At 72.1% G+C, this 57671-nt stretch carries 46 protein-coding genes (1 of these 46 only partly in view); 29 read left to right on the top strand and 17 right to left on the bottom strand.

Annotation, left to right across the window (positions count from 1 at the left end):
* Nucleotides 1–93: 93 nt before the first annotated feature.
* From Pma05_RS27595 to Pma05_RS27580, 4 genes are all read left to right on the top strand, one after another.
* On the top strand, nucleotides 94–1383 hold the full coding sequence (locus Pma05_RS27595) for an ABC transporter substrate-binding protein (protein ID WP_203860395.1): 1290 nt from the start codon (nucleotides 94–96) through the stop codon (nucleotides 1381–1383).
* 13 nt (nucleotides 1384–1396) lie between these two features.
* Nucleotides 1397–2362, top strand: coding sequence for a carbohydrate ABC transporter permease (locus tag Pma05_RS27590; RefSeq protein WP_203860394.1), 966 nt, complete (start codon nucleotides 1397–1399; stop codon nucleotides 2360–2362).
* A complete protein-coding gene (locus Pma05_RS27585; protein ID WP_239313212.1) occupies nucleotides 2359–3258 on the top strand; it encodes a carbohydrate ABC transporter permease in 900 nt (299 codons plus the stop codon). Before Pma05_RS27590 ends, Pma05_RS27585 begins: the two co-directional genes overlap by 4 nt.
* A 291-nt stretch (nucleotides 3259–3549) precedes the next feature.
* Entirely contained in the window at nucleotides 3550–4374 is an 825-nt protein-coding gene (locus Pma05_RS27580; protein ID WP_203860417.1) for an RNA methyltransferase, read from the top strand.
* Between the two features lie 63 nt (nucleotides 4375–4437).
* On the opposite strand, the gene Pma05_RS27575 is transcribed toward Pma05_RS27580, so the two are convergent.
* On the bottom strand, nucleotides 4438–6573 hold the full coding sequence (locus tag Pma05_RS27575) for an MMPL family transporter (protein WP_239313210.1): 2136 nt from the start codon (nucleotides 6571–6573) through the stop codon (nucleotides 4438–4440).
* 283 nt (nucleotides 6574–6856) lie between these two features.
* On the opposite strand from Pma05_RS27575, the gene Pma05_RS27570 reads away from it, so the two are divergent.
* The 4 genes from Pma05_RS27570 to Pma05_RS27555 all read left to right on the top strand — a co-directional run bounded on the left by Pma05_RS27570 (nucleotide 6857) and on the right by Pma05_RS27555 (nucleotide 10457).
* The gene (locus Pma05_RS27570; RefSeq protein WP_203860393.1) at nucleotides 6857–8158 is read left to right on the top strand and encodes a sensor histidine kinase; all 1302 of its coding nucleotides are present in this window, start codon (nucleotides 6857–6859) and stop codon (nucleotides 8156–8158) included.
* The gene (locus tag Pma05_RS27565; RefSeq protein WP_203860392.1) at nucleotides 8110–8754 is read left to right on the top strand and encodes a response regulator; all 645 of its coding nucleotides are present in this window, start codon (nucleotides 8110–8112) and stop codon (nucleotides 8752–8754) included. The genes Pma05_RS27570 and Pma05_RS27565 overlap by 49 nt, the downstream gene beginning before the upstream one ends.
* A 273-nt stretch (nucleotides 8755–9027) precedes the next feature.
* Nucleotides 9028–10233 carry a cytochrome P450 gene (locus tag Pma05_RS27560; protein ID WP_203860391.1) on the top strand — a complete coding sequence of 402 codons (1206 nt, stop codon included), beginning with the start codon at nucleotides 9028–9030 and terminating at the stop codon, nucleotides 10231–10233.
* Nucleotides 10230–10457, top strand: a complete 228-nt coding sequence (locus Pma05_RS27555) for a ferredoxin (protein ID WP_203860390.1) — start codon at nucleotides 10230–10232, stop codon at nucleotides 10455–10457. Before Pma05_RS27560 ends, Pma05_RS27555 begins: the two co-directional genes overlap by 4 nt.
* A 179-nt stretch (nucleotides 10458–10636) precedes the next feature.
* Here the strand turns inward: Pma05_RS27555 and Pma05_RS27550 are convergent, their stop codons facing one another.
* Nucleotides 10637–11488: an alpha/beta fold hydrolase gene (locus Pma05_RS27550; RefSeq protein ID WP_203860389.1), complete on the bottom strand. Its 852-nt coding sequence runs from the start codon at nucleotides 11486–11488 to the stop codon at nucleotides 10637–10639.
* A gap of 416 nt (nucleotides 11489–11904) precedes the next feature.
* Between Pma05_RS27550 and Pma05_RS27545 the strand changes: the two genes are divergently transcribed.
* Both Pma05_RS27545 and Pma05_RS27540 read left to right on the top strand, forming a co-directional pair.
* Nucleotides 11905–12669: an alpha/beta fold hydrolase gene (locus tag Pma05_RS27545; RefSeq protein ID WP_203860388.1), complete on the top strand. Its 765-nt coding sequence runs from the start codon at nucleotides 11905–11907 to the stop codon at nucleotides 12667–12669.
* Nucleotides 12670–12725: 56 nt separating this feature from the next.
* On the top strand, nucleotides 12726–13238 hold the full coding sequence (locus tag Pma05_RS27540) for an RpiB/LacA/LacB family sugar-phosphate isomerase (protein ID WP_203860387.1): 513 nt from the start codon (nucleotides 12726–12728) through the stop codon (nucleotides 13236–13238).
* On the opposite strand, the gene Pma05_RS27535 is transcribed toward Pma05_RS27540, so the two are convergent.
* From Pma05_RS27535 to Pma05_RS27525, 3 genes are all read right to left on the bottom strand, one after another.
* Nucleotides 13151–13825 (bottom strand): hypothetical protein, encoded by a 675-nt coding sequence (locus Pma05_RS27535; RefSeq protein ID WP_203860386.1) that lies wholly within the window; start codon nucleotides 13823–13825, stop codon nucleotides 13151–13153. The genes Pma05_RS27540 and Pma05_RS27535 overlap by 88 nt on opposite strands.
* 60 nt (nucleotides 13826–13885) lie before the next feature.
* The gene (locus tag Pma05_RS27530) at nucleotides 13886–14605 is read right to left on the bottom strand and encodes a histidine phosphatase family protein (protein ID WP_203860385.1); all 720 of its coding nucleotides are present in this window, start codon (nucleotides 14603–14605) and stop codon (nucleotides 13886–13888) included.
* Between the two features lie 304 nt (nucleotides 14606–14909).
* A complete protein-coding gene (locus Pma05_RS27525) occupies nucleotides 14910–16028 on the bottom strand; it encodes a glycosyltransferase (protein ID WP_203860384.1) in 1119 nt (372 codons plus the stop codon).
* Between the two features lie 227 nt (nucleotides 16029–16255).
* Between Pma05_RS27525 and Pma05_RS27520 the strand changes: the two genes are divergently transcribed.
* On the top strand, nucleotides 16256–18916 hold the full coding sequence (locus Pma05_RS27520) for a hypothetical protein (protein WP_203860383.1): 2661 nt from the start codon (nucleotides 16256–16258) through the stop codon (nucleotides 18914–18916).
* Complete coding sequence (locus Pma05_RS27515) at nucleotides 18891–19874, top strand: phosphotransferase (protein WP_203860382.1); 984 nt, start codon at nucleotides 18891–18893, stop codon at nucleotides 19872–19874. The genes Pma05_RS27520 and Pma05_RS27515 overlap by 26 nt, the downstream gene beginning before the upstream one ends.
* Here the strand turns inward: Pma05_RS27515 and Pma05_RS27510 are convergent.
* Nucleotides 19756–20805, bottom strand: a complete 1050-nt coding sequence (locus Pma05_RS27510; RefSeq protein ID WP_203860381.1) for an NAD-dependent epimerase/dehydratase family protein — start codon at nucleotides 20803–20805, stop codon at nucleotides 19756–19758. The genes Pma05_RS27515 and Pma05_RS27510 overlap by 119 nt on opposite strands.
* Before the next feature lie 2 nt (nucleotides 20806–20807).
* On the opposite strand from Pma05_RS27510, the gene Pma05_RS43570 reads away from it, so the two are divergent.
* The 3 genes from Pma05_RS43570 to Pma05_RS27500 all read left to right on the top strand — a co-directional run bounded on the left by Pma05_RS43570 (nucleotide 20808) and on the right by Pma05_RS27500 (nucleotide 23236).
* On the top strand, nucleotides 20808–20930 hold the full coding sequence (locus tag Pma05_RS43570; RefSeq protein ID WP_275414758.1) for a hypothetical protein: 123 nt from the start codon (nucleotides 20808–20810) through the stop codon (nucleotides 20928–20930).
* A gap of 113 nt (nucleotides 20931–21043) precedes the next feature.
* Nucleotides 21044–22219: a glycosyltransferase gene (locus Pma05_RS27505; protein WP_203860380.1), complete on the top strand. Its 1176-nt coding sequence runs from the start codon at nucleotides 21044–21046 to the stop codon at nucleotides 22217–22219.
* A 147-nt stretch (nucleotides 22220–22366) separates the two neighbouring features.
* Nucleotides 22367–23236 (top strand): SIR2 family NAD-dependent protein deacylase, encoded by an 870-nt coding sequence (locus tag Pma05_RS27500; protein ID WP_203860379.1) that lies wholly within the window; start codon nucleotides 22367–22369, stop codon nucleotides 23234–23236.
* 15 nt (nucleotides 23237–23251) lie between these two features.
* Here Pma05_RS27500 and Pma05_RS27495 read toward each other — a convergent pair whose 3' ends face one another.
* Complete coding sequence (locus tag Pma05_RS27495; protein WP_203860378.1) at nucleotides 23252–23731, bottom strand: hypothetical protein; 480 nt, start codon at nucleotides 23729–23731, stop codon at nucleotides 23252–23254.
* A gap of 189 nt (nucleotides 23732–23920) precedes the next feature.
* Between Pma05_RS27495 and Pma05_RS27490 the strand changes: the two genes are divergently transcribed.
* A complete protein-coding gene (locus Pma05_RS27490; protein WP_203860377.1) occupies nucleotides 23921–24721 on the top strand; it encodes an aminoglycoside adenylyltransferase domain-containing protein in 801 nt (266 codons plus the stop codon).
* A 204-nt stretch (nucleotides 24722–24925) separates the two neighbouring features.
* On the opposite strand, the gene Pma05_RS27485 is transcribed toward Pma05_RS27490, so the two are convergent.
* The 8 genes from Pma05_RS27485 to Pma05_RS27450 form a co-directional block, all read right to left on the bottom strand.
* Nucleotides 24926–26761 (bottom strand): glycoside hydrolase family 15 protein, encoded by a 1836-nt coding sequence (locus tag Pma05_RS27485; protein WP_203860376.1) that lies wholly within the window; start codon nucleotides 26759–26761, stop codon nucleotides 24926–24928.
* A gap of 199 nt (nucleotides 26762–26960) precedes the next feature.
* Nucleotides 26961–27437 (bottom strand): hypothetical protein, encoded by a 477-nt coding sequence (locus Pma05_RS27480; protein WP_203860375.1) that lies wholly within the window; start codon nucleotides 27435–27437, stop codon nucleotides 26961–26963.
* A gap of 285 nt (nucleotides 27438–27722) precedes the next feature.
* Nucleotides 27723–28985 (bottom strand): multiple monosaccharide ABC transporter permease, encoded by a 1263-nt coding sequence (mmsB, locus tag Pma05_RS27475; protein ID WP_203860374.1) that lies wholly within the window; start codon nucleotides 28983–28985, stop codon nucleotides 27723–27725.
* Between the two features lie 6 nt (nucleotides 28986–28991).
* Nucleotides 28992–30608 (bottom strand): multiple monosaccharide ABC transporter ATP-binding protein, encoded by a 1617-nt coding sequence (gene mmsA / locus Pma05_RS27470; RefSeq protein WP_203860373.1) that lies wholly within the window; start codon nucleotides 30606–30608, stop codon nucleotides 28992–28994.
* A 173-nt stretch (nucleotides 30609–30781) separates the two neighbouring features.
* Nucleotides 30782–31909: a multiple monosaccharide ABC transporter substrate-binding protein gene (gene chvE, locus Pma05_RS27465; RefSeq protein ID WP_203860372.1), complete on the bottom strand. Its 1128-nt coding sequence runs from the start codon at nucleotides 31907–31909 to the stop codon at nucleotides 30782–30784.
* Nucleotides 31910–32051: 142 nt separating this feature from the next.
* Nucleotides 32052–33593 carry an L-arabinose isomerase gene (gene araA / locus Pma05_RS27460; RefSeq protein WP_239313208.1) on the bottom strand — a complete coding sequence of 514 codons (1542 nt, stop codon included), beginning with the start codon at nucleotides 33591–33593 and terminating at the stop codon, nucleotides 32052–32054.
* Nucleotides 33594–33929: 336 nt separating this feature from the next.
* Entirely contained in the window at nucleotides 33930–34805 is an 876-nt protein-coding gene (locus tag Pma05_RS27455; RefSeq protein ID WP_203860371.1) for an alpha/beta fold hydrolase, read from the bottom strand.
* Between the two features lie 207 nt (nucleotides 34806–35012).
* Nucleotides 35013–35564: a 2-thiouracil desulfurase family protein gene (locus tag Pma05_RS27450; protein ID WP_203860370.1), complete on the bottom strand. Its 552-nt coding sequence runs from the start codon at nucleotides 35562–35564 to the stop codon at nucleotides 35013–35015.
* Nucleotides 35565–35905: 341 nt separating this feature from the next.
* On the opposite strand from Pma05_RS27450, the gene Pma05_RS27445 reads away from it, so the two are divergent.
* The 10 genes from Pma05_RS27445 (at nucleotide 35906) to Pma05_RS27400 (ending at nucleotide 48044) form a co-directional block, all read left to right on the top strand.
* Nucleotides 35906–36316 carry a four-helix bundle copper-binding protein gene (locus tag Pma05_RS27445; RefSeq protein ID WP_203860369.1) on the top strand — a complete coding sequence of 137 codons (411 nt, stop codon included), beginning with the start codon at nucleotides 35906–35908 and terminating at the stop codon, nucleotides 36314–36316.
* Nucleotides 36317–36454: 138 nt separating this feature from the next.
* On the top strand, nucleotides 36455–37006 hold the full coding sequence (locus Pma05_RS27440) for an RBBP9/YdeN family alpha/beta hydrolase (RefSeq protein WP_203860368.1): 552 nt from the start codon (nucleotides 36455–36457) through the stop codon (nucleotides 37004–37006).
* A gap of 189 nt (nucleotides 37007–37195) precedes the next feature.
* Entirely contained in the window at nucleotides 37196–38683 is a 1488-nt protein-coding gene (locus Pma05_RS27435) for a hypothetical protein (protein ID WP_203860367.1), read from the top strand.
* 63 nt (nucleotides 38684–38746) lie between these two features.
* Entirely contained in the window at nucleotides 38747–40150 is a 1404-nt protein-coding gene (locus Pma05_RS27430) for a S1 family peptidase (protein ID WP_203860366.1), read from the top strand.
* 240 nt (nucleotides 40151–40390) lie between these two features.
* The gene (locus tag Pma05_RS27425; RefSeq protein WP_203860365.1) at nucleotides 40391–41473 is read left to right on the top strand and encodes a glycosyltransferase; all 1083 of its coding nucleotides are present in this window, start codon (nucleotides 40391–40393) and stop codon (nucleotides 41471–41473) included.
* On the top strand, nucleotides 41460–42974 hold the full coding sequence (locus Pma05_RS27420) for an oligosaccharide repeat unit polymerase (RefSeq protein ID WP_203860364.1): 1515 nt from the start codon (nucleotides 41460–41462) through the stop codon (nucleotides 42972–42974). Before Pma05_RS27425 ends, Pma05_RS27420 begins: the two co-directional genes overlap by 14 nt.
* Nucleotides 42971–44230, top strand: a complete 1260-nt coding sequence (locus tag Pma05_RS27415) for a glycosyltransferase (protein ID WP_203860363.1) — start codon at nucleotides 42971–42973, stop codon at nucleotides 44228–44230. Before Pma05_RS27420 ends, Pma05_RS27415 begins: the two co-directional genes overlap by 4 nt.
* Nucleotides 44227–45495 carry an MATE family efflux transporter gene (locus Pma05_RS27410; protein WP_203860362.1) on the top strand — a complete coding sequence of 423 codons (1269 nt, stop codon included), beginning with the start codon at nucleotides 44227–44229 and terminating at the stop codon, nucleotides 45493–45495. The genes Pma05_RS27415 and Pma05_RS27410 overlap by 4 nt, the downstream gene beginning before the upstream one ends.
* Nucleotides 45496–45523: 28 nt before the next feature.
* Nucleotides 45524–46795 (top strand): DUF1800 domain-containing protein, encoded by a 1272-nt coding sequence (locus tag Pma05_RS27405; RefSeq protein ID WP_203860361.1) that lies wholly within the window; start codon nucleotides 45524–45526, stop codon nucleotides 46793–46795.
* A gap of 1 nt (nucleotide 46796) precedes the next feature.
* Complete coding sequence (locus Pma05_RS27400) at nucleotides 46797–48044, top strand: DUF1501 domain-containing protein (protein ID WP_307836905.1); 1248 nt, start codon at nucleotides 46797–46799, stop codon at nucleotides 48042–48044.
* Between the two features lie 19 nt (nucleotides 48045–48063).
* Here Pma05_RS27400 and Pma05_RS27395 read toward each other — a convergent pair whose 3' ends face one another.
* Together Pma05_RS27395 and Pma05_RS27390 are read right to left on the bottom strand one after the other, a co-directional pair.
* On the bottom strand, nucleotides 48064–49368 hold the full coding sequence (locus Pma05_RS27395) for a sugar transferase (RefSeq protein ID WP_203860413.1): 1305 nt from the start codon (nucleotides 49366–49368) through the stop codon (nucleotides 48064–48066).
* 506 nt (nucleotides 49369–49874) lie between these two features.
* On the bottom strand, nucleotides 49875–50954 hold the full coding sequence (locus Pma05_RS27390; RefSeq protein WP_203860360.1) for an LCP family protein: 1080 nt from the start codon (nucleotides 50952–50954) through the stop codon (nucleotides 49875–49877).
* 635 nt (nucleotides 50955–51589) lie between these two features.
* Here Pma05_RS27390 and Pma05_RS27385 point away from each other — a divergent pair.
* The 3 genes from Pma05_RS27385 to Pma05_RS27370 all read left to right on the top strand — a co-directional run.
* A complete protein-coding gene (locus Pma05_RS27385) occupies nucleotides 51590–53491 on the top strand; it encodes an Hsp70 family protein (RefSeq protein ID WP_203860359.1) in 1902 nt (633 codons plus the stop codon).
* Nucleotides 53492–53669: 178 nt separating this feature from the next.
* Entirely contained in the window at nucleotides 53670–56018 is a 2349-nt protein-coding gene (locus Pma05_RS43565) for an APC family permease (protein WP_275414757.1), read from the top strand.
* Between the two features lie 213 nt (nucleotides 56019–56231).
* A protein-coding gene (locus tag Pma05_RS27370) for a serine/threonine-protein kinase (protein WP_239313204.1) crosses the window boundary here: on the top strand, nucleotides 56232–57671 show its 5' portion. Its footprint extends 108 nt past the window's final position; 1440 of the gene's 1548 nt are visible here — the first part of the coding sequence; its start codon is at nucleotides 56232–56234; the stop codon falls past the right edge of the window.

Here is a 57671-nt window from a genome sequence, read left to right as displayed (position 1 = left end):
TCCCTGCAAGTCGCGACGCCTATCCACCTCCCCGAGGCGCGCCACTACGCATGGTGCAGTTCCAATGTGGACACCGAAAGGTGGGACGCGCATATGAGAAAGTACGGAATCGCCGGTGCCGCCCTCGCGCTCGTGCTGGCCGCGACGACGGGCTGCGGCGGAGGCGACGACGGGAGCGGCACCGACGGCGCCGTCACCGGCGAGATCACGGTGCTGACCCAGCGCACCGACATCGTCGACACCGTCTTCCAGGACTACAAGAAGACGTTCGAGGCGAAATATCCGGGCACCACGGTCACGTTCGAGGCGATCACGGACTACGAGGGCGAGGTCCGGATCCGGATGAACACCAAGGAGTACGGCGACGTGCTCCCGATCCCCAACTCGGTCACCGCCGACCTGCTGCCGAGCTTCTTCGAGCCGCTCGGCTCGGTCTCCGAACTGGAGCAGAAATACCGCTTCGTCCGTACCGAGCAGCGCTTCGAGGACAAGGTCTACGGTCTGGCCATCACCGGCAACGCGCAGGGCTTCGTCTACAACAAGAAGGTCTGGCAGCAGGCCGGCGTCACCACGCCGCCGAAGACGCCGGAGGAGTTCCTCGGCGCACTGGCCGCGATCAAGGAGAAGACCGACGCGATCCCGCTCTACACCAACTACAAGGACAAGTGGCCGCTGGGCCAGTGGGAGGGCAACCGGGGCGGGATCAGCGGCGACCCGGACGCGGCGATCACGCTGGCCAAGGACGACACCCCCTGGGCACCCGGCAAGGAACACCACGTCATGGACTCGCTGCTCTTCGACGCCGTACAGCGGGGGTTGACCGAGCCGGACCCGACGACCACCAACTGGGAGCAGTCCAAGGGAATGCTCGGCACCGGCAAGGTCGCCACGATGATGCTGGGCTCCTGGTCCATCGTGCAGATGCAGGACGCCGCCAGCGACAAGGCGGACATCGGCTACCTGCCGTTCCCGACCCAGGTCGACGGCACGTTCCACAGTGTCATCGCCGGCGACTACAAGAACGGGATCAACGTCAACTCGAAGAACAAGGCGACCGCCCGGGCCTGGGTCGACTGGTTCGCCGACGAGTCGAACTACGCCGTCGACCAGGGCGGGGTCTCACCGGTGACCAGCCAGGCGATGCCGAGCACCCTGGCCGACCTGACCGCCGCCGGTACCGAGTTCATCGAGTTGAACCCGGCACCGAAGGGCGAGGAGGGGCTGGCCGAGAAGATCGGCAACGCGGCCGAGATCGCGCTCTACGACGGCACGTACCGGCAGCGGATCGTGGACGCGGCCCGAGGGGCGAAGAACGAGACCAAGGAGCAGATCTTCGCCGAGCTGAACAAGAAGTGGGCGGAGACGAGGTCGAAGGTCCAGTAGGTCGGTGCTCCCGATGGCAACTCCGACGAACACCGCGAGTCGGTTCTCCGGGTCGGCCGGCACACCGCTGCGGCGGCGGCTCGGGCCCACCGGCCCGCGCCGGCCGGTGCCGCGCCGGCGGACCACCCTCACCCCGTATCTCTTCCTGCTCGTGCCGGTGGCGCTGCTCGCGGTCTTCACCTACGTCCCGGTGCTGAACATGTTCGGCTACAGCGTCACCTCGTGGAACGGCCTGAGTCCGAGCAAGGAGTTCGTGGGCGTCGACAACTACGTCGAGATCGCGACCCGCCCCGAACTCTTCGAGGTGCTCCGGGTCAGCCTCTACTACGTCGGCGCGTCGGTGCTCCAGATCGCGCTGGCGCTCTACTTCGCCACCGTACTCAGCTTCAACGTCCGGTTCCGCAACCTCTTCAAGGGCATCATCTTCTTCCCGTACCTGATCAACGGCGTCGCCATCGCGATGGTCTTCCTCTACTTCTTCCAGCCCGGCGGCACCCTCGACTCCGCCCTGCGGGCCTTCGGGCTAGGCGACCTGTCCCAGCAGTGGCTCGGCGACCCTGACGTGATCAACTACTCGCTCGCCGGTACGTCGATCTGGCGCTACCTGGGCCTGAACTTCGTACTCTTCCTCGGCGCGATCCAGTCGATCCCGGCCCAGCTCTACGAGGCGGCCGAGATCGACGGGGCGAACCGGTGGCACCAGTTCCGCCACCTGATCCTGCCCGGCATCCGGCCGATCGTCGGGCTGTCGTTCATCCTGGCGATCTCCGGGTCGCTCTCGGTCTTCGAGATCCCGTACATCATGACCGGCGGCGCGAACGGCAGCGAGACGTTCGTGATCCAGACCGTCGACATGGCGTTCAAGTACTACAAGGTCGGGCTGGCCTCGGCGATGGCCGTCGTACTGCTCCTGATCATCCTGCTGCTTACCTGGATCCAGCGCCGGGTCGTACCCGACGAGAAGGTGAACCTGTCGTGAGCCTGACCGCCCTCCGCTCCCCCGACACCGCACCCCGGCGCCGGGCCCGCACCGCCACCGGACTCGGTACGCTCGGCGCCCGGATCGCGCTGACCCTCAAGTACGCCTCGCTGGTCGTCGCCGCCCTGGTGGTGCTGGCGCCGCTGCTGGTGCTGCTGATGGCGTCGTTGAAGACCAACGACGAGTTCGTCAACGGGGCGCCGTTCGACCCGCCGGGGAACTGGTTCAACCTCGACAACTACGTCACGGCGTTCACCCAGGGCGGCATGCTGCGGGCCTTCGTCAACACGTCGATCATCCTGGCCGTGTCGCTGGCCGGTACGGTGCTGATCGGCTCGATGGCCGCGTACGCCCTGGACCGGTTCGAGTTCCGGTTCCGCAGGACCATCGTCATGCTGTTCCTGCTGGCCGCCCTGGTGCCCGGGGTGACCACCCAGGTGGCGACCTTCCAGGTGGTGAACACCCTCGGGCTGTTCAACACCAGATGGTCGGCGATCGCGCTCTTCCTCGGCACCGACATCATCTCGATCTACATCTTCCAGCAGTTCCTCCGGAGCATCCCGAGGGAGCTGGACGAGTCCGCCGCCCTCGAGGGCGCCAACCACCTCACGATCTATTTCCGGATCATCCTTCCCCTGTTGAAGCCGGCGATAGCCACCGTCGTGATCATCAAGGGGATCACCATCTACAACGAGTTCTACATCCCGTTCCTCTACATGCCGGACCGGGACCTCGGGGTCATCTCCACCTCGCTGTTCCGGTTCAAGGGACCGTTCGGGGCGCAGTGGGAGGTCATCTCGGCCGGGGTCATCCTGGTCATCGTCCCGACGCTGATCGTCTTCCTGCTGCTCCAGCGCTTCATCTACAACGGGTTCACCAGCGGCGCGACCAAGTGAACCCCTTCGACCTGAGGCTGGTGCGGCCGGAGCGCCCCGAGGTGGCGACGGTCGACGACACGCTGGTCGCGGTGCCGCGCCGGTAGGCCCGTCAGCGGTCGGCGGTATCGTCGTCCGGTGCGTGCAGACGGCGTCGGCCGGAGCCCGGCCGGCCGGCCCCGGACCTCCGCGCGAACCAACTCCCCCGACCGGACCAGTTCCCCGGACCGCACCGGCCCCAGCGATCGGGCCGGATCCGGGGACCGGGCCGGCTCCAGCGATCGGGCCGGCTCGGCGCGGGCGGCGAGGACGCTGCGGGTCACCACCCGCAACGCCAGCTTCCAACAGTGGTCGGCCCTGCTGACCAACCGGACGAAGCGGCAGCGGGCCGGCGAGTTCCTGGTGCAGGGCGTCCGGCCGATCAGCGTGGCGGTGCAGCGCGGCTGGCCGGTGCACGCACTGCTGCATCCGGACGGCGTGCCGCTGTCCCGGTGGGCCCGGGACCTGCTCGACCAGACCACCGGCAGCCGCGTCGCGGTCGCCCCCGACCTGCTGCGGGAACTCGGTGGCAAGAACGAGGACCAGCCCGAACTGGTCGCCGTGCTGGGGCTGCCGGCGGACCGGCTGGACCGGATCCCGGTCGGCCCGGACGCGCTGGTGGTGGTCTTCGACCGGCCGACCACACCGGGCAACATCGGCACGCTGGTCCGCTCCGCCGACGCGTTCGGCGCCGCCGGGCTGGTGGTGGTCGGGCACGCCGCCGACCCGTACGACCCGAGGGCCGTCCGGGCCAGCACCGGTTCCCTCTTCGCGATCCCGGTGGTGCGTACCGGGTCGCACCGCGACGTCCTCGACTGGGTGACGGGGCTGCGCGGGCGTGGGCTGCCGGTGCAGGTCCTCGGCACCGACGAGGACGGCGAGGTGGAGATCGCCGAGCACGACCTCACCGGCCCGACCGTGCTGCTGGTCGGCAACGAGACCGCCGGGCTCAGCGCCGCCTGGCGGCAGTCCTGCGACCGGATGCTCCGGATCCCGATCGCCGGCTCGGCGAGTTCGCTCAACGCGGCGACCGCCGGCACCGTGGCCCTCTACGAGGCGGCCCGGCAGCGACGCGCCCGACCGGCGCCGCCCGGTTGACCTCCCTCCCCCCGTGCGGAGGGGGTCGGCCGGGCGACGCCGGCAGCCGTCGGGCAGCGCCGGTCAGCGCGACGCCACGGCCGCCGGGGCGGGACCGACCGGTGCCGGCGTGCCCGGCGCGGGCGGCGCGGCCGGGCGCCGGGAGAGCCGGCCCGGCCACCAGGTGGCGGGTCCGACCGAGAGCGCCAGCGCCGGGACCAGCAGGCTACGCACCAGGAACGTGTCGATGAGTACGCCGACCGCCACGATCACCCCGGTCTGCACCGAGGGCACCAGCGGCATCACGCTCAACGCGGCGAACGTGGTCGCCAGCACCACCCCGGCGCTGGTGATCACTCCCCCGGTGACCGTGAGCGCGTGCAGTACGCCCCGCCGGTGCCCGAGCACGGCGACCTCCTCCCGGGCCCGGGTCATCAGGAAGATGGTGTAGTCCACGCCCAGCGCGACCAGGAACAGGAACGTCTGCAACGGCAGCGCCACCCAGAGCCTCGGGTGGCCCAGCGCGTCGAGGATCAGCCCGGCCGCACCCAGCGCGGCGAGGTACGACAGCACCACGCTGGCCATCAGCAGCAGCGGCGCGACCAGGGCCCGGAGCAGCACCACCAGCACGAGGAAGACGACGAGCAGGATCAGCGGCATCACCACCCGGTCGTCCCGGCTGGTGACCCGATCGGTGTCCAACTGGTACGCCGTCTCGCCGCCGACCAGCGCGTCGGCCCCGGGCACCGCCCGCAGCGCCGTACGCAGCCGGTCGACGCTCTCCTTCGCCGCCTCGGTACCCGGGTCGTCGGCGAGTATCGCCGGGATCCGTACCCAGCGGCCGTCGGCGGAGCGCTCCGCCGGGCCGACCTCGGCGATCCCGTCGACGCCCCGGGCCGCCTGGACCACCTGGTCGGCACTGCCCGCGCCGGCCACGATCTCCGCCGGTGCCAGCGTGCCGGCCGGCCAGTGCGCCTCGACCATCCGCTGACCGGTGACCGAGCCGACCTCCTTCGTGAAGAACTCGTCGCCGGGCAGGCCGATGCTGAGGTTGCCGATCCCGAGCATGAGCACCCCGAGCGCCAGAATGCTGCCGATCCAGGTGGTCCTGTGCCGCCGGTCGACGAACCGGGCCACCCGGGCCCAGCCACGGTGGTCCTCGGCGACGTCGTGCCCGGCCAGGCCGGGGGTGTAACGCGGCACGAACGGCCAGAACACCCAGCGGCCGAAGAGCACCAGTACCGCCGGCAACAGGGTGGCCATCGCGACCAGGGTGGCGGCGATCCCGACCGCGCCGACCGGGCCGAGACCCCGGGTCGACGGCAGGTCGGCGGCGAGCAGGCAGAGCAGCCCGGCGGCGACCGTGGCGGCCGAGGCGCACATCGCCGGGAAGGAGCGGCGCAGGGCCAGCGCCATCGCCTCGTGCCGGTCCTGGTGCCGCCGCAGCTCCTCCCGGTAGCGGGCGACGATCAGCAGCGCGTAGTCCACCCCGACGCCGAGGACCAGTACGGTCAGGATGTTCTGGCTCTGGAAGTCGACGGTGAGCCCGGCGTACTCGGCGAGCAGGTAGACGACCGCGCTGGCCACCTGACTCGCCACCCCGGCGGTGATCAGCGGGATCAACCAGAGCACCGGGCTGCGGTAGGTGACCAGCAACAGCAGGGCCACCGCGCCGATCGTGGCGAACAGCAGCATGTGGTCCATCCCGCCGAACGCGTCGAAGAGGTCCTCCTCGGCCCCCGCCGACCCGGTCAGCGCGGTACGCAGCCCGTCCGGCAGTCCGTCGGCCAGCCGGTCCCGGATCTCGCCGACCGCCGCCGACTGCGCCTCGTCGGTGCCGGCGAGCGGGAAGGAGAGCAGCAGAGCCCGGCCGTCGTCGCTGGGCAGCTCCGGCGGGACGACCCCGTCGACCGCGTACCTGGCGAACGCCGCCCGGTCGGCGGCGACCCTGGCCCGGTCGGCGTCGGTCAGGCCGGCGTCCCGGGCGTACACGGTGACCGCGACCAGCGCGTCCGGCTCGGGAAACGCGGCCTCGGCCCGGACGGCCGCCCGGCTCGCCTCGGCGCCGCCGGGCAGGGCGCCGAGATTGTCGTTCTGCTGTACCTCGGTCAGCTTGAGCGCGAGCGGGCCGACCACCGCGGCGACGACCACCCAGAGGGCCAGCATCGCGAACTTGGCGCGCCGGCCGGCGACGACGCCGGCCAACGAACCCTTTTCCACCTCCCGTTGCGGTCCGGTGGTCGGGGAGGTCGAACGCGGGGCGCGAGCGCCGGGCGGTTCAGGTGGAAAAAGGTTCGATCGATGCCTGGACATGACGTGTTCCTCCCGGAACCTGGTAGGGCTGTCGGTTCGACCGGCAGGCGTCGCTGCGGGCATCCGGCCCGGATCGGTCATGCCATCGATCCAACGGGCTGGCGGGGCCACCGGCAGGGGTGGCACGTCCCGAACGACGGTGGTCGTAGCACCACAGATCGACGCCGGGCGGGTCGACCAGAATGGGTGCATGGACCACCCGACCACCAACCGGCTCCCACCGTGGCTGCGGCGCCGGCTCGCCCAGGGCGGCCAGGCGCTGCTGCTGGCCGTACTCTCGGTGAGCGCCAACATCGTCCTGCTGGTGCTCTCGGTGCTCTCCCTCGTCTTCACCGTGCTGGGCGCGGGGCTGTTCGCCTTTCCGGCGGTGACCGCCGCGGTACGCGAACTCGCCGACCTCAACCGCCGGTTCGCGGGGTGGTGGACCGAACGGGAGGTGCCGAGCCCGTACCGGCCGGCGCCGGAGCGGATGACCGTCTGGGGCCGGTACCGGTGGGTGGTGACCGACCCGGCCACCTGGCGCGACCTGCTCTGGCTGCTGACGTCGATACCGGTCGGGCTGGTACTCGGGCTGCTGCCGGTCTGCCTGGTGGTCTACGGCCTGGAGGGGCTGATCGGGGTACCGGTGCTGCTCTGGACGCTCGACGTCTGGTACGGCTACGGAGTGTTCTGGCCGATCGACAACGCGGTCAAGGCGCTGCTGGGGCCGCCGCAGGGTGCCCTGATCCTGATCTTCGGCGCCTACACCGGCGAGCTGATCCACCGGATGCACGCCGGCTTCATCCGGGCGCTGCTGGCGCCGACCCCGACGGCGGCGCTGCACCAGCGGGTCCAGCAGCTCACCGAGACCCGGTCGCAGACCGTCGACGCGCAGGCCGCCGAGCTGCGCCGGATCGAGCGCGACCTGCACGACGGTGCCCAGGCCCGGCTGGTGGCGCTGAGCATGAACATCGGGCTCGCCGAGGAGCTGATGCGCCGGGACCCGGAGGCGGCCCAGCGGCTGATGGCCGAGGCCCGGGAGGCCAGCGGGCAGGCCCTCGGCGAGCTGCGGGACCTGGTCCGGGGCATCCATCCACCGGTACTCGCCGAACGTGGGCTGGCCGGTGCGCTCCAGGCACTCGCGCTGAAGCTGCCACTGCCGGTCGAGGTCGACGTCGAGCTGCCCGGCCGGCCGCTGGCCCCGGTCGAGTCGGCGGTCTACTTCACCGCGGCCGAACTGCTGGCCAACGTCGCCAAGCACAGCGCCGCGCGCAACGCCTGGATACGGCTGCGGCACGGCGACGGTCGGCTGGTCATGGTGGTCGGCGACGACGGCGTCGGTGGAGCCGACCCGGCCGGCGGGACCGGTCTGCGGGGGATCGAACGACGGCTCGCCGCCTTTGATGGCACGATGTTCGTGGCCAGCCCGCCCGGCGGGCCCACGACCGTGACCATGGAGCTGCCTTGCGAGTTGTCATCGCCGAAGACCTCGCCCTCCTCAGGGACGGACTGACCCGGCTACTCCAGGCGTTCGACTTCGAGGTCGTCGCGGCCGTCGACAACGGGCCGGCGCTGCTGCCGGCGCTGATCGAGCACCGTCCCGACGTGGCCGTGGTCGACGTACGGCTGCCGCCGACCTTCACCGACGAGGGGCTCCAGGCGGCGATCGAGGCCCGTACCCGGATCCCCCGCCTGCCGGTCCTGGTCCTGTCCCAGCACGTCGAGCAGCTCTACGCCCGGGAACTCCTGGCCGACCGCACCGGTGCCATCGGCTACCTGCTCAAGGACCGGGTCTCCAACGTCGGCCAGTTCGTCGACGCGGTGCGGCGGGTGGCGGCCGGCGGCACGGTGATGGACCCGGAGGTGATCGGCGAACTGCTGGCCAACCGCTCCGCCGCCGAGCCGCTGCACGCGCTCACCAGCCGGGAGCGGGAGGTGCTCGGCCTGATGGCGGAGGGCCGGTCCAACGCGGCGATCGCGGGTCGGCTCTTCGTCACCGAGAAGGCGGTCAGCAAGCACATCAACAGCATCTTCAGCAAGCTGGGCATGCCGCCGTCGGAGGACGACAACCGGCGGGTACTCGCCGTGCTGACCTACCTGAACGCCTGACGGGTCACTGAACCTTTTTCAACCTGAACCGCGCGGCGCTCACACGCCGCGTCCGACCTTGCGGTCCGACGAACCGCAAGGGGAGGTTGAAAGGTTCACTCGCGGGCCGGCGATCATCCAATGTGCACCATGGAATTGATCAGTATAGTTCGCTACTATCCGCCATCAGTGCCTTACCCGGTGCCGATGGTCCGATCGCACTGATCACCACGGGTCAAGCCGATCGTCACCGACCGTCGCGCCGACCGCGCCCGCTCGACGGAGGAATCCGAGATGACGGACAGCCAGCAGGTGACCGCTCGCCCGTACCCGTTCGCCGCCCCCGACCGGCTCAACCTCGACCCGCACTACGCCCGACTTCGCCGCGACGAGCCACTGATCCGGGTACAACTGCCGTTCGGCGAGGAGGCCTGGCTCGCCACCCGCTACGAGGACGTCCGGGTCGTACTCGGCGACGCCCGGTTCAGCCGAGCCGCCGGGGTCGGGCGCGACCAGCCCCGGACGATGCCCCGGCAGCCGGATCTGGGCATGCTCGGAATGGACCCGCCGGACCACACGCGGCTGCGCCGGCTGGTCGCGAAGGCGTTCACCGCCCGCCGGGTCGAACTGCTCCGGACCCGCGCGCAGGAGATCGCCGACGGGCTGGTCGACGAGATGGTCGAGGCCGGTCCCCCGGCCGACCTGGTCGAGCGGTTCGCCACCCCGCTGCCGATCCAGGTCATCTGCGAGCTGCTCGGCGTGCCGTTCGCCGACCGGGACAGCTTCCACAGATGGTCGGAGGCGATCGTCTCGACCACCTCGCTGAGCCCGCAGCAGGTCCAGGAATACCTGGAGAGCCTCTGGGGCTACATCGGGGAGCTGGTCGCGATCCGTCGCCGCGAGCCGATCGACGACCTGCTCGGCGCGATGGTCCGGGCCCGGGACGAGAACGAGGACCGGCTCACCGAGCAGGAGTTGGTGCAGCTCGCCGCCGGCCTGCTCGCGGCCGGGCACGAGACGACGGTGACCCAGATCCCGAACTTCGTCTACGTACTGCTGGAGAACCCGTCCGAGCTGGCCCGACTGCGCTCCGATCCCGCACTCATCCCGAGCGCCGTCGAGGAGCTGATGCGCTACGTACCCCTCGGGGCGGCCTCGGCCTTCCCCCGGTACGCGACGGAGGACATCGAGCTCGGCGGCGTCCTCGTCCGGGCCGGTGAGCCGGTACTGCCGGCGGTCGGCTCGGCCAACCGGGACGCCACGGTCTTCACCGACCCGGACCGGCTCGACCTTGGGCGGGAGACCAACCCGCACGTCGGCTTCGGCCACGGTGTGCACCACTGCCTCGGCGCGCAACTCGCCCGGATGGAGTTGCAGGTGGCGATCGGTACCCTGGTCGGTCGGCTGCCCGGACTGCGGCTCGCGGTGCCGGAACCGGAGGTGCCGTGGAAGAGCGGCCTGCTCGTACGCGGACCACTCGCACTGCCGGTGGCCTGGTGAGCACCGCCTGGCGGGTCAGCGTCGACCCGCACCGCTGTATCGGCTCGGGGATCTGCGCCGGCATCGCACCCGGGCACTTCCGGCTCGTCGACGGGCTCTCCACCCCGCCGGCCGAGACCGTCGACCCGGCCGACCCGGTGGTCGACGCGGCCGAGTCCTGCCCGGTCGAGGCGATCCTGGTGCGCGACGCGGCCGACCAGCGGCTCATCGCACCCGAGTCGTGACAGGTCCTCGTCGCCTCCGAGTCGTGACGGGGAACAGCCGAGTCGTGACAGGGACCGGCCCCGAGTCGTGACAGGGACCGTCCGGCGCCACACTGCGGCGCCGGACGGTCGGGGTCTGCCTCGGCCGGGACAGGTCTGCCTCGGCCGGAACGGACCTGCCTCGGCCAGGACGGGCCTGGTCAGAGGAGCGCGTCGACCGGGGTCCTGACGAAGTCGAGCAGCGCCTGGTTGATCTCGTCTGCATGGGTCCACGGGATGCCGTGCGGTGCGCCCTTCAGGGTGACCAGCTGACTGTTCGGCATCGCCGCGTGCATCCGCTGCCCGGTCACCGGATATGGCAGTACCCGGTCCGCGTCGCCCTGGATGATCAGCGTCGGTACGTCGATCCGGGGCAGGTCCTGGCGGAAGTCGGTGAGCCAGGCGGGGATGGAGGCCAGCGTACCGATCGGCGAGGCGCTCACCGCCACCTCCCAGTTCATCCGGACCACCTCGTCACTGACCCGCTTGCCGAGGTTCTCGTCAAGGTTGTAGAAGTCGTGCAGGAATGACGTCTGGTAGCTGGCCCGATCGGCGATGACACTCTGCATGAAGCCGTCGAAGAGGCTCTGGTCGACGCCTTCGGGGTTGTCCTCCGTCTTGAGCAGGAACGGCGGGATCGGCGAGATGAAGACGGCCCGGTTCACCCGGGCCGAGCCGTAGTTGGAGATGTAGCGCGCCACCTCGCCGGTACCCATCGAGTGGCCGACCAGGATCGCGTCGGTGAGGTCCAGCTCGTTCATCAGGATGCTGAGGTCGGCGGCGAAGGTGTCGTAGTCGTAGCCCACGGCCGGCTGGCTCGACGTGCCGTACCCCCGCCGGTCGTAGGTGATGGTCCGATAGCCGGCGTTGAGCAGCGGGTTGATCTGCTTCTCCCAGGCCGCACCGCTGAGCGGGAAGCCGTGGATGAGCACCACCGGCTGCCCGGCGCCATGATCCTCGTAGTGCAGATCGATGGGCGCGGAGTTCTCCACGCCGACAGTCAGATAGGGCACCCGACTCTCCCCTTCCCCCGTGGTTCGCCCGCCGGGCACGGCGGTCGCGGCGGCCGGCAGCGCGCTCGCGGCGGCCCGGTGCCGCGCTGCGGCGAGACGCCACGCCTCGGCAGACGCGACCGCATCGACCCGACGCGACGCCTAGACGATAATTGCGCTAATTGTCGAATTTGCCGGCCTCGGTCAGCCTATCGAGTCGCTCCGCGCCACACCGCTGGATGGCGATATTCGCCCGCCCGCAGCCAGCCGCGAGCCGCGCTGTCGCCCGGCAACCCAGTCGCCCCTTCGCCCGGCCGTCCGGTCCTCCACTCGCGCAATCGCGCAGTCGCGCAGTCGCGCAGTCGCGCAGTCGCGCAGTCGCGCAGTCGCCGATATTCGATGGTGGGCCCGGTGTGGCCGGCCTAGGGTGGGCCACGATGATGCTTACCCACGATGTCGCCGGAAACGGCCCCGCCGTCCTGCTGCTGCACTCCACCGTCTGCGACCGGCGGATGTGGGACCCGCAGTGGCCCGCCCTGCTCGACGCCGGCTACCAGGTGATCCGCTGTGACTTCCGGGGCTTCGGCGAGACCCCGGTGCCGGACCGCCCCTACTCCGAGGCGCAGGACGTGCGCGACCTGTTGGACGCGCTCCAGATCGACCGGGTGGCACTGGTCGGCGCCTCGTTCGGCGGTCAGGTGGGGCTGGAGGTGGCCGCCCGGTGGCCGGACCGGGTGGGCACGCTGGCGCTGCTCTGCGCCGGCATGCCGGGCCACCTGCCCGGCCCGGACCTGCGGGCCTTCGGCGGAGCCGAGGACGAACTGCTCGAGGCCGGCGACGTCGAGGGCGCCGTCGAACTCAACCTGCGGACCTGGCTGGGGCCCGAGGCCGACGACGCGACCCGGAATCGGGTACGCGAGATGCAGCGGCACGCCTTCGACGTCCAACTCGCCGCCACCGAGGACGTTCCGGGCCTCGATCTCGGCGAGCCCGACCTCGGGAAGATCACCGCGCCCTGCCTCGCCATCTCCGGCCGGTACGACCTGGCGGACTTCCGGCAGATCGCCGCCCGGCTGCCCACGCTGCTGCCCGACGCCCGGCACCTCGAACTGCCCTGGGCCGGCCACCTGCCCAGCCTGGAACGCCCCGCCGAGACGACCGCGCTGATCCTCGACTTCCTCGCCGAGACCTGGCCGGCCTGACGGACGGGTCGGCCTGACGGACGGGCCCGGCGCGGGCCGGTCCGTATGCTCACCGAATGCGAATCGCGTTCGGCGCCGACGACGAGAACGAGGCGACCAGAGCGGTACTCGAATACCTGTCCGGCCTCGGCGAGGTGGTGCGGGTGGCGGGCGACGAACAGTGGCCGAGGATCGGCGCCGAGGTCGGCCAGGCGGTGGCCGGAGGAGGCGCGGACTTCGGCGTCGTGATGTGCTGGACGGGTACCGGCACCGCGATCGCGGCGAACAAGATCCCGGGGGTACGGGCGGCCCTCGCCTGGGAGCCCTGGATCGCGACCGGCGCGCGGCTCTGGAACGACGCGAACGTGCTCGCGCTGAGCCTGAAGCGGCTTGCCCCGGACGTCGCCGTCGAGGTCGCCCGGGCGTTCTTCGAGACGCCCCAGCCCGATCCGGACGAGGCGGAGAACATCGCCCGGATCTCGGAGCTGGAGCCGCTCGGCGCTCAGGAGTCCTGGACGAGCAGACAGCCCGTGCCGGAGTCGGCGGAGAGGAAGGCCGACAGCACGGGCGCGGCGCCGAGATTGAGGTAGAAGGGCGTCCAGTTGGTCGCCAGGCGCAGCAGGGGTCGCCAGGGCCCGCCCCCCGGCCGGTCGGGCGGGTCGAGCGGCAGGGCCGTCCCGCCGATCTTGTCGTGGTCGATCGCCCGGAAGTAGCGGTCCTGTTGTTCGGACGGCAGTGCCAGGTACGCGTCCGGCGACAGTGGCCCGGGATCCTCGCCACGGAGCAGCTCGACGGTGTATTCCGCAGCCGACCCGTCCTTGTGGTAGAGCGTCGGGCCGCTGGCCAGCGGGGTGGTCGGCCCGGCGAAGGTACCGGGCTGGACGACCACGGCATTCTCGCCGCCGTCGGGTAGGACGACGTCGGGGTCGAACTCCTCGACGTCGCGCCCATGGTCGCCGTGGGTGACGAAGAGATAGGCGACCCGTCCCGGGCCGTCGCCAACCAGTTCGGGTTCCAGCGCGATCTGGCCCAGGAAACGCATCGGCGTACCCCAGGCCGCGCTGAGCGGCCACTGCGGCTGCCCGAGCCAACCGGGCTGGCCGCCGAACTTGGTGACCGGCCCGGTCACCGGCGCCTCGGCTCGGTGGTAATGCACGATCCGCCACACCGCCACCATGGCGCAGACCGTAACAGCCGGATCCGACGCCTCCGCCCGCGACCGGGGTCACCGGAGCCGTCACAAGGGGTCGGCGCGCAGGTGATCGACCACGTCGTACTCCACCAGGACCGGGATGTCGTCCCCGTCCACAGTGGTCCACGAGGTGAACGACGCGTTCGCGACCGGGCCGGCGGCGACCACGGCGCGCAGTTCGTCCAGCGACAGCCGCTCGATCAGATGACGCAGCATGATCACCACGGCGTCATGGGCGACCAGCAGCAGTCGCCGGCCGGCGTGCGAGGTACGCAGCTCGGCGAGCAGCGGCGCGAGCCGGACACCGACGTCGAGCAGCGATTCGCCGCCGGGTGGCCGGTACCGGAGTTCGTCCGTCTCCCGCCACCGGGCGGCCTCGGCCGGGAACCGTACCTCGATCGCGGTCCTCGTCAGCAGTTCCAGCTCGCCCATTCCACGATCCCGCAGCCGGTCGTCGACGAGTGGCGGCGGCAGCCGGACACCGGCGGCGTCGGCCGCCGCCGCCGCGAACCGCCAGGTCTGGCGCGCCCGCCGGTATGGCGAGCAGATCACCACCTCCGGCCGCCGCCGCGCCGGCAGCCCTGCCAGCCGCCGTCCGACCGCGCCGGCCTGCGTCTCGCCCAACGGGGAGAGCGGGATGTCCCGGTCCCGGCCCACCAGACCCGTACCGGGCCGATTGGCCGCCTCGGCCGCCGCAAACGCCACGTTCGCGGTGCTCTGGCCGTGCCGCACCACCGTCAGGTCGAGGCCGCTACTCAGGCGCATGCAACCGATTCCGGTAAGGCCGACGGGAGGTCGACCCGGGTGCAGCCGCTGGCCGGGCCCGCACGGAACGAGATGACCGCGTCGACCCGGTCGCTGGCCGTGACGAGTTCGGAGCTGCGTCGGCCGACGACTGGAGCGGCCACGTCAAGGCGTCGCTGGCGTACGACCCCCTCGCCTTCCACACCGGTGTCCCGGGCGGCACCGGCACGACCGCCTGATCGTCGGCGCGCGCCACCCCTGGGGTAGGCCGGTAGCGCCGCACGGGCGGAAGCGTCCCGCTGTCGCGAATGGCGCACCTGGGTGGTCATGAGTCGCCGTGCCGGAGTCCGGTGACGGCGGGCGAGTTGCCACCAGGGCTGTCCAGCGATCGGCGCATCGAGTCGACCAGCGCCCGGCCGGAGTCGGGCCAGCGGGGCACCGCGAAGCCCGCGCCGGCCGGCGGCAGCGTACCGCGCAGCGCGGCGGCGACCAGTTCGGTCAGCGCGCCGGCATCGGTCAACGGGTAGAAGTGCGCGTGCCCGTCGACCGTCTCGCGCAGCGGCGCGATGTCGGTGCAGATCACCTCGCAACCGCAGGCCAGCGCCTCCAGGGGGCCGAGGTGGTTGCCCTCGTTACGGGAGGCGACCAGCAGGGCGGCGGCGCCGGAATAGAGCGCGGCCAGCGTGTCGTCGTCGACCCTGCCGGTGAACACCACCGAGCCCGCCGCCGGCGAGTCGCGCAGCAGCGCGGCGACCTCCGTACGGGCCTCGGCGTAGCCGCCGACCACGACGAGCCGGGCGTCGGCCGGGAACCGGTGCGCGGCGTCCAGCCACCGGGCGAGCAGCCAGTCGAACCGTTTGATCGGCCCGGCGAGCCCGACGTAGAGGCAGTACGGGCCGGACAGCGCGTACCCGGCGCGCGCGGCGGAGACCTCGGCGGCGGTACGCCGGTGGAACGTCTCGGTACGCACCGCGCACGGCACCAGGTCGATGCCGCCGGCCGGTACGCCGAGCAGCTTCCCCAGATCGTGGCCGGTCGCCCGGGACACCGCCACGATCCGGGTGGCGCCCGCCACGAGTGCCCGGTTCAGCGCCCGGAAGTAGCGCTGGAACGGGCCCCCTCGCCCGTCGTCCCAGTCGGCCAGCGCGGCGAGTTCCGCGCACACCGCGGCCCACTGCGCCGCGCCGAAGTGCCGGACGAACTGTTCCTGGCCGTAGTCGTGCTCCGGGTAGCGCAGCCGGGTCAGGTCGTGCACGGTATAGCTGTACGGAATCGGACAGTTGCGGTCCACCGTGTAGTGGGTGGTGTGGTAGAGGTCGAACGTGCCGGTCGCCAGCAGTGCGCGCAGTTCGGTGCTGCGGCGTACGAAGCCGTCCGGCTCGTCGGCCACGAGCAGCCGTACCGGCGCCGCCCCGATCGCCTCCCGCGCCGCCGTGACCTGCACGGGGTCGACGAACGCGGTCAGCCGGGGCGTCCGCCGGTGCTCGCCAGGACGGCCAACTCGCGCAGCAGGTTGGTGCCGTAGCGGGCGATGCCGGTCTGCTGGTTGGCGCGAATGTCGACAAGCACTCGCGTCATGCCGCCCTACCTTCCATGGCCTCCCCCGCCCCCACGTCCGCACCGGATCGGTCGATGTCGACAGATGATGTAGCCAGATGATTACATGACGAAGTGGACCTCGACGACTACTTCGTTTTCGGCGCCGCCGGCCCGTACCGCCGCAACGAGGTGTTCACCGACCGGGAGGACTACATCCGGCTCCTGTCGGACCGGGCCCACGGCATGGCGGCCGACCCGCTCTCCACAGCGGATCTGCTCGACTTCAGCCGCCCCGCGCGAAACGTGGTCGTGCTGCACGGTCAGGGCGGCATCGGCAAGACCACACTGGTCAACCAGTTCTGCGCGGAGCTGATCGGGTCGTCCTCGCCCGCTCTGCCGAAGCGCCGGGTGGTGGCCAGTTTCGACTTCGCCGACGGCAGCAACCTCGGCTTCGAGACCGTCGTCCTGCGGGTCCGCGCGGCGCTGGGCAGCCTCGGCCGCCCCTTCACCGCCTTCGACACCGGCCTGTCGGTCTATTGGGAACTCAAGCACCCGGGCGTCAGCCTGACCGACTTCGTCGAACGCAGCGGCTTCCTCGGCCAGGAGGACCGGGAGCAGACCGCGCAGCAGATCGCCGGGGTCGTCGACGAGCTGCTCGGCTCGGTGGCCGTGGTGGAGGTCGGCTACCGAATGGCCACCGGGCTGGTACGCCGGCTGCGGGAGGCCGCGGAGGTACGCCACCTCCAGCGCGAGTTCCCGCCCTTCGGCCTCATCCTCAGGGAGAACGACCCGGACCGGATGCTCGGCTACCTGCCCATCCTGCTCGCCTGGGACATCGAGCGGATCCGGGCCAAACGGCCGGCGCTGGCAGTCTGCCACCTGGACACCTTCGAGGCCGTCCAGGGGCTGCCCCGGGAGAAGGGGCTGCTGGAGGACCTGCTCGCCCGGATGGTCTACCTGATGCCCAACGTGCTGTTCGTGGTGACCAGCCGGCGCCCGCTGCGCTGGCACGACCCGGTCCGCGCGGTCACCCTGACCTACGGCGGCGGTCAGCGCTGGCCACACCTCGCCAGCGCGGACGGGCGCGGCGACCAGCACACCCTCGCCGGGCTCACCCCCGACTACGCCGACACCTTCCTGCGCGAGCGGCTGACGGTGGCCGACGGGACACCGGCGATCGACGAGGCGGTACGCCGACGGATCGTCGACGCCTCGGCGGGCTCCCCGCTCTACCTCGAACTGTCGGTCAGCCAGTACCGCAACGCGGCGCTGCGCGCGGAACGGCCGGACCCGGCCCAGTTCGGCGGCCCGCTGCCCGAACTGGTGCTGCGGATCATGCGCGACCTCTCCCCCGCCGAACGCAACCTGCTGCGCGCCTCGGCACTGCTGGCCGCGTTCGACGCCGACATCCTCCGCGCGGTACTGCCGGACGTGGCGACGGCGACGATCCACCGGTTCCTCACCAACAGCTTCGTCCGGCACGCGGCGGGCACCTGGCCGGAGTACCGGATCCACCAGACCCTCCGGCAGAGCATCAACGCCTGCGACGAGTACACCGACGACGGCTGGGTCGGTGCCGAGCGCGTCGAGCGGGCCGCCCGGGCGACGGCCCGGGTGACCGAGGTCGGCCTGGAGGTCTGGCGACCGGACGACGGCGACACCGTGGTGTCCGCGCAGCGCAGCCAGTGCGCGGTGGCGGCGATGCTGCTGGTCCTACAGGCGGCGGTCGAGCACGGGCTGCTGCCCGACCGGCTGGGGGACCTGACCTACACGCTCAGCCAGCTCGGCCACTGGCAGGTGCTGGCCGCGCTGCCGCCCGCCGACGACGCCGCGCCGGCGCTACGGCGGCTGGTCGAGGCGGCCCGGCTGGCGTCCACCGCGGAGGTCGACGCCCGCCCCCGGTACCAGCGGCTCAAGACGCTGGCACAGGCGCCGTGGCAGCACCCCTACGACGCGTACGTCGCCTACGAGCTCGGCTCGCTTACCCAGTCGACGGGTCACCACGCGGAGGGCGACGGGTTCTTCGCCTCCCTGGAGCAGGCCGGGCCGCTGCTGCGCAGCGCCGGTGCGTGGGGTCGCGCCGGGGTGGCACTGCGGCGCAGCCGGCTGGCCGAGGTGCTCGGGTACGCACCGCCCTCGGCCGGCCAGCCGCTGGAGGACGCCCGGACGTGGGACCTGCTCGGCCACGTCTACCAGCACGGTGGCGACTTCGCCCGGTCGGCCGGCTTCTTCCGGCAGGCCCTCGACCAGGCGCGGGCCACCGGTGCGCCGCTGTGGGGCGCGCGGGCCGCCCGGCATCTGGCGCTGGCCACCATGTGGACCGACCCGGAACTCGCGGTGTCGATGCTGCCGGAGGCCCGCGAACTCAACCAGTCGCTGGGTGACCTGATCGGCCTCGCCCAGTGCGACCTCGCGGCGGCGATCGCGGCAGCCGCCCGGGGCGACTGCGAGGAGGTAGACGACCTGCTCGCCCGGGCCCACCAGTTGACCGAGGAGTCCGGCGTGGTCGGCCAACTGCTGCCGGTCGACGCGATCACGGTACTCGCGGCGCTGGCCACCGACCGGCCCGAGCTGGCCCGTACGGCCGCCGCCGCGCTCGCCGCCGACGCCCGGACCGACCAGTTGGCCCCACCGGTGTGGGCGGCGGTCGCGGGCCTCTGGCTCGGGGACGACGGGCTGCACGACTTCGCGGCGGTCGGCTGGTACGACTCGGCCGAGCTGGCACGGGATCGCTGGCTGCGACCGCTGCACATGCTTCGGGCCGCACGTGGATCGACCGAACCGGGTGGGTGAACGGCAGGTGGGTGAGCGGCAGGCGGGTGAGCGGAGCGCGAGCGTGCCGCCCTGCGGGCCGCTCGACCTGAGCGACGCCGCGACACCGTCCGCCGGCGAGCTGCCGGGCGAGGTCGTCGACGCGCTGGTCCGGGCGGCGGCGCGGAGCCCCGCCTACGACGGTCCGGCGCCGGACGGTACCGGCGGGGCGGTCGTACCGGGCGCCCGTACCCTGATCAAGGTGCAGCACCGCCGGCACGAGATGCTGGCGGTCTGCCTCGGCTACGAGCGGGTACGCGTCGCCGCCGGCATCCCGGCACCCGCACTGCTCGACCACGGTGAGATCCTGGCCGGTGGCGAGCGCCGGTGGTGGACCGTGCTGGAGCGGGTGCCCGGATCACACGGTGCCGCCGGTCCGCTGCTGCCCCGACGACAGCACGCGGTCTGCGCGGCGATGCGCCGCTGGCACGACCACGCGCCGGCATTCGGCCGCCGGCTGGACGCCCCGGGCACCGCCGCGATGTTCTTCGGCGAGATCCGGCTGCGCGATCCGGCCTGCGCGCTGCGCCTGGCGGCAGCACTCGACCAGGCGTGTCACGGTGCGCCGATGACCGCGATCCACGGCGACATGGCGGTCGGGCACAACGTGCTGTTCACCGGTACCCGGCTGCGGGCCGTACTCGACCCGGGCGCCATCCAGGTCGGGCCGCCAATGCTCGACCTGGCCTGGTGCATCGCGGTCGACCTCGGCCTCGGCGGTACCGTCGAGTCGGCGGTCGCCGGTTACGGCGGCGGGGTGGACCACGATCAACTCGACCGACTGCTGCCGTTGATGCTCGCCCGGCGCCGGTTCGACCTGCTCAATCAGCGCCGGTCGACGGCTGCGGAACGGCTGGCGAGACAACTGCGGGCCCGCCGGCCGGAGCTGCTGAGCTGGCTGCCGCCGCCGGACCCGACGCCGCCCGGTACCCACGGCTGACGATCGGATGCCGAGGCTCGACCGCCGCCGTCCGCGCCGTACGCAGCAGTCCCTCGCGGAGCGGAACCGGCCGCCACGCCGGCAGTATCGCGCGGAGCCGGCGGACGTCGGCGACCACTGCCAGGCTGTCCCGCGCCCGGGTACGGGCCGGATCCCGCGCGACCGTGCCGGTCACACCGAGAATCTCCAGGATGGACGCCACCACCTCCTGGCCGGCGGTGCCCCGGCCGGTGCCGATGTTCACCCGGCCGGTGACGTCCCGGGCGAGCAGCGCCACGACCGCGTCGGCGGCGTCCTCGACGTACACGTAGTCACGGATGGTCCGCAGGTCGCCGAGGTGCAGCGCGCCGCCGGCCCGGGCCTGGGCGAGCGCGGTCGGGACCAGATGGTCGGCGGTCGGGCCGGGTCCGTAGAGGTTGAACAGCCGCACCGACAGCGCGGCCACGCCGCGACGGGCGGCCTGCCGGTGCACCATCCGCTCCCCCTCCAGCTTGGTGTGGCCGTAGACGGTGCGCGGGGCGCACCGGGACCGTTCGGAGAGCGGGCCGGTGGAATCGGCGTAGACGGCCGCCGAGGACGCGAACACGAACCGCTGCGGGCGGTGGGCCCGCCAGGCGGCGAGCAGGCTGGCCGTGCCGGCGACGTTCACCCGGGCGGTCTCCTGCGGATCGCGCTCACACTCCGGTATGAAGTGCCGGGCCGCGAGGTGGACCACGGCCCACGGCCGCACGGCGCGGTGCAGCTCGGCCACCGCGTCGGCGTCGCAGACGCTGGTCAGGTGGTGGACCACCCCGGCGTCGTCGGCGAACGCGTGCAGCCGACGCAGCGTACCGGCGCTGCCGTCGTCGAGGACGGCCACCGACTGGCCGGCGGCGCGCAGCCGCCGGACCACGGCAATGCCCAGAAACCCCGCTCCGCCGGTGACGAGCACTGGTGAGTCGGTGGCGAGTGCTGGCGAGCCGGTCGCGGGCGCTGGTGAGTCGATCGCGGGCGCTGGTGAGCCGGTGGCGGGTGCTGGTGAGCCGGCCGGCCGACGAGTTCCTTGACCTCCCGTAGCCGATGGGCCGGTGGCGGACGCTGGTGGGCCGGTGGCGGGCACCGCGCGGGGTGTGGTGGCGCGGCCGGGCTTCATGCCATGGAAGGATAGGTGGCGATGCATTGTCCGCACCATGTCCAGTGAGGTGGCAGCGGTGATCCGGGTGCTGGTGGACGGACGGATCGACGCTCCCGACGGCATCGGGCGCTACACCCGCTGCACCGTCGCGGCGGTGCGCTCCGCGGGTGGGATCAGGCTCGACGTCCTGACGCCGACCGGGACGCCACGGTACGGCGCGGCCGAGGCGGACGAGCTGCTCGACGCCGCCCGCCGGGTCGGTGCCGACGTGGTCCACCTGTTCGACTACCGGATTCCGTGGCCCGACCCCGGCATCCCGCTGGTGGTGACCGTGCACGACGTCGTCCGGCTGCTCGATCCCGGCCTCTGCTATTCGGACGCCGCGTTCGCCGCGCGGTTCGGTGCCGCCGACCTGGCGGCGATGCGCCGGGCGGTGGCGGAGCTGCGCGTACTGACCCCGCCGGCGTCGGCCGCCCGTGCACACCCCGCCTCCGTGCACGAGGAGTACTACGGGCGGATGATGGCGCACCTCGCGGCGACCGCGTCCCGGATCGTCGTACCGACGGAGACGGTCGCCGGGCAGTTCCGCACCGCCGTCCGGGCGGACGCGCCGCTGCGGGTCAGCTCGTGGGGCAGCGACCATCTGCTCGCCGCGCCGGTACCACCTGACGGGGCGGCACCCCCGCCGCACGAGTTCGTCCTCTATGTCGGGCTGGCCAGGGCACACAAGCGGATCGGCGCCGTGCTGGACGCGTACGCGCGGACGGCCAGCCGGCGTCGCGGAGTCCGACTGGTGCTGGTCGGCGGCGACTTCGCGCCCGGCGGTCCCGGCACCGCGCTGGTCGCCGACCACCCGGTGGCCGCGGACGCGGTCCTGCTCGGCGCGGTCGACGACAGTATGTTGCAGGCGCTGTACCTGCGGGCCGGCGCCGTGGTCAGTCTCTCGGCGAGCGAGGGCTTCGGGTTTCCGCCGTTGGAGGCGCTGGCCGCCGGGGCGCCCGTGGTCGCCGCCGACATCCCCACCTACCGCGAGCTGCTCGGCGCCGCGGCGCGGTTGGTCGACCCGGACGACTTGGACGCTACCGCCCGAGCGATCGACGAATCGGTTGCCGCCGGGCCACCTCCGGCGGCGGCGGGTGTCACTCCGCGCCCGTGGGGGGCGCACGGCCGGGCACTGGTCGAGCTATACCGGGAGGCGGTACAGGACCGGGCACGGCGGCGGCGGAGTTAGTCGGCAAGGGCGTGCCGGGTTGACGCTGACGGGTCGCGATCCGGTTTGGCTGGTGGTGGCGGCGACATCTCCGGTACGTGGTGTGGCCCGGCACCGGGACGTCGGCGGCCTCGCCGGCCGGAACGCGATGGTGGCAGGATCTCCCGGATGGAGCAGGTTCTGCCGCCCGATGCCGCCGCAGTACTCGGCCAGGCTCGTCGGGTCGTCGTCTTCACCGGTGCCGGGATCTCGGCCGAAAGCGGCGTGCCGACCTTCCGGGACGATCTCACCGGGCTGTGGGCCCGCTTCGACGCGCTGCAACTCGCCACCCCGGAGGCGTTCCACGCCGACCCTGACCTGGTCTGGGGCTGGTACGAGTGGCGGCGCGCCCGGGTACGCCGGGCCGAGCCCAATCCCGGACACCTCGCCACGGCCGCCATCGAGGCCCTGCTCCCAGGCACCGTGGTCATCACCCAGAACGTCGACGACCTGCACGAGCGGGCCGGCTCCCGATCCCCCGTCCACCTGCACGGCAGCCTCTTCGCTCCCCGCTGCGTCGCCGAGGCCGCCCACCCGGCACCCCTGCCGGAGACGGTCGCCAAGCCCGCCCGCCCGGCTACGCTGCCTGTGACGATCGCCAGTGCCGACCACCCGGCTGCGCTGCCGGAGACGGTGGACGGCGAGACCGCCGATCCTGGCGAGGGCGGCCGGGTGCCACCGCCTCGGTGCACGCGCTGCGGAGCACTCGTCCGACCCGGCGTCGTGTGGTTCGGCGAGGCACTGCCCGAGGCGGCGTTGACCACGGCGGTCGAAGCCGCTGCCGGCTGCGACGTACTGCTGACGGTCGGCACCTCCGGGGTCGTCTATCCCGCCGCCGAGATCCCCCGGATCGCGGCCCGCTCCGGTGCCACCGTGATCCAGGTCAACCCGGAACCGACACCGCTCGACCGGGTCTGCGCGATCAACCTGCGTGGAACCGCGGCTCAGGTGCTCCCCGCCCTGGTCGCGGCCGTACGGGACGGCAGCGGGACGAGGTGATCCGGCGCGCCCGCGTCACATGACGTACGTGAGGCTGATCCAGAAGACGAGTGCGGAGGCGGCGAGCAGCCCGCCGAGGGTGGTCGCCATGAGTACCAGCGCCGGGGCGATCCGGATCCGGACCCGCAGCAGCAGGTACACGCCGACGGCGGCGATGAAGGCGATCACGGCGAGGTAGACGACGAGCAGGAAACTCGCGGTGACCACGGCAGCCGCGCCGGCGGCGGCGACCCCGGCCCGACGTGGGCCGAGGTCGCGCAGGAAGACCGGATAGGCGACACCGGCGGCGAAGACCGCGACGAAACCCACCACGGCCGGGAGAGCGAGCGTGGCGAGGTAGAGCATCAGCAGGAAGCTCGCGGTGATACCGATCGTCACGCCGACGGCGGCCCCGACGGCGCGACGCGGACCGAGATCGCGGAGAAGCACCAGGTAGGCGACGGCGCCGGCGCAGACGGCCGTGCCGCCGATGAGGATCGCGAGGGACGAGTCCACGGTCTTCCTTCTGGTCTGGGAACGAACGGTCGTCGGACGCCAGGAATCGTATGCAGGTCGTGCACTCGCGGAGGTCCCGGTCGGGTCGTACCGCCGGAGGCCGAGGTCGACGCCCGTGCGGGTGAGGTGGGTCGGTTCGGGCGGCGGGGCGCGGGCGGGGTGCCTTCGCCGGCATGGCAAGGTGTCGCGGTGACATCGACCCTTCCGCCCGACGAGCGCGGATATCTGGCCGGGGTACTGGACCGGCTGCGCGCCATTCTCGGGGACGCGCTCCTCGGCGTCTATCCGACCGGATCCCTGGCGCTCGACGGCTATTCGCCGGGGCGCAGCGACATCGACCTGATCGCCGTGGTCGAGCGCGCCGGTCCGGCGGTATTGCAGGCGCTCGCCGCCGAGCTGTCCCACGACGCGCTGCGCTGCCCCGCCACCGGCCTGGAGTTCGTGCTGTACGAGCGGTCGGTGGTGGCCGACGCCGGCACCGGAGCCGGCTTCGCCCTCAACCTCAACACCGGACGGGCGTTGCCGCCGAAGGTCGGCTTCGGAGCAAGCCCGGACGAGGCGGTGTTCTGGTACCCGATCGACCGGTCGATCAGCAGTCAGCAGGGCGTCGCGCTGCTCGGCCCGCCACCCGCGACGTTGCTGGCGCCGGTACCCTTCGCCACGCTGCTGCCGGTGGTGGTCGAGTCGGTCGAGGCACGCCTGCACGCCGATCTCGACCTCGGCGACAACGCGGTGCTCAACGGCTGCCGCTCGCTGCGGTACGCCGCCCAACGCCGGTGGTACCCGAAGCGGCCGGCGGCGGAGTGGGCGACCCGGGCCGCGCCGGAGTTCGGTCCGCTGATCCACGCGGCACTGCGCGGCTACGCCCAGGGCCGGGCGGCCGGCGACACCGTGGACGATGCCGAGGTGCACGCCTTTCTCACCTTCGTCCTCGACCGGCTCGGCCAGCACCGCCCCGCCGCGACCGCAGGTAGTCGACACGGCGGTTAGCCTCTGCCCCGCCCGCCGAGATGCCCGCCGGGCGGCACCCCCACCGACCAACGCCGACCGGACCTGCCAGCGGTGCCCGGCACCCGGACCGCACCGACCGGGGAGGCAAGCGGTGCCGGCCACCCGGACGGCACAGACCGGGCCGGCGAGCGGAGCCCGGCTTGGGTCGGCGCGGACCGGGCCGGACCGGCGAGCGATGCGGGGCTACCCGGCGGGTGCCGACCTGAGCGCGAGTGCGGCCTGGACGAGCGCGGCGTGGGTCAGGGTCTGCGGATAGTTGCCGAGGTGGGCACCGGTGGCCGGGTCCATCTCCTCCGCGTAGAGGCCCACCGGACTCGCCAGGTCGAGGAGTGCCTGGAACAACTCGACCGCCTCGGCCCGCCGTCCGGTGGCGGCCAGGGCCTGGGTCAGCCAGAACGAGCAGGGCAGGAAGGCCGCTTCGGAGCCGGGTAGGCCGTCGCGGCCGGGCGGGTAGCGGTAGAGCAGCGGGCCGCCCGCGCCCAGGTCGCTCCGGATGGCCTCGATGGTGCCCCCGACCCGGGGCGAGTCGGCGTCCTCAATGCCGAGCAGCGGCAGTACCAGCAGCGCCGCGTCGACTTCCCGGGAGCCGTAGCCGCGGACGTAGGTCGACCGCTCCGGGTCGACCCCGTGCACCCGTACGTCGTCGGCGATCGCCTGACGGGCGTCCCGCCAGCGCTGCCGCTGCCGGTCCGGAAGCGGATGGGTCTGGGCTATCCGCAGCGCCCGGTCCAGGGCGAGCCAGCCCATCAGCTTGGAGTGCACCTGGTGGGTGGCGTGGCGCAGCTCCCAGATGCCGGCGTCGGGTTCCCGCCATCGCCGGGCGACCACGTCGGCGAAGCCGCGTACGGTCCGCCAGGTCTCCGTGTCGAGGCGGTGTCCGGCACTCGCGTACACCCAGACGGCGTCGACGACCCAGCCATAGCCGTCGAGCTGGTGCTGCTCGGCGGCGCCGTTGCCGAGGCGTACCGGGGTGCTGCCGGCGTAGCCGGGCCAGCTGTCGACCCGCCGCTCCGCCGGTACCCGCAGACCGTCCAGGGTGAACAGTGCCGGTAGCCGAGGGCGCTGTAACCGGCTGGCCCGCAACAGCCAGGCGAGGAAGCCACGGGCCTGGTCGGGCTTGCCGACACCGAGGAAGGCGGCGACACCGATGCTGGCGTCGCGGGGCCAGACGTAGCGGTAGTCCCAGTTCCGTACGCCGCCCGGCTGCTCCGGCAGCGAGGTGGTCGGCGCGGCGACCGGAGCCTGCGACGGCGAGTACGTCAACAGCCGCAACGTGAGCAGGCTGCGCGCCACCTCGTCCCGGAACGGCAGTTCGGGGTCGACCTCGGCGATCCAGGTCCGCCAGTGCGCCTCGTCGGCGCGCAGGAGTTCCCAGGCCGCGTCCGGATCGACGTACAGCAGTGGTTCGCGGTGGGCCATGGCCAGCACGAAGGTGACCGGCCGGCCCGGGTGGACGGTCATCGGGGCGGGTCGGCCGGGTTCGACGGCCACCCCGGGAGTGCAGGTCAGCGACACCGCGAGCGAGCCCCATTCGCAGACGAGCGGCGGCCGTCGGCGGCGGACCCGGGGCGGCCGGTACCCGGTCCCGAGCCGGGGGTCGAACTCGACCACGGCCTCGACCGGACCTCCGTCGGCGCGCAGGCGTCGGACCAGCAGGGTCGCCGGCAGCAGCCGGCCGGTGATCTCGGCGACCATCCCCTCGGTGAGGGTGAGGCGCCGGTCGCCGACCGCCCAGGTCGTCCGCAGGGTCGCCGTGTGCCGCCGGTACCGCCGCTCGACCACCTCGGCCGGCCGGGCCGGGCCGATCCGGTACGTGCCCGCTCCCGGGCCGCCGACGAGCCGGCCGAACAGGGACGCGCCGTCGAAGCGGGGTACGCACATCCAGTCGATCGCACCGGCGCTGGAGACCAGGGCGGCCGTGCGGGTGTCCCCGAGCAGCCCGTAGTCCGCGATCGGCGGCAGTACCGGGCCGACGGCCGGCGATCGGTCCTCCGCCGCGGAGGGCGGCTCGCGGGTCACCGCGACCTCCTCCGGCGCCCCACCCGGGACCCGTCGGCCCAGCACGCCGCTACACCGACGCGGAGTGCTGCCCGGTGCGACGCTGCGCCGACGCGGAGTGGTGCCCGGTCGGCCCGGTGCGCCGCTACGCCGACGCTGAGTGCCGCCCGGTGCGACGACGCGCTGACGGGGTGTGCCGCCCTGTCGGCGGCGTCCCGGCTCAGCGGGCCTGTAGGAGTAGTCCGAGGACCGTCCCGTAGAGGATGTGCACGGCCACGGTGACCAGCGGAGTCTGCACGCCGTAGTTGAGCGCCAGCAGGCCCGGCGGCTCCAGCACCGCCGTACTGGCCGGGCCGGCCCGGGCCGACGCCATCCGGGGGTGTACGCCCGGCAGCAGCGGCAGCAGCACCGTCAGCGAGATGCCGACGTGCAGTACGCCGAGCAACGCGCCGAGCCACCAGGTGGCCCGGCCCAGCAGGGCGAACGTCGCGGCGTAGCCGAGCGCGAATCCCTGGCCGGCCAGCAGGTGGATGAGGAAGCCGGCGATCCGGGCCCGGTCCGGGTCCTCGGTGACCAGGGTGCCGAGGATCAGCGGCAGGTCGACCCGGGTGAGCCCGGCGAGCTGCGCCGTGATCATCGCCGCGGTGAGCGCGGCGGTGGCGACCACCCCGAACAGTGCCCATCCCGCCCAGTCCATCTCAGCCGGGGCGTCCCGGCGTGGGCCCGCTCCCCCGGGCACGTCCCGGATCGGCCACCGGACCGCCTCCCGACCTCCGAGTGGATCGCGGCGTCGGGCCGGCCCGGCTCCGACCTGACCGCGATCCTGATGGTTCGTCCTGATTTCCACCGTAGGCGCCCCAGCCGTCGGATGCCGTGCGGCTCGCCGACGTGGATCGCGCCCGCCGAGGGCGCCGTCGGGAAAGTCCGGCCGGTCGGCCCACCGTCAGCGGGGCGACCGGCCGGTACCACTACCGGACGACCACTACCGGGACGCTCCGGCGCGCCGCTTGGTCCAGACGTCGAAGGCCACCGCCGCGAGCAGTACCGCGCCCTTGACCAGCATCACCCGTTCGCTCGGCGCACCCATCAGCGACATGCCGTTGTTGATGACGCCCATGATCAGGCCGCCGGTGATCGCCCCGACCACCTTGCCGACGCCGCCCTGCACCGCCGCACCGCCGATGAACGCCGCCGCGATGGCGTCGAGTTCGAACGCGTTTCCGGCGGTCGGCCCGGCCTGGTTGAGCCGGCCGGCGAAGATGATCCCGGCGAGCGCGGCCAGTACGCCCATGTTGACGAAGATCCAGAAGATCACCGACTTGACCTTGACGCCGCTCAGGGTCGCGGCCTGGAGGTTGCCGCCGACGGCGTAGATCTGCCGGCCGAAGACGGCCCGGTTGGTCAGCAGCGAGTACGCCAGGATCAGCCCCGCGAGCAGGATCAGCACCCAGGGCAGGTTCTTGAACCGGGCCAACTGCACGACCACCGTCATCACCACCACGCCGGCCAGGGCGAGCTTCAGGACGAACAGCGGCAGCGGCTCGACGCTCTGCTGGTAGCCGAGCCGGGCCACCCGGCTACGCCACTGCACCACCACGATGCCGGCCATCGCGGCGATCCCGACCAGCAGGCTGAACAGGTCGGCCCCGCCCAGCGGACCGAGCCCGACGTTGCCCAGGTAACCCTCGGTGAAGCCGTTGGCGAGGGTACGCACCGGGTCCGGGAACGGGCCGATGCCCTGGTTGCCGAGGACGGTCAGGGTGAGCGCCCGGAACAGCAGCATGCCGGCCAGGGTCACGATGAACGCGGGGATGCCGAAGTAGGCGATCCAGAATCCCTGCCAGGCACCGATCAGCCCGCCGACGACGAGGGTGATCAGCAGGGCCAGCGGCCACGGTACGTCCTGTTCGACCATCAGTACCGCCGCGATGGCCCCGGTGACCGCCACCACCGAGCCGGCGGAGAGGTCGATGTGCCCGGCGATGATGATCAGGATCATGCCGATCGCCAGGATCAGCACGTACGAGTTCTGCACCACGATGTTGGAGATGTTCTGCGGCTGGAGCAGTGCCCCGTCGGTCAGTACCGAGAAGAGCAGCACGATCAGCGCGAAGGCGACGTAGATGCCGCTCTGCCGCAGGTTGATCGAGAGGCGGCGGCCGGACCCGCCGGCCGGGGCGGAGGGTTCACCGGGACCGGGCCCGCTCACCGCGACGTCGGCGTTGGTGGGTGCGGTGGCGCTCATCGAGGTCTACTCCTGTCCGTTCGTCGGGTCGCTCGGCCGGCCGGAGCCGTCCGCCGGGCCGGGGTCGTCCGAGGTGGTGCGGGCGTCGCCGTGATCGGCCTGGCCATTGGTCATGTACCGCATCAGGTGTTCCTGGGTCGCCTCCGCGCGCGGCACCTCGGCGGTGACCCGACCGGCGGAGAGGGTGTAGATGCGGTCGCAGAGGCCGAGCAGTTCGGGCAGCTCCGACGAGATGACCAGGATGGCCTTACCCTCGTCGGCGAGCCGGTTGACGATCGAGTAGATCTCGTACTTGGCGCCGACGTCGATGCCCCGGGTCGGCTCGTCGAGGATCAGCACGTCCGGGTTGGTGAAGATCCACTTTGACAGTACGACCTTCTGCTGGTTGCCGCCGCTGAGCTTGCCGGTCACGCTCAACACGCTCGGCGCCTTGATGTTCATGCTGGCCCGGTATTCGTCGGCGACCTGGTATTCCCGGTGGTCGTCGACCCAGCCGCGCCGGGCCAGCCGGGTCAGGCCGGCGGCCGAGATGTTCCGCTTGATGTCCTCGATCAGGTTGAGGCCGTACCGCTTGCGGTCCTCGGTCGCGTACGCGATGCCGTGCCGGATCGCGTCCCGCACCGACCGTACGCTGATCTCCCGCCCGTCCTTGACCAGCCGGCCGGAGATGTTCGTCCCGTACGAGCGCCCGAAGACGCTCATCGCCAGCTCGGTACGGCCGGCGCCCATCAGCCCGGCCAGCCCGACGATCTCGCCGCGCCGCAGCGTGAGGTTGGCCTTCGACACCACCACCCGACCGTGCTGGCTGGGGCTGTGCACCGTCCAGTCCTCGATCCGCAGCACCTCGCTGCCGATTCGCGGCTCGCGCGGCGGGAACCGGTGGTCGAGGTCCCGGCCGACCATCCCGGAGATGATCCGGTCCTCGGTCACCTCGTCGGAGGTAGGGTCCAGGGTCTCGATCGTCCGGCCGTCCCGCAGGATGGTGATCCGGTCGGCGATCGCGGCGATCTCGTTCAGCTTGTGCGAGATGATCACGCAGGTGATGCCCTGGTCGCGCAGGCCGCGCAGCAGGTCGAGCAGGTGCGCCGAGTCCCGGTCGTTGAGCGCCGCGGTGGGCTCGTCGAGGATGAGCAGCCGGACCCGCTTGGAGAGCGCCTTGGCGATCTCGACGAGTTGCTGCTTGCCGACCCCGATGTCGCTGACCTGGGTCACCGGGTTCTCGTGCAGCCCGACCCGGGCGAGCAGCTCACCGGCCTCGTGATTGGTCCGGTTCCAGTCGATCAGGCCACGGCTGGCCCGCTCGTTGCCGAGGAAGATGTTCTCGGCGATCGAGAGCTGCGGGCAGAGCGCCAACTCCTGGTGGATGATGACGATCCCACGCCGCTCGCTGTCCCGGATGTCGGAGAACTCGCAGGGCTCGCCGTCGAAGGAGATCTCCCCGGAGTACGAGCCGTGCGGGTAGACCCCGGAGAGCACCTTCATCAGGGTGGACTTGCCGGCGCCGTTCTCGCCGCAGATCCCGTGGATCTCACCCTGCCGCACCGAGAGGCTGACCTCCTGGAGCGCGCGTACCCCGGGAAAGGTCTTGGTGATGTCCCGCATCCGCAGAATGTCGTCGGTCATCAAGAGCCGCCCGGGAAACCCCTGGCTTCGGCCATGGGGAGGAGTGGGCGGTCAGGCGTGGCGTTGGTTTCCGACATGGCGTCGACTCCAGGGGTCGGTGGGTGTGCATGTGTTACTGCCACGGGCGCGGCGGCCGCACCGGGGGATCACCCCGGGCGACCGCCGCGACCGTACTACTGGATCTGCTCCGGCTTGTAGTACCCGGTGTCGATCAGCGTCGCCTTGTAGTTGGCCTTGTTGACGATCACCGGATCGAGCAGGAAGGACGGCACGACCTTGTTGCCGTTCTCATAGTCCTTCTCGTTGTTGACCTCGGGCTTGCTCCCCTTGAGTACCGCGTCGGCCATCTTGACCGCCACCTCGGCGAGCTGCCGGGTGTCCTTGTAGATGGTCGAGTACTGCTCACCGGCGATGATGGACTTCACCGAGGCCACCTCGGCGTCCTGCCCGGTCACGATCGGGTACGGCTGTCCGGCCGCACCGTAGCCGTTGCTCTTCAGTGCCGACAGGATGCCGATCGACAGCCCGTCGTACGGCGAGAGCACGCCGTTCACCTTCGTGCCGCTGCCGTACGTCTTGGTCAGCAGGTCCTCCATCCGGCGCTGTGCCGTACCGGGATCCCAGCGCAGGATCGCGACGGTCTTGAAGTCCGTCTGCCCGCTCTTGACCACCAGGGTGCCCTTGTCGATGTACGGCTGGAGCACCGACATCGCGCCGTTGAAGAAGAAGGTGGCGTTGTTGTCGTCCGGCGAGCCGGCGAACAGCTCGACGTTGAATGGTCCCTTGGCGGTGCCGTCGCTGCCGTCCTCGTTCTTCAGCTTCAGCCCGACCAGCAGCGAGGTCGCCTGCTGCACCCCGACCTTGAAGTTGTCGAAGGTGGCGTAGTAGTCGACGTTCGGGCTGTTCCGGATCAACCGGTCGTACGCGATGACCGGGATCTTGTTGTCCGCCGCGTTCTGCAACTGGGTGGTGATGGCGGTGCCGTCGATCGAGGCGATGATCAGCACCTTGGCGCCCTTGGTGATCTGGTTCTCGATCTGGTTCACCTGGGCCGGGATGTCGTTCTCGGCGTACTGGAGGTCGACGGTGTAGCCGAGCTTCTCCAGGCCCGCCTTGACGTTGTCACCATCGTGGATCCACCGCTCGGAGGACTTCGTCGGCATGGTGACCCCGACGAGCGCCCCGGCGTTGTCGCCGGAGCCGGCCTCCTGGTCCACGGTCTTGGTACTCGATCCGCACGCGCTGAGCGCGACGGCGAGCGTGGCGGCGCTGGCCACCGCCGCGAGCCGGACGAATTTCATCTGGTCCTCCATCTCCTGGTACGGCCTGCGGGTCCCCGGTCCGCCGCCGGCCCGGGTCACGGGACGGTCGGCGGACCGGTGAGGTGCCGGTGTCGGGCCCGCCCGGGCGACGTGCCCCCGGCCCGGGCCCCACGGCTCAGGGTCAGCCCCGGCCGGGCAGACCCTGGGCGAGTCGGTGGTATGCCTGGTTCCAGCGCAGCCGGTCCTGGAAGTCCGCGGTCGTGGTCCGCCCGTCGATCAGCACCAGCTCGGTGTGCAGCATGTCGGCGAAGTCGCGCAGGGTCGCCGTCCCGACCGCCTGGGTGAGCACGGTGTGGTGCGGTCCCCCGGCGGTGAGCCACGACTCGGCCGAGGTGCTCAGTGACGGTGCCGGCTTCCACACCGCGCGGGCGACCGGGAGTCGGGGCATCGGCTCGTCCGGCGGCACCACCTCGATCTCGTTGGCGACCAGGCGGAACCGCTCGCCGAGGTCGGCCATCCCGATCACCACTCCGGGGCCGGGTGTGGCGTCGAAGACGAGCCGGACCGGATCCTCCCGGTCGCCGATGCCGAGCGGGTGGACCTCGCAGGACGGGCGTCCACTCGCGATGCTGGGGCAGACCTCCAGCATATGCGCGCCGAGGATCTTCGGCTCGCCCGGTCCGAAGTGGTAGGTGTAGTCCTCCATGAAGGAGGTGCCCCGGTGCGATCCGGCGCCCATCGCCTTGACCGCGGCGAGCAGCGTCGAGGTCTTCCAGTCACCCTCGCCGCCGAAGCCGTAGCCGTCGGCCATCAACCGCTGCACGGCCAGCCCGGGAAGTTGGCGCAGCCCGCCGAGGTCCTGGAAGTTGGTGGTGAACGCCCCGAACCCACCTGCGGTGAGGAACTCCCGCAGGCCGGCCTCGATCCGGGCCGCGTACCGCAGAGACTCGTGCCGGTCGCCGTCCTTGGCCAGCTCGGGGGCGAGCCGGTAGGTGTCGGCGTACTCGCCGACCAGGCGCTCGATCTCCTGGTCGGCGACCCGGTCCACCACCTCGACCAGGTCGTTGACCCCGTAGGTGTTGACCGAGACGCCGAACCGCAGCTCCGCCTCCACCTTGTCGCCCTCGGTGACGGCGACGTCGCGCATGTTGTCGCCGAACCGGGCCAGCCGGAGGTTGCGCAGGTGCGCGAAGCCGAGCGCGGCGCGGGCCCACTCGTCGATCCGGGCCAGCACGCTCGGGTCGGAGGCGTGCCCGGCGACCGTCTTGCGGGCCAGCCCGAGCCGGGTCTGGATGAAGCCGAACTCCCGGTCGCCGTGCGCGGCCTGGTTGAGGTTCATGAAGTCCATGTCGATGGACTCCCAGGGCAGCGCCTCGTTGAGCTGGGTGTGCAGGTGCAGCAGGGGCTTGCGCAACGCGTCCAGGCCGGTGATCCACATCTTGGCCGGCGAGAAGGTGTGCATCCAGGCGATCACGCCGAGGCAGCCGGGGTCGGCGTTGGCCTCCAGCAGTACGGTGCGGATCGCCGACGCCTCGGTGAGGACGGGCTTCCAGACGATCTCCGCGACGATCTGGCCGGAGCCGGTGAGCGTACGCAGGATCTGCTGCGACTGGGACGCGACCTGGTCGAGAGTTTCCGGACCGTAGAGGTGCTGGCTGCCGGTGAGGAACCAGATCTGCGGATGCGTGGCCGGCGGCATGTCCACCTCTCCTAATTGGGGCATGGCACCAGCCTGCCCCGACGGTCTGGTCGCGATCACCTCGCGAGCCGAGTGTTACCGCTAACATTGGAGCAGTCAAACCGTACACCGTAACGCTTCAGTAACGGGAGAGTGGAGATCCGCGGGTGCCATGCCGAGGCGTCGAGCGGTCGGTCCGGGACGTCGAACGGTCGGTGCCCCGGGGCCGTGCCGCCGCACTCAGGACACCGACCGGACCCGCTGGCCCGGGTGAGGTCCCTTTGTGTGCACCGTCGCGCTACCCCGGCGCCGTGGCCCGGGTCGGGCCGCCGACCGCCCGACCAGGCCCTTCCGGTACGGCTATCGGTCCTTCCGGTACGACTATCGCAGGAAGTCCAGCAGTTGCCGGGTGGTCTCCTCCGGAGCCTCCTCCGGGATGAAGTGTCCCACCGGCACCGGACCGCCCCGGACGTCGTCGGACCATTCCCGCCAGATCGCGAGCGGGTCGTCGTAGAGCACGCCGACCGATCCGCGCTGGCTCCAGAGGAACAGGACCGGACAGTCGATCTTCCGGTTGCCCCGGTCCGCCTCGTCCCGCTGGAAGTCCAGCGTCGCCGCCGCCCGGTACTCCTCGCAGATCGCGTGCGCCGTCTCGGGATCGGCGAACTTCCGGACGTACTCCGCGCGTACCTCCGCCGGGAAGGCGTCCTTCACCTCCGGCCAGGTGTCGAGCATGAAGTCGACCAGGACCTCCGGCGCCGCGCCGATGAACCGCTCCGGCACCGGTTCCGGGGCGGCCAGGAAGGACCAGACCCAGTACCCGAGGCTGAACCTCATCTCCGCCAGGCGGTACGCGTCCCCGGTCGGGACGACGTCCAGCACCGCGAGCCGGCCGACAGCGTCGGGCGCGTCCAACGCCAACCGGTACGCACACCGCGCGCCCCGGTCGTGTCCGACCAGCCGGAACCGGTCGTACCCGAGGCTCCGCATGACCTCGACCTGGTCCCGCGCGGTGGCCCGCATGCTGTACGGCTCGTGGTCCGGCGTGCTGGGCGGCTTGCCGCTGTCGCCGTACCCGCGCAGGTCGGTGGCGACCACGGTGTAGTGCTCGGCGAGTACCGGCGCCACCCGGTGCCACATCAGGTGCGTTTCCGGGATGCCGTGCAGGAGCAGGACGGGAGGGCCGCTGCCGCCCCGGCGCCCGTGAATCCGGGTACCGGACGTCGGGACGTCGAACTCCTCGAACCCCTCGAACACGCCACCACCTCCACCGAACCGTCGACGCAAGCTCCGTTCGACGCCTGCTCGTTCGACGCCTGCTCGTCCACGCCAGTTCGCCAGCACTGGCCGCTGCCGTTGGCGGGGTTGCCCGCGTCGCAGCGACGTTGGTCGGCATTCCCACTGCACGCTGATCCGAACCGGAGGGGCACGGCCAGCAGCCGAGCCGGCGCGGGCCGTGGGCGCTCAGTCCGGGGGCGCCGCCGGAGCGGACGGGAACGGCGACGGCGCCGAGGGGTCGTACTCGTGGTGTGCCACGACTTGGAACCCGTTGCGGAGCAGCAGGGCGGCCGTGACGCCCTGGCCGGCGACCCGGTTCCGCCGGAACGTCCCGTCACTGACCTGCCGGCAGCCGCAGGACGGGCTGTAGTCCTGGAGTACCGCCCCGACCGCCCCGGTGACCTGGGCGATCCGCAGGGTCCGCCGGGCACCCCTCAGGTACGCCTCGGTCACGTCCTCGCCCCGGTGGGTCAGCACCCGGGCCCGGCCGTCCAGGACGTCGAAGCCGTCCCCGCCGACGATCTCCGCACGGTCGCGCGGGGTCGGCAGTCCGCCCATCACCTCCGGACAGACCAGCCGGACCCGGGCGTCGGCGGCGGGTGCCACCTCCTCCTTCGCGGCACCGCCGTCGTACGCGCAACGGGTGCCGGCCAGGCAGGCGCTCATCAGGAACAGCGCCGTACCCTCCGGGTCGGGCGGGGTCACGGTGTCGTCGGTACCACCCGTTGCGGCGTCCATATCCGGTCCTCCGCGGTTCGCCGACACATCGGCACGGACATCGCGATCCGGTCACGAGTCTAGGCGCCCGGCCACCCGTCGCAGGGCGCCCAGCCGGGATCGAACCACGCGACCGAGCCGACCCGGTACCGAGTGACGTCGACGGGACGCTGGAGGGCGGAGTGGGGTTCGGCACCTTCCGGCCAGGTGTCGACAGAGATGCGCGATCCGGTCGACGAGCCCCGGCCTGCGGAATCGCCGCCCGGGCGACCGGAGCCCGAATGAACCTCGGCGGCACCGGGTATCGGCAGATGGACGACCAACCGACGCGGAGCCGACCGCCGACGCGAGGAGACGCGCAGATGACCGCCGCCACCCGGCCCATGCTGGCCACGTACCCCGGAGAGATCAACCTGGACCGAGATCTGCTGGCCAGGTCGATCGACGCGCTGCTCGCCTGCGCCCAGGCCTGCACCTCGTGCGCGGACGCCTGCCTGAGCGAGGACGACGTCGCCCAACTCGTCAAGTGCATCCGGACCGACCTGGACTGCGCCGACGTCTGCGCCAGCACGGCGCGGGTGCTGTCCCGGCACACCGGCTACGACGCGAACCTCAGCCGCAGCCTGTTGGAGGCGTGCGCGACCGCCTGCCGGTCCTGTGCCGACGAGTGCGAGCGGCACGCCAAGATGCACGAGCACTGCCGGATCTGCGCCGAGGCCTGCCGGGTCGCCGAACGGGCCTCCCGGGAACTGTCGGCGGCAATGGCCCGCTGACGCCCTACGGGCTGGTGGTGGCCGGGGTCGACGACGCCACCGCCGGATCGTCCGGGCGAACGCGACGGACCGACGTGCGCGGGCCGTCGCGCCTCGGGGTGTGCCACGGACCAGCGGGCCCGCGACTAACCTGGGCCGGTGACTCGGATCCTGCTCGTGCCCGGACGTGGTCGCCCCAAGCCGGAGCACTGGTTGCGACGCTGGGCCGACGCACATCCCGACTACCGGTGGGCGCCCTACCCACCCGGTCCGCCGTTCACCCTGGCGGAGCGCGTCGCCGCACTGCACGAGGCGGTCGGCGACGCGCCGGACCCGGCGGTGCTGGTGGCACACAGCGCCGGCTGCCTCACCGTCGCGGCCTGGGCCGCCCGGCACACCGGACCGGTCCGGGCGGCCCTGCTCGTCACCCCGCCCTACCTCGACCCGACCTGGGAACCCGACCCGAACCGTCCACCGGACGACAGCGTCTACGGCCCGGTGCCGCGTGCCCGGCTGCCGTTCCGGTCGATCCTGGTGGCCAGCCGTACCGACCCGTACACGACGTTCGCACAGTTCCGGCAGTACGCCGAGGACTGGGGGGCGGAGTTGTTCGACGCGGGTGACGCCGGGCACGTCGAGACCGCGAGCGGGTACGGCCCCTGGCCAGCCGGTGAGCTGCTGCTCGCCAGGCTCCACCGGCAACCGGACTGAGCAGCCCACCCTTCTCTGGCACCGTCCACTTCGCCCCTTGTCGCGCCGGACACCCTGAGTCAGTACTCATGTACTATCACCGGACGACTGCGGGGGGCACTACCCGGCCACCGGGCCTCCGGAGGGGCCTCGGGTGCGCTGGTCTCGCCTCGCTAGGATCCGCACAGAGCGAAGCGGAAGTGGGTTGGGATGCAGCCAGTGGGTCCGTACCAGTTCATCGAGGCGGTCAGCCTGTGCCAGGTCGGCAGCGTCTGGTCCGCCATCGACGGGCAGGGCAACTCGTACACGGTGGCCGTGCTGGACGCCGCCGTCGCGGGTGACCAACGCTGGCGGGACGCCTTCGTCGGCACCGCGCAGGCGCTGGCGCAGCCCGGCTCGGGCGGCCCTCGTTACGTACACGCGGAATTCGCCGCCGCCGCGCCCTGGGTGGCCTACGCCGCCAGCGAGGCCGGCGGCGGCGAACGGCTCTTCGCGGCGTTGGGCATGGAGTGCCGGCCCGCCCAGGAGGGGCTCGGGGACGGCGAGTCGCCGACCATGAAGACCGCGACCGGCGCGACGACGAACGGCTCTCCCGCGCCCGACGACGACGAGCTGGCCAGCCCCACGACCCGACTGGCCCCGGGCGTGCCGCCGCCCAACCCGTGGCAGGCCGGGCCACCACAGCCGACGCCGGTGAACGCGACCCCGACCTCCGCGCCGCCGCACCAGAGTTCGGCGCCGCCGTTCCAGAGTTCCGCGCCCCCACACCAGACCTCCGCGCCACCGGACCAGAGCTCGGCGCCGCCGTTCCAGAGTTCCGCGCCGCCCTACCAGAACTCCGCGCCGCCGTACCAGATCTCGGTACCGCCGGACTCGATCTCCGGGCCGCCGCAGCCGCTGCCCGAGATGCCGCAGGCCGCGCAGCCCTACCCGAGCGATCCGTCGGCGAACGCGTCCGGATACGACCCGCTCTACTCGCCGGTGCGGCACATCGTGCCCTCCGAGCCGAAGCCACGCCGCAACCGGCTCTGGATCGGCATCGCGGCACTGGTCGTGCTGGTCTTGGTCGGCGGTGGGACGATCATCGCCCTGGCGGTCAGCGGCGACGACCCGGCCGCGCCGCCCACCGCGGCCCCGCAATCGGTCAGTCCCACCCCGTCGGCCGTGGCGATCCCGACCGCACCGCCGGTCGCACCCGGCAAGGAGCCGCCAAAGGAAGTACGGTGGCCGGCGGACTGGCCGAAGTTCGATCCGACTTTCCCCTTCCACACCGTCGAACTCGAAGGTCTCGACTTCCCGCTCAAGGCTCCGCAGGCCTGGCAGTGCACCCCGGCCGGGCAGGCCGAGGGGTACGCGAAATACAACTGCGGCGTACCCCCGGGCTCGGGACCCGAGATCGGCGGCGAGTTGGTCGTCCGGTCCTGCACGCCGTGCGACGGGGACACGCGGTTCAGAATGCGCCGGGCCGAGGAAGCCTGGGGGCTGCAGTGGAACCGGGCCGGAGGGGCGGCCCTCTACGCGGAGTCGTTCCAGCTCGAGGGCAATCCCGACCGCCGCTACGGTCTGGTCCTGATCGGCTACTATCGCACCGGCACCAGCATCGACCGGCAGGTCGTGCTCCGGATGACCTCGCCGGTGGACGGCGCCGGCCAGATCCGCCGGGTCGCGAACTACCTCCGTGACACGTTGATCTTCTGACTTGAAAATCAACGATCTCCAGATCGCCACCCCTGCGAAGCCGAGAACGGATCCGGGTCGTCAGTGAGCAGAGACGTCCATCGCGGCGCAGAGAAGACCTCGCCTCACCGGGACACCGATGCCGGCCGGCATGCCTGGCCGAGCCCACGGCGGATCCTCCGGACCTCCGGCCCGGCACTGTTCGCGGCGGCACTCGCGGGTGTTGCGGTCAACCTGGCCGGCCCGCCCGCGACCGCGGCGCCGGGGCTCGCCCCGAACGAGCCGGCGACCGCGGTGGCCGGTCGGAGCACGTTCTATCTCGAGGCGACGTTCACCGGCTACCTCCGGTACACCGAACCGGGCGGCAAGAGCCGGCGGGAGCCGGTGACCGTACACCGGCGGTGCAGTGGCGTGATCGTCAACCCGGACGGGCACGCCGTCACCGCCAGCGGCTGCGTACGCCCCGACGAGCGGGAACTGCTGACCGACGCCGGGTACGCGCTGGCGCAGGCCCTGGCCGAGGCGGAACGCCTGCCCGCCGACGGGCTCGACGGATTCGTCCGGAGCATCGCCGGTACGGCCACCTTCTCCGGTCCCCGCCCCGGCACGAAACCCTCGTCGGCGCTCTGGGGGCAACTCGGTGTCGCCCAGCCGGGAGTCACCGCCACGCCTGCGGTCCAGGCCACTGTGGCGGGGCCGGATCCGGGTGCGGTGCAGGGCGACCTGGCCCTGGTCAAGCTGTCCCGGTCGGATCTGTCTGCGATCGAGGTCGGCGCCGGTGACGGCCCAGCGCCGGGCAGCGACGTGCTGGTCCTGGGCTACGGCCCCGACGAGCCCGACACCGGAGCCGGCGAATACCGGCAGCGGGCCCGGCCGGTCGAGGTCGGCGACCGGAGCGGGCCGGAGCGGCTGGCCGGCGACGGCCTCGGGCCCAGTTTCCAGGGCAGCCCGGTGCTGGACGCCGACGGGCGGCTCCGCGCGATCCTGGACAGCGACCCGTCGGCCGTCGACGGACGCAGCCGGCAACTCGTCCCCGCCACGGATGTCGCCGAACTGCTCGCCGAGGCCGGCGTCGCCAACCGGTTGAGCGAGGTCGACCGGGCCTACCGGGACGGGCTCCGGGCCTACTTCGCGGGACAGTTCTCCACGGCCATCCGCCGATTCGACGACCTCCTCCGGCTGGCGCCCTCGCACAGCTCCGCCCAGACGTACCGGGAACGGGCGCAGCACCGGCTCGCGGTCGACGGGGACGCGGTCGAGAACTCGGCGGAGTGGCTTCGCTATCTGCTCTCGGCGGCCGTGGGAGTCCTGCTCGTCGTCGCCGCCGGCCGCGTCCGGCGGTTCGTCCGGTCCAGGTTCCCGACCGTCCGATTCAGACCGGCGGAGGATGCCGGGCCGGGGCCGGAACCACCGGACGCGGAAGCGTCGACTTCCGGGCCGTCGGGTTCCGGCCCGTCGACGACCGCCACCGTCGTGACGCCGGGGTAGCACCGCGACGCTCGCGAGCACCGACGGAGTCGAACCGGACCGGGGCCGGTGAACCGGTGCCGGAGTGAATGCCTGTACTACTATCTGGCGCGGCTCGCCGCACGGTCCGGCGCCGGTGCGACTGGCACTGGTGACAACCCGGGCGGCCGGCCGACGGCTGTGCGGCCGTGCCGGGGCACGAGGGGAGGAACGGAGATCGCGGCGTCATCTGCGGAGGCATCCGGGGCCCGGACCACACCGTTGGCAGGACGCTCCGTCGCACTCGTACACGAGTGGTTCGGCGCGACGGGGGGCTCGGAGAACGTGTTCCTCTCGCTACACGGCATACTCCCGCACGCCACCGGGTTCGTCCTCTGGCGGGACCGGGACGCCCGGCGTGGGCTGGAGTTCCGGGAGTCCTGGCTCGCCCGTACGCCACTGCGCCGGGCCAAGGCACTGGCCCTGCCGGTCATGCCGGTCACCTGGCGTACCCTGACCCGCGAACGGTTCGACGTGGTCATCTCGTCGAGCCACGCGTTCGCACACACCGTCAAGCTCCGGCAGGACCGGGACACCCGCTACCTGAGCTACGTGCACTCGCCGGCCCGCTACCTGTGGAGTCCGGACTTCGACGGGCGCGGTTCCGGCGGGCTCCTCGCGCTGCCCCGGTCCGCGTTGCGCCGTACCGACCTGCGGCTCAGTCGGCACGTGCACAGTTACGCCGCGAACTCGGTCGAGGTGCGGTCGCGTATCCAGCGGTTCTGGCGCCGGGACGCCCGGGTGATCAATCCGCCGGTCGACGTCGACTACTACCTGGACGCACCCGCGCCGCAGCGCCGACAGAACCGCGACTACCTGCTCGGGGTGGGGCGCTGGATCCCGTACAAGAACTTCGATCTCATGATCGAGATTGCCGACGCCGCCGGCCTGCCGCTGGTCGTCGCCGGCTCCGGGCCGGCGGAGGAGTCGCTGCGGCGGGCCGCCGCCAGGGTACGGGTGCCGGTCAGCTTCGAGCACCGCCCGTCCCAGGAACGGCTCCGCGAACTGTACTGGGGCGCGAAGGCGCTGCTCTTCCCCGTACACGAGGACTTCGGCATCATCCCGGTCGAGGCGATGGCCTGTGGCACACCGGTCATCGGCGCCCGACGCGGCGGCCTGCTGGAGACCGTGGTCGACGGGGAGACCGGCTTCCTGCTCGACTCGCCGGACCCGCGCCGGTACGCCGACGCGCTGCACCGCCTCGACGAACTGGACCCGTCCCGGATCACCGCCCGCGCCGCCGCCTTCTCGGCGGACGTGTTCGCGGCCAACGTCACGTCGTGGGTCACCGATGCGGCGCACTGACCGGGGCACCGGTTCCGGAATGGCCGCGATCGTCACCCGCTGGCGTACCGGCCCGGTCGTCGCGTCGGCGGTCGGCACCATACTCGTCGTAGTCCTCGGGGTCACCACCGTGCTCCCCCGACCCACCGTGGCCGGGGTTCTCGGACTGGTCGTGGTGGCGATCTGCCTGGCCGCGCTCTACCACGCCACCGTCGCCGAGTCGTTCGCACCCGTCGCGGTGACGTTCTGGGCGTTCGTCGGGGTGTGGGTCGGCTTCGCGCCGCTGCTACAGATCCGGGACCGCCGTCTCCCCTGGCCCGACCTGCCGCTCTACCAGCACTACGTGACCGCCCAGGTGATCCTCATCCTGGCCGTCACCGCATACTGGGCCGGCTACGCCCGCCGGCTGCCCGCGCCCCGGAAACTGTCGTCCGGCCGGCTCCAGGTCACCGTGGAGAAGGCGATCGTGCTGACCGGGCTGGCCCTGGTGATGGCGGTGGTCTGCCTGCCCCGCACCGGTGGGCTGGCGGTCCGGTTCACCAGCCGCGACGAGCTGCAACGCGCCATCGAGCAGGCCGGTCTGCGGGGCGGCCAGGATCTCGCGCTCCTCGGGCTGCTCAGCACGCTGCCGGCCGCGATCAGCGTGGTCGCGTTGATCCTCTGCCTGCTCTGCTGGCGCAACCGCGCCTATGCCGACGCGGGAGCACGGCTGGTCCTGGCCGCCGCCACGGCCGTCGCGGTGGCCCTGAACCTCGTCTACAACAATCCGCTGACCGCGAACCGGTTCTCGTCGTTCAGCGTGATGCTGGCCGCCGGACTGGCGCTGGTCAGGCTCCGGCGGCAACGCTGGCGTACCCTCTTCTCGGTCGGGATGCTGCTCGGGCTCGCGGTGCTCTATCCGCTGGCCAACCTGTTCCGCAACGACCGATCGCGCGGAAACCTGCGGCTGGGCCTGGACGCCTACTACACCTGGGACTTCGACGGGTTCCAGCAGACCGTCAACGCCGCCTTCTACGTCGACAGCCAGGGCCACACCTGGGGGCACCACCTGATCTCGGCGCTCTTCTTCTGGGTACCGAGGTCGCTGTGGGAGGGCAAGGCGATCCCGGCCGGAAACGTCGTCGCGGACAGCCGGGGTTACGAGTTCCAGAACCTGGCCCTGCCGTTCTGGGCCGAGGTCTTCGTCGAGTTCAGTTTCGTCGGCGTGGTGGTGCTGTTCTTCTGCTACGGCAAACTGGCCCGGCGACTCGACCGGGCGCTGAACACCTCGCCGGCGAACCTGCCGGTCGCGCTGGCCGTCATCTTCGCCGCCTGCCAGATCGGGCTGTTGCGGGGGCCGCTCGGCGCCCAGATCCCGTTCGTCGGCGCCGCGTTCGTGGTGCTGCTGGTCGGGGTCTTCGGCTGGCGCGGTCGGGTCTGGGGTCTAACCCGGCCGGAGGAGGTCGGCCCGGCGGCGACGGAGTCGAGCGATACGGAGTCGAGCGATCGGGAGTCGAGCGATCCGGTCCAGGTGCCGAGATGACAGGCGCCGGGACGACAGGCGCCGGGATCGGGATGACAGGTGCCGAGCTGAACCGCCCCAGGATCGCCGTGCTCGCCGACTGGTGGTGGCCGAACCTGGTGGGCGGGGCGGAGCGGTCGGCCCGGTCCGCTGCGCTCGAACTCGCCCGAACCGCCGAGGTCGCGGTCTTCGTACCGGCGCCGGCAGACGAGGTGTACTCCGACGGGCCGCTCACCGTGCACGCCGTGCGCCGGCCGTACGCCCGGCGGGTGCACGCCGACTCGGCGCTCCGACGTGGACTGGAGCTGCTGACCGCGTGGCTGCTGCCGGCGGTCGCGTCCCGGCAGATCCGCGCGCTGCGGGCGTACCGGCCCGACGTGGTCGTGGCGACCAACGTCTCCCGTACCGGCCCGTGGCTGCTGCGCTGGGCTCGGGCGAGCGGCGTCCGGCTGGTGCGGTCGTACCACGACCTGAGCGACACCTGCTGGCGGCGGTCCCGCCGTCGGGGTACCGAGAACTGCGCCGAGATCTGCGCCGGCTGTCGGGTCAAGACCGGGGTCATGCGCCGGGCGACGCCACCCACGGCGGTCGCGGTCTGCGTCTCCGGTTTCGTCCGGGACGAGTTGGAGCGGGCCGGACTGACCAGCCGGGAGACCAGTCTGGTGGCCTATCCGCTGGTCGGCGCGCCGGGGGGCGCGTCGGCTACGTACCGCCCCGATCCGATGCGCCTGGTCCTCGGCTATCTGGGCCGGGTCGCCCCGGTGAAGGGCGTCGAGGCGGCGATCCGCACCGCCGCCGCGTACCGGCGGAACACGGGTGCGGCGGTCACCCTGCTGGTCGCGGGCGATGGCCAGCCGGACTACCTGCGGGAGCTGGCAGCCCTCGCCGCCGCGCAGCAGGTCGACGTGGACTTCGCGGGGCAACTGGACGTCGAGGCGTTCTGTGCCCGGATCGACGCGGCGCTGATCCCGTCGACCTGGATGGAACCCTTCGGCCGGGTGGCGGTGGAGGTGGGCAGCCGGGGCCGGCCCATGCTCGTGTCGCGGGTGGGTGGCCTGCCCGAGGCCGCCGCCGTCTCGGGTGGACGGTTCGCCTTCACCGACTTCGCGGACCCGGAGGCCGCCGCCCGTGCCCTCGGCGAACTCCTCGACGGCCGGACTGACGCCACCACCGCACCGGCCCCGGGTGCGGCGATGCCCCTGGAGCAGGGAGTGCTGACCGCCGTCGCGCGGGCGCTGGAGGGCTGGCCCGGCAACCGGGAGGAGCAACCGGCGTGACGGAGACGGAGACGTCGACGACGACCGGCGAAGCCGCGCGGTCCGGCGGGCGATCCTGGTCGACGCTTGCCCTGACCCTGGGCCAGCTCGCGCTGATGGCCACCAGCCTGGTCTTCAGCCTCTCCCTCGGGTACGCGGGCGGACTGGCCGCGGTCGGCGCCGTCGCACCGGCGATGCTGGTCTTCCAGCTCACCTGCGGCGTCCTGCAACGTACCCTCGCCGAAGCGACGCTGCTGGCCACCGCCCACGAGGGCCGGCCGGCCGATCGGGCGACCTGCCGGTGGTCGGTGGCCGCCGCGCTGGGCGGCGGCCTGCTCGGCGCCGTCGTCGCCCTGCTGTCCAGCCTCGCCGTGCCCGACGCACCGATCGAGTTGGCCCTCGGCTACGCGGCCGGGATCCCGTTCGTGATCGCGCTCGACATCGGCCGGTCCGCGGCGGTGGCCGCCGGCACGGCCCGGTCGGCGTTCCTGGAGTCGGCACTCTGGCTGGTCGTCCAGACGGCGTCGATGCTGTGCTTCGCGGCACTGGGCTCGCCGCTCGGCATCTGCCTCTCCTGGGCGGCGGTGAACGCCGTCTTCTTCCTCGTCGCCGCCGCTCGACCCGATCGCCGCCCGGCCCTGCGCGGCCTGCTCCGGTGGCTCCGGTCCCGCCGGGCGAGCATGGGAGCCGCTTCGCTGGACGCCTTCGTCGTCGGCGTGACACCCGTACTCGCCATGCAGGTCACCGCGTTCGTCAGCACCGCCGCCACGCTCGGGGTCATCCGGGTACTGCAACAGGTGCTCGCCCCGCTGGCGTTCGTCTCGATAACCTTCCGGCGGGTGCTGATCTACCGGCGGCGTAACGACGGCACCAGTACGGTCTGGCAGGATCTGCGCGACGGGTTGCTGTCGCTGGGCCTGATGGCCGCCGGTGCGGTGCTGCTCGGTCTGGCGGTGGTCCTGGGCAGCCGGCTCGTACCCGCGCTGGCCTTCATCCCGGTCGGTGCCGCGCTGGTCGCCGCAGGTGCGGAGAAGGCGGCGCTCGGCTTCTCCTACGGCTGCTCGTTGAGCAGGTTCGTCCGGGGTGAGTTCGACGTCCTGCTGCGCGCCCGGTACGTCATGCTCGGCCTCACCGTGCTCGCGGCGCCGTTGATGACCATCCGGTGGGGCGCGACCGGCTATCTCGTCGGGTCGTCGATCGGCATGGTCGGCTACTCGCTGGCGGTGCTCGGCCTGCCGGGCGGTCGGCGAGCCGTCCCGACCGGGCCACGGCCCGGGTTGTCCTGACCGGAGTTCGGTCCCGTATGTTTGGTGTATGACCGACGTCGTCGCGCTCCTGCTGCGTCGGGCCGGGTTCGGTCCCACCGCCATCGAGTTGTCGGCGGCGAAGCAGGCCGGCTACCCGGCGACGTTGTCCGCCGTGCTCTCGCCCGCCGGCCCGGACGTCGGCGCGACCAGCGCCCCCATGCCCGTACTGGCCCGGGACCCGTACGCGGGGCAGCGCGATCCCACTCCTGAGCAGAAGGTCAGCTTCGAGCGTCGCCGGGATATCGAGACCGAACAGATCACCCGGTGGTGGGTGGATCGGATGACGGTCGCCAGCCACCAGGCGGTGGAGAAGCTGATCTTCTTCTGGCACGGTCACTGGGCCACCTCGATCAAGAAGGTCCGCAGCCCGCAGCTGATGATGGTGCAGCACCGCACCTTCCGGCAGTCCACGGACTTCGTGACCATGGCCCGGCAGATGGTGGTCGACGCGGCGCTCTCGCTCTATCTGGACGGCAACCGCAACACCCGCCGGGCGCCGAACGAAAACCTCGCCCGTGAGCTGTTCGAGCTGTTCATGCTCGGGATCGGCCAATACACCGAGAAGGACGTCAAGGAGGCGGGCCGGGCCCTGACCGGCTGGCGCTACAGCCTCGCCCAGGAACGCTCCATCTTCAACCCGGTGGAACACGACCCGGGCAGCAAGACGATCCTCGGCTCGACCCTGGACTTCAGCGCGGCCACCCTGATCGACCTGTTGCTGGCCCAGGAGTCCTGCCCACGGTTCATCGCGTCCCGGCTCTGGTTCCGCTACGGATCGTCGACCCGACCGCTGCCGGACGCGCTGCGGGACAAGATGGTCGCCGCGTTCCCGATCCCGATGGCGATGCTCAAGGTGATGTTCTCCGACGACGCGTTCCACGCGACCAACGGCGAGATGGTGAAGCAGCCGATCGAGTGGTTCATCGGCGCGCTGCGCCAGCTCGGGCTGCGGCCGGCGGCGCTGCCGACGGAGACCCACGACGAGCTGCTCAAGATCCTGGAAGACCTCGGCCAGCTTCCGTTCGCGCCGCCCAACGTCGGCGGCTGGCGGGCCGGCGGGGCCTGGCTGACCTCCGCCGCCGCCCAGGTCCGGCTACGTCTCGCCGGCAAGATCGCCGAACGGGCCGCGGTCGACCAACTGACCCCGGAGAGTCTCGCCTACCTGCTCTGCGTCGACGCCTGGTCCAACCGGACCTACGCGGTGCTGCGCGACGCGGCCAGCGATCCCCGCCGGCTGCTGACCCTCGGACTCGTGAGCCCGGAATACCTGGTGGCCTGAGATGATGGACCTTCAGACGCGACGCCGGTTCCTCCTCACCTCGGGAGTGGTCGGTGCCGGTGCGCTGGCTGCCGGCGCCGGCACGTTGGGGCTGGTCGAGCTGCTCCGCACCGCGGATGGCGCCCGTGCCGCCACCGAGGGCAAGCTCGTGGTGGTCACCCTGTACGGTGGCAACGACGGTCTCAACACGGTCGTGCCGTACGCGGATTCCGCCTACCACTCGGCGCGGCCGGAGCTGGCGTACGACCCGGCGGAGGTGCTGCACCTCGACGACCGGTTGGGGCTCAATCCGAAGATGCAGGGGCTGAAGAAGCTCTGGGACGCCAAGCAGCTCGGCATCGTCCTCGGCGTCGGATATCCCCGGCCGGACCGCAGTCACTTCCGGTCGATGGACATCTGGCAGACCGCCTCACCGGTCGACGCGGTGCCGAGCGGCTGGGTGGGACGGTGGCTGGACGGCACCTCCGCTTCACCCGAGACGGCGGTGAGTTTCGAACCCGTGCTGCCGCCGCTGCTCGCCGGGGAGAGCCGGGCCGGTGCCTGCGTCAGTCCGGCCGGCCTCAAACTGCCGAACGGGATAACCCCGGAAATGGTCGGGGCGCTGGGCCGCTCCGAGCCGGCCGAGCCGGCGCTGCGCGCCCGGGCCGCCTCCGCCTACGCGGACCTGCTGCACGTGGAGCACCTGATCCGGGAGGCGGAGCAGGCGCCGAAGGATCCGGCCGGCCAGGAACTCGAACTCCTCACCACCGGCACCGGCCGGACGAGTTCCCTCGGTACCCAGCTCGCACTGGTCGCGCGCTGCGTCGAGGCCGGCGTGCCAACCCGGGTGTACTCGGTGAGCCTGGACGGCTTCGACACCCACGCCGACGAGATCGGCGCCCACGAGAGCCTGCTGACCCGGCTCGACGACGCGTTGTCGGGCTTCGTCGCCCGGATGTCGCGGACCGAAGCCGGTCGGCAGGTGACGGTGGTGGTCTACAGCGAGTTCGGCCGCCGGGTCCGGGCGAACGCCTCGGACGGCACCGACCACGGCACCGCCGGCCCGGTGTTCGTGCTCGGTCCCCGGGTGGCCGGCGGATTCCACGGCGAGCAGCCGAGCCTGACCGACCTGGACGACGGGGACCTGAAGGCGGGCCTGGACCTGCGCACGGTGGTCGGCACCCTGCTCGACTCGGTGCTGGACGCCGACCCGGAGCGCTATCTCGACGGATTCCAGGGCAAGTGGCTGCCGCTGCTGCGCGCCGAATGACCTGCCCGGTGGTGGCGGATCACCGACCACCGCCGCGGAACACCTCCGCGATCGTCCGCACCAGCACCTTGGTGTCCAACCAGAGTGACCAGTTCTCGATGTAGTAGTTGTCGAACCGGGCCCGGTCGGAGATCGGGGTGTCGCCGCGCAGGCCGCTGACCTGGGCGAGGCCGGTCAGCCCGACCGGTACCCGGTGCCGCATCGCGTAGTCGGGATGTTCGGCGGAGAACTTCTCCACGAAGTACGGGCGCTCCGGGCGGGGCCCGACGACGGTCATGTCGCCGCGCAGGATGTTCCAGAGCTGTGGTAGCTCGTCGAGGGACGTACGGCGCATGAACCGGCCGATCGGACCGACCCGGCGGTCGTCCGCGATGGACCAGTTCGTCTGTGACTCGTGCTCGTCGCGGGGGCGCATCGTGCGGAACTTGATGACCTTGAACGGTTTGCCGTACTGCCCGATCCGCACCTGCCGGAAGAAGATGCCCCTTCCACCCTCGATGAATGTCAGCATCGCGCAGAGCAGGATGACCGGGCTGAGCAGGACGATCGCCACGGAGGCCAGTACGAGGTCGGAGGCCCGCTTGACCACCCAGCGCGGCCCGGAGAGCGTGGTGTGCCGGATCTGCACGACCGGGATCGCTCCGATGTGGTCGGGCATCCCGCCGGGTGAACGAGAGCCCCAGAGCCGCTGCACCGCCCAGAGGTCACAGCGGGCGCTCGCCGGACGGCTCAGCAACTCCATCAGCGCGGGCTCGTGGCACTCCGGGTCGGCGATGATCAGGACGTCGGACTCCGTCATCGCGATCCGCTCCTCGAGGTCCTCGAGGGTGCCGATCAGCGGTGCCGAGCCCGGGAGGTGGCGGTGGGTCGAGTCGACGCATCCGGCGAACCGGAGGCCGTACCGGGGGTTGCGCCGGAGCAGGCGGGCCAGTTCCAGGGAGATGGGGCCGCTGCCGATGATGATGGCGTTGTGCTCCACCCAGCGCTGCCGCCGAGCCAGTACGACCGCGCGCCGGGTGATCGTGCGCCCGACGATGACCAGTCCGGCGGAGAGGGCGACGACCCGCATGAAGCCGGCGACGTACTCCACCGAGCCGTGCCGCATGGCCGCGATGATCGCCACGGTGCCGGCCGAGGCGAGCAGCCGGCCGCAGAGGGTGGGCAACTCGTCGAGGATGCTCACGTGCCGACGACCGCGATAGAGCCCGCCGGCCGCGAAGATGGTCACCGTGAGACCGGCCGTGAACAGCGTCCCCCGCCAGTAGCGGTCGGTCAGCAACAGCGGGGTCAGCAGGGCGACGAGGTCGACCGGAGCCGTCATCATCCAGGCACGCAGGCTGCGGGTCCGTTTCGAGGTGGCGGAGCCGGCATAGGGAAGTACGGCGGTGGTGTCGAGCCCGGGCCGGGGCCGCTCCACCACGGGCTCGTCCGTCGCCCGAGGACGTGGAAGTCCCCGCTGGTCACTCTCGTCGACCGGCCGGGACTGCTCCACGGTCGGCGGCGCCAACCGACCGGCGTCGTGCCCGCGCGCCGGTTCCATCGCCGCGCCGGGCTGCACCACCGGCCAGCTCGTCATCTCCATGACCTCCCCCCGGAGCACGGTCGCGGCAAGCCGAGGCCGTGCGAAGTCGCCAGCAGGATACGGCCCGACCGCCCGGGTTTCCATGGGCCGCCCGTGCACACTCCGGCGCGGCTCGGCTCGTGGCGACACACCGCAGCGCGCCGACGAGGTCGTCGTGCCCACTGGAGCGTCGACGGACGGTGGTGGTCGAGGCTGGCTCCCGCTCGCCTGTCCACAGTGGATGTCTGGACATGGCGGCTGGCGTACGGCTACTTCTTGGCGTTGCTCAGGATCTCCGGTACCGCGTCCTGGCGGACCGCTTCGTAGAACTTCTTGGCCTTCTCCTTGTCGGCGAAGACGACACTCTCGCTGCCGACCCGGCCGGTGCCCTGGGTCGGACTGGTGACGAAGGTCAGGTTGCCACTGCGCAGATGCCGCAGCTCCATGCCCATGTCGAGCATCGAGAGGGTCTTGTCGACCGAGACCGAGTCGGCGGAGGCCCGGATGAAGGAGTTCAGCTTGGCCGGGTTGGCCAGGGTACCGCCGGAGGCGGCCTTGTCCAGGATGGCCCGGATGACCTGCTGCTGATGCCGGATCCGGGCGAAGTCCCCGTCCTTGAACGCGTAGCGCTCGCGGGCGTAGTCCAGCGCCTGCGCGCCGTCCATGACCTGCGGGCCCTGCTGGAACTCGCGGCGCCCGCTCGGCAGCAGCGAGTGCGTCGACGTGAAGCTCTCCTCGACGTTGATCTGCACCCCGCCCAGCGCGTCCACGATTTCCTTGAAGCCGGCGAAGTCGACGATCGCCACGTTGTCGATGCGGACTCCGGTGAACTTCTCGACCGTCTGCACCATCAGCGGGATGCCGCCCCAGGCGTAGGCCGCGTTGATTTTGGCATCCCGGCCGCCGTGCTTGCCGTCCTTGGACTTGGGCACGTTGACCCAGGTGTCCCGGGGGATCGAGACGAGTTGGGCGCTCGACCGGTCCGCCGGCAGGTGGGCGACGATGATGGTGTCGCTGCGCGATCCGCCGGTGCTGGACGGGTCGCGGGTGTCGCTGCCCAGGATCAGGATGTTCTTGGCGTCCGTTGCCACCTTGACCGGGCGGGACTCCTCGGGCACCTCGTCGAACGCTTCCACCCGCTCGATGCCCGACTCGAGCGAATGGACGTAGATGCCGGCCGCGACCGCTCCCCCGCCGCCGACCAATGCCAACACCAGCAGCGTGATGAGGACTATCCGCCTGGTGCGCCGTCGTCGCTTGGGAGCCGGTGCTTCGGTGGGCGTCCCGTCGGGAGCCACCGCGATGACCTCGGTGGAGTCGGACTCCGCGAGTTGGGGTTGGTGTGGCATGGCCTCGATGCTACTGATGGACGCAACAGCGGAGAGCCCCGGCACCGCAGACCATCCGACCGGCGCGGTCGGGGACACTGTGCGGCAGGTCAGCGGCGGTCCGAGTGGTGCACGGCGAAGCGGTCGGGGCGGTCGGGGCGCCGGGTCGCCGGCCGCAGCGCGGGTCAGCGACCGGACAGCGGGTGAGGCGGATATCCGGTTGCATCGGCTGCGTGCCGGATCAGCACGCCGTCGCCGGCCAGGCGGTCCGTCAACGCCAGCCAGGCGGTCCGTCAAATAGCGAAGCGGAGTACCGGCGTGAGCGCGCAGAAGGTCGCCACCGGTGTCGGGCTGGGGGCGCTGGCCGGGTTGCTCGCCGGAGTCGACTCCGCCGACTCGTCCGACTGACTGTCGCAGATCATGACGAGTTGTTGTCGTGCCCGCGACGACAACTCGTCATGATCTCGGCCGGACAGACGAGAGCGGGGAGCGGTGGGGGGCACGCTGGTCGGGGGTGGGTGCGGGAGGAGGGCAAGCGGTGCCCCCGGCCAGAGTGGTCGGGCTGCGGGGCGTTGTTCGGAGCGGGGTCGGGCGGGTGGTTGCCGGGACGGGCGGCTGCCGGCGGCGTGGGCATCGGTTCGCTATCGTCGTGACCCGTGGTCAGCGTCCCCCGGCTCGCGATCGACTTCGGTACGTCCCACACGGTCGCGGTGTGCCAGTGGCACGCGGGCGAGGGACGGCCGCTCCTCTTCGACGCCTCGCCTCTGCTCCCGTCGGCGGTGTTCGTCGACTCCGACGGTCGGCTGCTGGTCGGCCGGGACGCGCTGCGGGCCGGGCGTACGGCGCCTGGCAGCCTGGAGCCGCACCCGAAACGGCGGATCGACGATGGCGTCGTCCTGCTCGGCCGGGCGGAGGTGGCCGTTGTCGACGTGATCGCGGCCGTGCTGCGGCGCTGCGCCGACGAGGCGGTACGGGTGGTCGGCCGCCCGGTCGGCGAACTCGTCCTCACCCACCCGGCGGCCTGGGGTCCCCGGCGTCGGCAGATCCTGGTCGACGCCGCCGCCCGGGCCGGGCTGCCCCCACCCGCCCTGGTCGCCGAGCCCACCGCAGCCGCCACGCACTTCACCACGGTCCTCGCCCGGCCGGTGCGGACCGGTGACGCCGTCGTGGTCTACGACTTCGGTGCCGGCACCTTCGACGTGGCGGTGCTCCGGCGCCGGTCCGACGGCTGGGACGTCGCCGCCAGCCAGGGCCTCCCCGACCTCGGCGGCCTCGACCTGGACGACATCGTCGTCGAGCGGGTCCGCGCCGCCGTCGTACCCGAAGGGCCGGACGACGTCCGGTGGCGCCGGCTGAGCCAGCCGGGAGCCGAGGCAGACCTGCGGCACCGCCGGTCACTGTGGGAAGAGGCCCGGGCGGCCAAGGAGGAGCTGTCCCGACGCAGCACGGCCGGACTGCGCGTGCCGATCTTCGAGCGGGACGTGCACGTCACCCGGGAGGAGTTCGAGGCCGCGGCGGCCGCGCCGATCGAGGGAAGCGTGGCGCTGACGGCGGCGACTGTCTCCAGCAGCGGGGCAGGTGCCGGGCGCCTCGCCGGGCTGTTCCTGGTCGGGGGTGCGAGCCGAATCCCACTGGTGGCCACCCTCCTGCACCGACGGCTCGGCATCGTGCCCACCGTCATCGAGCAGCCCGAGCTGGTCGTCGCCCAGGGCGCGCTGCTCACCGCCGAGGTCGGCACCCCGCCCCGCACGGCCCTGACCGGTGCCCCGGGTGGCACGCCGACGGTCGGCGCTCCGCGCGACATTCTGCCGGCCGACCCCCGCATGTCCACGGCCTACTCCGACCTGCCCACCGGCGACCCCGATCTGCCGACCGCCGAGTCCGGCATGCCGACGGGCGGCGGGGTGGCCGGTTCGGCGAACGGTGGCGCGTCGCTGCCGGGTCACCTACCGACGCCGACCGGGGCCGGGCCGGGCCGGTCAGGCGAGGTGCCGAAGTCGATCTCCCCGGCGGGGCCGACCCCCGACCGGCGTCGCCGCCGGAGTGTCTGGATCGGTGCCGGCGCCGCAGCGCTGGTGCTGGTCGTCGCCGTGCTGGTCACGATCTGGGCGACCGGTCGAGACTCCGGCCTCAGCCCGACCGGACAGGCCAACGAGCGGGTGATCAAGTCTGCGCCGCTACGCGAGTTCGCCCGTCCGTGGCTGAACGACGTGAGCGGCTGCGAACAGCGCGAGCCCCGCACCTACGGCGGAACCGTCAGCGAGTACGTCGCGTGCGCCGGGGACGGCTGGGAGGTCCAGTTCCGGGCGCTCACCGACCCGACCGAGCGGGACCGGTCCCGGACCCAGCGGGTGCGGGACCAGGGCGGGACCAGGGAACGGTACACGGCCAGCCACCCCCGATCCGGTGCCCTGATCCGGTACGTCTACATCGCCCGCCAGTACGTGATCTACTGGGACGACGACACGTCGGCGATGGTCGGCGACCTGAGCACCACCGACGGCAGCACGCTCGACGCCGACGAACTGTTGGCCGTCTGGCAGCGGTACGTGCAGTAGCGCCTTCCCACCGGGTCCCTCCCTGCGGCCCAGTACCCCGCGTCGCCGCCGCTGCGCCCCGCGACCGCCGCCAACCCCGCCGGTACTTTCCGGCGGAGTATCGCCATTCCCGTGCCGTGGGCCAGCCCGATCGGTGACAGTGCGAGGCGGAAGCGGTGCCGGACTGAGGCGGAGCAGGGTGGGGCGGCAGAAGCGGAACGGCAGCGGTGCGAGCCCGCCGGAACAGCCGACCGTCGCCTTCAGTCCGTCGGCCGAGTTCCCGCCGCTGAACGAGACCGAACTGGCCGCCCTGCACGAGGTCGGCCAGCGGTGGCGGGCGGACCTGCGGGGCCAGCCACCCCGGGACGCGGTACTGCCGCTGGACCCGACCCTTGAGCGGTACCGGCATCGGCCGACGCCGAGCCGCTTCCACCGGCTGGGCCGGATCGAGATGTTCCGGACCGAACGGCATGGGGAGTTGACCGCCACCGGCTCGGCGAGTACTGCCGGCACCCGGTTCGGCCGGGCCGTCGGCGCCATCCGGCGTGCCCTGCTGGGGCCGCCGCTGTCCAGCGCGGCGGTGCTGCACGAGCGGATGCGAAAACTGATCGCCCTTCCGGTGCTCTCGTCGGACCTGCTCTCCTCGGTGGCGTACGGGCCGGAGGCGATGCTCACCATCCTGGTGCTGGCCGGCAGCGGCGCGCTGCACCTCTCCCTGCCGATCGCCGCCGCGCTGGTGATACTGATGATCACGGTCGGTACGTCGTACCGGCAGACGGTCTACGCCTATCCGCACGGCGCCGGCTCCTACCTGGTGGCCTCCGATAGTCTCGGTCCCCGGTTCGGGCTCACCGCCGCGGCCGGGCTGATCATCGACTACGTGCTGACCGTCTCGGTCTCGGTAGCGGCCGGGATCGGGGCGATCACCTCCGCCCTGCCCCGGCTGGCCCCCTTCACGGTGCCGTTCGGGCTGCTGGTGATCGCCGCGCTGCTGGCCGGAAACCTGCGCGGGGTACGGGCCGCCGGCAGGATCTTCGCCGCGCCGACGTACCTCTTCATCGCCGTCATCCTGCTGCTGCTCGCCGTCGGCCTGGCGCAGGCGGCCGGGCGCGGCTTCGCCCCGGTCCCGCCGCCGCCGGTCGGTGCGGTGGAGGGGCTCGGCCTGCTGGTCGTGCTGCGGGCCTTCTCCTCCGGCGCCACCTCGATGACCGGGATCGAGGCGGTCTCGAACGCCGTGCCGGTCTTCCGCCCGGTCGAGTGGCGCCAGGCCCGGACGACGCTGACCTGGATGGTCGGCCTCCTGGTGCTGCTCTTCGCCGGGCTGACCATCCTGTTCCACCTCACCGGCCTGGTACCCCGGGCCCAGGAGACACTGCTCTCCCAACTCGCCCGGCACACCTTCCCGACCGGGCCGTGGTACCCGCTGATCCAGGCCGCGACCGCGATGGTGCTGCTGCTGGCCGCGAACACGGCCTTCAACGACCTCCCCCGGCTGCTGTTCTTCATGGCCCGGGACGGCTACGCTCCCCGGCGCTTCCTGCACCTGGGCGACCGGCTCGCCCTCAGCAACGGGCTCGTCGCACTCGCCCTGGCGGCGGCACTGATCTTCGTCACCTTCGGTGGGTACACCCAGTCGTTGATCCCGCTCTACGCGGTCGGGGTCTTCCTGGCGTTCACGCTCTCGCAGAGCGGCATGGTGCGGCACTGGCGCCGGCACCGCGTACCGGGGTGGCGCTGGCGGGCGACGCTGAACGCCTTCGGAGCGGTGCTCTGCGGGCTGGTCCTGGTGACCGCGGCGATCACCAAGTTCCTCGCCGGTGCCTGGGTGGCGGTGCTGGCCGTACCCCTGCTGGTGCTCTTCTGCCTCCAGATCCGGAGACACTACGACACGATGCGGCAAGCTCTGGCGCTGCCGCCGGCACCGGTGGGCCGCCAGCGCCGGCCACGCGACGGATCGCCCGGACCCGGCCGGGACCAGGCAACGGAACAGGACCGCCGAGCCGACGCGGTGGAGCAGGACCGCCGAGCCGACGCGACGGAACAGGACCGCCGAGCCGACGCGACGGAGCAGGACCGCCGGGCCGACGAGGTGGAGGAGACGAGTGGACCGGGCGACCTGCGGGTCGACCTGAGCCCGGGCGAGGTGCGGCACCTGGTGGTCGTACCGGTGGCCCGGCTGAACCTGGCCGCGCTGCGGGCGCTGGCGTACGCGACCTCGCTCGGCCAGCCGGCCTTCGCCGTGCACCTCAGTCCGGAGCAGGAGGAGGCCGACCGGTTCCGCCGGCAGTGGGAGACCTGGGGCGACCACCTGCGGCTGGAGACGATCATCTCGCCGTACCGGACCGTGATCGCGCCGCTGGCCCAGTACGTCGAGGCCCTGCACTCCGTCCGCCCGGAGGTCACCCTGACCGTGGTGGTGCCGGAGATCGTGGTCCGGCACCTGTGGCACCAACTGCTGCACACCCGGGCCGAGCTGCGGCTGCGTCGCGCGCTGCGGGAGGTACCCGGTGTGGTGGTCACCAGCGTGCCGATCCACCTGCCCGAATAGCGTCGGGCGACGGTGTGCCGATCGGCCTGCCCTTGTCGCACCGGGAGACGGTGCCGCCGGGGCGCCGCTCGGACGATCGCCTCCGACCTGCCGACCACCGCCCGGTGCCACCCTCGACCGTTCGGCCGAGTTGCTGCCCGATCGAGGACAATGCCGGTACCGGACGGCGTGTGGGCCGGCTGGGGTGAAGCCGGGCAGCGCAGACTGTTCCGCGTGGAGGCGCAGCAGGTACTCGGCGGCCGATACCGGCTCGAAGACCAGCTCGGCCGGGGCGGCATGGCGGTGGTCTGGCGGGCCCGTGACGAGGTGCTCGGGCGGCCCGTCGCGGTCAAGCTGCTGGCCGGCCCGCACGCCCGCGACCCGGTCTCGCGACGCCGGATCCGGCACGAGGCGCGGGCCGCGGCGGCGCTGTCGCACCCCAACATCGCCCAGGTGTACGACTTCGGCGAGTCCGTCACCGGCCTGACCTGCATTCCGTACGTGGTGATGGAACTCGTCGAGGGTGGCACCCTCGAACAGCGCCTCGCGGCCGGGCCGCTGCCGCCGAAGGTCGCCTTCCGGATCGGTGCCGAGGTGGCCGCGGCACTGGCCGCCGCGCACGACCGTGGTCTGGTGCACAGGGACATCAAGCCCGGCAACGTGATGGTGACCCCGGCCGGGGCGAAGGTCGTCGACTTCGGCATCGCCGCCGCGGTGGGACCGGGCGACCCGGACGAGTGGGGTGACGAACTGCTCGGCACCCCCGGCTATCTCGCCCCGGAACGGATCAGCGGCGACGCGGTCGTGCCCGCCTCCGACGTGTACGGCGTCGGGGTCCTGCTCTACCGTCTGTTGGCCGGACGCCCACCCTGGAGTGCGGAGACCGCCACGCAGATGCTGCGGGCTCACGCGTACGTCGAACCGGCGCCGCTGCCCCCGCTGCCCGACGTACCGGCCAAGGTCGCCGAGCTGTGTCGACGCTGCCTCGAGAAGGACCCGGAACGGCGTCCGGCGGCCCGCGAGGTGGCCGCCGTGCTCGCCCGGGCCGCCGGGGTACGGATCGTCGACGACGAACTCGCCCACTCGCTGGCCCCGGCCGCGGTCGACGGCGAACCCTCGACCGTGCTGGTGCCCCGAGCCGCCGGCAGCCGGGGCGCCCAGTTCCGCGCCGGGGTACTGGCGACCGGCGCGGCGGCGGTGGCGGTGACCGCGCTGCTGCTCTGGCTCGCCGATCCGCTCGGCTCGGGGCTCGGCCGGCGCAGTGACGCGGCGGAGCCCGGCCCGAGCGACCGGCCGACCGTGGACACCGGATCGTCGGGGCGCACCGGTGGCGGGTCCGGCGCTCCACCGGTGTGGCCGGCGCCGCTGACCCCGCTCGCCGGCGCCCCGGGCACACCGCCCGGCAGCCCGGTGCCCGGTCCGGTGACCGGGTTTCCCCCGGGTGGTCAGCCGGGTGGGGAGCCGGGCGACGGCGACCCGGACGGCGGGACACCGACCGGGCCGGGCGAGCCGGCGCCGTCGACTCCGGAGTCACCACCGCCGCCGACCGAGGCGCCGGAGGAGACGACCCTGACCTCGGACGGCGGATCGGTCCAGGCGACCTGCACCAACGGCGACGCCTGGCTGCTCTCCTGGACGGCGAACCGCCCCTACCGCACCGACGAGGTCGAACCG

Source organism: Plantactinospora mayteni (assembly GCF_016862935.1).
Classification (GTDB): Bacteria; Actinomycetota; Actinomycetes; order Mycobacteriales; family Micromonosporaceae; genus Plantactinospora; species Plantactinospora mayteni.
Note: the sequence above shows the minus strand (reverse complement) of the source record. Positions and strands in the feature narration are given on the sequence as shown.

What these genes read in the sequence shown, in the direction of transcription:
- Pma05_RS27595 (WP_203860395.1), top strand. Translation starts at nt 94, where the DNA reads ATGAGAAAGTACGGAATCGCCGGTGCCGCCCTCGCGCTCGTGCTGGCC.
- Pma05_RS27590 (WP_203860394.1), top strand. Translation starts at nt 1,397, where the DNA reads ATGGCAACTCCGACGAACACCGCGAGTCGGTTCTCCGGGTCGGCCGGC.
- Pma05_RS27570 (WP_203860393.1), top strand. Translation starts at nt 6,857, where the DNA reads ATGGACCACCCGACCACCAACCGGCTCCCACCGTGGCTGCGGCGCCGG.
- Pma05_RS27560 (WP_203860391.1), top strand. Translation starts at nt 9,028, where the DNA reads ATGACGGACAGCCAGCAGGTGACCGCTCGCCCGTACCCGTTCGCCGCC.
- Pma05_RS27545 (WP_203860388.1), top strand. Translation starts at nt 11,905, where the DNA reads ATGATGCTTACCCACGATGTCGCCGGAAACGGCCCCGCCGTCCTGCTG.
- Pma05_RS27540 (WP_203860387.1), top strand. Translation starts at nt 12,726, where the DNA reads ATGCGAATCGCGTTCGGCGCCGACGACGAGAACGAGGCGACCAGAGCG.
- Pma05_RS27535 (WP_203860386.1), bottom strand. Translation starts at nt 13,825, where the DNA reads ATGGTGGCGGTGTGGCGGATCGTGCATTACCACCGAGCCGAGGCGCCG.
- Pma05_RS27530 (WP_203860385.1), bottom strand. Translation starts at nt 14,605, where the DNA reads ATGCGCCTGAGTAGCGGCCTCGACCTGACGGTGGTGCGGCACGGCCAG.
- Pma05_RS27505 (WP_203860380.1), top strand. Translation starts at nt 21,044, where the DNA reads ATGTCCAGTGAGGTGGCAGCGGTGATCCGGGTGCTGGTGGACGGACGG.
- Pma05_RS27500 (WP_203860379.1), top strand. Translation starts at nt 22,367, where the DNA reads ATGGAGCAGGTTCTGCCGCCCGATGCCGCCGCAGTACTCGGCCAGGCT.
- Pma05_RS27480 (WP_203860375.1), bottom strand. Translation starts at nt 27,437, where the DNA reads ATGGACTGGGCGGGATGGGCACTGTTCGGGGTGGTCGCCACCGCCGCG.
- mmsB (WP_203860374.1), bottom strand. Translation starts at nt 28,985, where the DNA reads ATGAGCGCCACCGCACCCACCAACGCCGACGTCGCGGTGAGCGGGCCC.
- mmsA (WP_203860373.1), bottom strand. Translation starts at nt 30,608, where the DNA reads ATGACCGACGACATTCTGCGGATGCGGGACATCACCAAGACCTTTCCC.
- chvE (WP_203860372.1), bottom strand. Translation starts at nt 31,909, where the DNA reads ATGAAATTCGTCCGGCTCGCGGCGGTGGCCAGCGCCGCCACGCTCGCC.
- araA (WP_239313208.1), bottom strand. Translation starts at nt 33,593, where the DNA reads ATGCCCCAATTAGGAGAGGTGGACATGCCGCCGGCCACGCATCCGCAG.
- Pma05_RS27450 (WP_203860370.1), bottom strand. Translation starts at nt 35,564, where the DNA reads ATGGACGCCGCAACGGGTGGTACCGACGACACCGTGACCCCGCCCGAC.
- Pma05_RS27445 (WP_203860369.1), top strand. Translation starts at nt 35,906, where the DNA reads ATGACCGCCGCCACCCGGCCCATGCTGGCCACGTACCCCGGAGAGATC.
- Pma05_RS27435 (WP_203860367.1), top strand. Translation starts at nt 37,196, where the DNA reads ATGCAGCCAGTGGGTCCGTACCAGTTCATCGAGGCGGTCAGCCTGTGC.
- Pma05_RS27420 (WP_203860364.1), top strand. Translation starts at nt 41,460, where the DNA reads ATGCGGCGCACTGACCGGGGCACCGGTTCCGGAATGGCCGCGATCGTC.
- Pma05_RS27415 (WP_203860363.1), top strand. Translation starts at nt 42,971, where the DNA reads ATGACAGGCGCCGGGACGACAGGCGCCGGGATCGGGATGACAGGTGCC.
- Pma05_RS27405 (WP_203860361.1), top strand. Translation starts at nt 45,524, where the DNA reads ATGACCGACGTCGTCGCGCTCCTGCTGCGTCGGGCCGGGTTCGGTCCC.
- Pma05_RS27400 (WP_307836905.1), top strand. Translation starts at nt 46,797, where the DNA reads ATGATGGACCTTCAGACGCGACGCCGGTTCCTCCTCACCTCGGGAGTG.
- Pma05_RS27395 (WP_203860413.1), bottom strand. Translation starts at nt 49,368, where the DNA reads ATGATGACGGCTCCGGTCGACCTCGTCGCCCTGCTGACCCCGCTGTTG.
- Pma05_RS27390 (WP_203860360.1), bottom strand. Translation starts at nt 50,954, where the DNA reads ATGCCACACCAACCCCAACTCGCGGAGTCCGACTCCACCGAGGTCATC.